Origin of the sequence: Ruminococcus sp. D54t1_190329_F1 (genome assembly GCF_015551645.1) — a bacterium.
GTDB classification, from domain to species: Bacteria; Bacillota; Clostridia; order Lachnospirales; family Lachnospiraceae; genus Blautia_A; species Blautia_A faecis.
On the sequence record NZ_JADNDC010000031.1, the window covers coordinates 1546 to 54545 of the forward strand.

43 protein-coding genes, 1 tRNA gene and 4 pseudogenes are annotated in these 53000 nt (G+C 38.2%); 12 read left to right on the forward strand and 36 right to left on the reverse strand.

Annotated elements, in window-relative coordinates; translation table 11 throughout:
* From I2D69_RS20230 to I2D69_RS14220, 21 genes and pseudogenes are all read right to left on the reverse strand, one after another.
* Nucleotides 1–107, reverse strand: a pseudogene (locus I2D69_RS20230) (CDP-alcohol phosphatidyltransferase family protein); the annotation flags it as partial.
* 9 nt (nucleotides 108–116) lie between these two features.
* Nucleotides 117–302: pseudogene (locus tag I2D69_RS20235) on the reverse strand (transposase); the annotation flags it as partial.
* A gap of 7 nt (nucleotides 303–309) precedes the next feature.
* Entirely contained in the window at nucleotides 310–1188 is an 879-nt protein-coding gene (locus I2D69_RS14130) for a transposase (RefSeq protein ID WP_195380114.1), read from the reverse strand.
* Entirely contained in the window at nucleotides 1145–1633 is a 489-nt protein-coding gene (locus I2D69_RS14135) for a hypothetical protein (RefSeq protein WP_195380093.1), read from the reverse strand. Before I2D69_RS14135 ends, I2D69_RS14130 begins: the two co-directional genes overlap by 44 nt.
* Nucleotides 1587–1958: a transposase gene (locus tag I2D69_RS14140; protein ID WP_005360252.1), complete on the reverse strand. Its 372-nt coding sequence runs from the start codon at nucleotides 1956–1958 to the stop codon at nucleotides 1587–1589. The genes I2D69_RS14135 and I2D69_RS14140 overlap by 47 nt, the downstream gene beginning before the upstream one ends.
* Nucleotides 1959–2109: 151 nt before the next feature.
* Complete coding sequence (locus I2D69_RS14145) at nucleotides 2110–2982, reverse strand: DegV family protein (protein ID WP_005360251.1); 873 nt, start codon at nucleotides 2980–2982, stop codon at nucleotides 2110–2112.
* An 80-nt stretch (nucleotides 2983–3062) separates the two neighbouring features.
* Nucleotides 3063–4259: an AI-2E family transporter gene (locus I2D69_RS14150; protein WP_121056890.1), complete on the reverse strand. Its 1197-nt coding sequence runs from the start codon at nucleotides 4257–4259 to the stop codon at nucleotides 3063–3065.
* 20 nt (nucleotides 4260–4279) lie between these two features.
* Nucleotides 4280–6901, reverse strand: a pseudogene (locus I2D69_RS14155) (cation-translocating P-type ATPase).
* A gap of 57 nt (nucleotides 6902–6958) precedes the next feature.
* The gene (locus tag I2D69_RS14160; protein WP_005335451.1) at nucleotides 6959–7531 is read right to left on the reverse strand and encodes a CDP-alcohol phosphatidyltransferase family protein; all 573 of its coding nucleotides are present in this window, start codon (nucleotides 7529–7531) and stop codon (nucleotides 6959–6961) included.
* Nucleotides 7521–8585 (reverse strand): FUSC family protein, encoded by a 1065-nt coding sequence (locus I2D69_RS14165; protein ID WP_195380094.1) that lies wholly within the window; start codon nucleotides 8583–8585, stop codon nucleotides 7521–7523. Before I2D69_RS14165 ends, I2D69_RS14160 begins: the two co-directional genes overlap by 11 nt.
* A 33-nt stretch (nucleotides 8586–8618) precedes the next feature.
* Nucleotides 8619–9662 (reverse strand): HAMP domain-containing sensor histidine kinase, encoded by a 1044-nt coding sequence (locus I2D69_RS14170; RefSeq protein ID WP_005347239.1) that lies wholly within the window; start codon nucleotides 9660–9662, stop codon nucleotides 8619–8621.
* Nucleotides 9662–10372 carry a response regulator transcription factor gene (locus tag I2D69_RS14175; RefSeq protein WP_195380095.1) on the reverse strand — a complete coding sequence of 237 codons (711 nt, stop codon included), beginning with the start codon at nucleotides 10370–10372 and terminating at the stop codon, nucleotides 9662–9664. The genes I2D69_RS14170 and I2D69_RS14175 overlap by 1 nt, the downstream gene beginning before the upstream one ends.
* A complete protein-coding gene (locus I2D69_RS14180) occupies nucleotides 10351–11784 on the reverse strand; it encodes a phospholipase D family protein (protein ID WP_195380096.1) in 1434 nt (477 codons plus the stop codon). The genes I2D69_RS14175 and I2D69_RS14180 overlap by 22 nt, the downstream gene beginning before the upstream one ends.
* A 175-nt stretch (nucleotides 11785–11959) precedes the next feature.
* Entirely contained in the window at nucleotides 11960–12385 is a 426-nt protein-coding gene (locus tag I2D69_RS14185) for a MarR family transcriptional regulator (protein WP_006858455.1), read from the reverse strand.
* Nucleotide 12386: 1 nt separating this feature from the next.
* Nucleotides 12387–13751: a citrate/2-methylcitrate synthase gene (locus I2D69_RS14190; RefSeq protein WP_173735546.1), complete on the reverse strand. Its 1365-nt coding sequence runs from the start codon at nucleotides 13749–13751 to the stop codon at nucleotides 12387–12389.
* Nucleotides 13752–14005: 254 nt separating this feature from the next.
* A complete protein-coding gene (gene cls / locus I2D69_RS14195; protein ID WP_173729234.1) occupies nucleotides 14006–15565 on the reverse strand; it encodes a cardiolipin synthase in 1560 nt (519 codons plus the stop codon).
* A gap of 35 nt (nucleotides 15566–15600) precedes the next feature.
* Nucleotides 15601–16281: a GTP pyrophosphokinase family protein gene (locus I2D69_RS14200; RefSeq protein WP_005347231.1), complete on the reverse strand. Its 681-nt coding sequence runs from the start codon at nucleotides 16279–16281 to the stop codon at nucleotides 15601–15603.
* Nucleotides 16282–16300: 19 nt separating this feature from the next.
* Nucleotides 16301–16504: pseudogene (locus I2D69_RS14205) on the reverse strand (linear amide C-N hydrolase); the annotation flags it as partial.
* 135 nt (nucleotides 16505–16639) lie between these two features.
* On the reverse strand, nucleotides 16640–17038 hold the full coding sequence (locus I2D69_RS14210; protein WP_330594854.1) for a hypothetical protein: 399 nt from the start codon (nucleotides 17036–17038) through the stop codon (nucleotides 16640–16642).
* 140 nt (nucleotides 17039–17178) lie between these two features.
* The gene (locus I2D69_RS14215; protein ID WP_334285888.1) at nucleotides 17179–17541 is read right to left on the reverse strand and encodes a ParB N-terminal domain-containing protein; all 363 of its coding nucleotides are present in this window, start codon (nucleotides 17539–17541) and stop codon (nucleotides 17179–17181) included.
* Between the two features lie 326 nt (nucleotides 17542–17867).
* Nucleotides 17868–17941 (reverse strand) — tRNA-Arg (locus I2D69_RS14220).
* Nucleotides 17942–18481: 540 nt separating this feature from the next.
* On the opposite strand from I2D69_RS14220, the gene I2D69_RS14225 reads away from it, so the two are divergent.
* Both I2D69_RS14225 and I2D69_RS14230 read left to right on the forward strand, forming a co-directional pair.
* Nucleotides 18482–19273 carry a LytTR family DNA-binding domain-containing protein gene (locus I2D69_RS14225; protein WP_195380097.1) on the forward strand — a complete coding sequence of 264 codons (792 nt, stop codon included), beginning with the start codon at nucleotides 18482–18484 and terminating at the stop codon, nucleotides 19271–19273.
* A 182-nt stretch (nucleotides 19274–19455) separates the two neighbouring features.
* The gene (locus I2D69_RS14230) at nucleotides 19456–21438 is read left to right on the forward strand and encodes an alkyl sulfatase dimerization domain-containing protein (protein WP_173716640.1); all 1983 of its coding nucleotides are present in this window, start codon (nucleotides 19456–19458) and stop codon (nucleotides 21436–21438) included.
* 210 nt (nucleotides 21439–21648) lie between these two features.
* Here the strand turns inward: I2D69_RS14230 and I2D69_RS14235 are convergent, their stop codons facing one another.
* The 10 genes from I2D69_RS14235 to I2D69_RS14280 all read right to left on the reverse strand — a co-directional run bounded on the left by I2D69_RS14235 (nucleotide 21649) and on the right by I2D69_RS14280 (nucleotide 32486).
* Complete coding sequence (locus I2D69_RS14235) at nucleotides 21649–23103, reverse strand: GGDEF domain-containing protein (RefSeq protein ID WP_195380098.1); 1455 nt, start codon at nucleotides 23101–23103, stop codon at nucleotides 21649–21651.
* The gene (locus tag I2D69_RS14240; RefSeq protein ID WP_195380115.1) at nucleotides 23100–23768 is read right to left on the reverse strand and encodes a substrate-binding domain-containing protein; all 669 of its coding nucleotides are present in this window, start codon (nucleotides 23766–23768) and stop codon (nucleotides 23100–23102) included. The genes I2D69_RS14235 and I2D69_RS14240 overlap by 4 nt, the downstream gene beginning before the upstream one ends.
* Nucleotides 23723–24124, reverse strand: coding sequence for a hypothetical protein (locus tag I2D69_RS14245; RefSeq protein ID WP_195380099.1), 402 nt, complete (start codon nucleotides 24122–24124; stop codon nucleotides 23723–23725). The genes I2D69_RS14240 and I2D69_RS14245 overlap by 46 nt, the downstream gene beginning before the upstream one ends.
* Before the next feature lie 190 nt (nucleotides 24125–24314).
* A complete protein-coding gene (locus I2D69_RS14250) occupies nucleotides 24315–25931 on the reverse strand; it encodes an FMN-binding protein (protein WP_173735517.1) in 1617 nt (538 codons plus the stop codon).
* Between the two features lie 184 nt (nucleotides 25932–26115).
* A complete protein-coding gene (locus tag I2D69_RS14255) occupies nucleotides 26116–27303 on the reverse strand; it encodes a YgeY family selenium metabolism-linked hydrolase (protein ID WP_195380100.1) in 1188 nt (395 codons plus the stop codon).
* 281 nt (nucleotides 27304–27584) lie between these two features.
* Entirely contained in the window at nucleotides 27585–28457 is an 873-nt protein-coding gene (locus tag I2D69_RS14260) for a DUF3881 family protein (protein WP_195380101.1), read from the reverse strand.
* A gap of 192 nt (nucleotides 28458–28649) precedes the next feature.
* On the reverse strand, nucleotides 28650–29942 hold the full coding sequence (gene serS / locus I2D69_RS14265) for a serine--tRNA ligase (RefSeq protein ID WP_148463062.1): 1293 nt from the start codon (nucleotides 29940–29942) through the stop codon (nucleotides 28650–28652).
* Between the two features lie 241 nt (nucleotides 29943–30183).
* Nucleotides 30184–30708, reverse strand: coding sequence for a DUF4446 family protein (locus tag I2D69_RS14270; protein ID WP_118580781.1), 525 nt, complete (start codon nucleotides 30706–30708; stop codon nucleotides 30184–30186).
* Nucleotides 30709–30717: 9 nt separating this feature from the next.
* A complete protein-coding gene (locus I2D69_RS14275) occupies nucleotides 30718–31719 on the reverse strand; it encodes a ParB/RepB/Spo0J family partition protein (protein ID WP_195380102.1) in 1002 nt (333 codons plus the stop codon).
* Nucleotides 31719–32486, reverse strand: a complete 768-nt coding sequence (locus I2D69_RS14280) for an AAA family ATPase (protein WP_148463060.1) — start codon at nucleotides 32484–32486, stop codon at nucleotides 31719–31721. The genes I2D69_RS14275 and I2D69_RS14280 overlap by 1 nt, the downstream gene beginning before the upstream one ends.
* 1470 nt (nucleotides 32487–33956) lie before the next feature.
* On the opposite strand from I2D69_RS14280, the gene I2D69_RS14285 reads away from it, so the two are divergent.
* Nucleotides 33957–34910: an alpha/beta fold hydrolase gene (locus I2D69_RS14285; protein WP_195380103.1), complete on the forward strand. Its 954-nt coding sequence runs from the start codon at nucleotides 33957–33959 to the stop codon at nucleotides 34908–34910.
* Between the two features lie 958 nt (nucleotides 34911–35868).
* A complete protein-coding gene (locus I2D69_RS21160) occupies nucleotides 35869–36045 on the forward strand; it encodes a DUF6783 domain-containing protein (protein WP_334285889.1) in 177 nt (58 codons plus the stop codon).
* Nucleotides 36046–36354: 309 nt separating this feature from the next.
* Here I2D69_RS21160 and I2D69_RS14290 read toward each other — a convergent pair whose 3' ends face one another.
* From I2D69_RS14290 to I2D69_RS14305, 4 genes are read right to left on the reverse strand one after another with little or no spacing between them, the layout of a single operon-like run.
* Nucleotides 36355–38436, reverse strand: coding sequence for a DUF4340 domain-containing protein (locus tag I2D69_RS14290; protein WP_195380104.1), 2082 nt, complete (start codon nucleotides 38434–38436; stop codon nucleotides 36355–36357).
* Nucleotides 38436–39974 (reverse strand): GldG family protein, encoded by a 1539-nt coding sequence (locus tag I2D69_RS14295; protein WP_195380105.1) that lies wholly within the window; start codon nucleotides 39972–39974, stop codon nucleotides 38436–38438. Before I2D69_RS14295 ends, I2D69_RS14290 begins: the two co-directional genes overlap by 1 nt.
* Before the next feature lie 13 nt (nucleotides 39975–39987).
* Entirely contained in the window at nucleotides 39988–40851 is an 864-nt protein-coding gene (locus I2D69_RS14300; RefSeq protein WP_195380106.1) for an ABC transporter permease, read from the reverse strand.
* A 3-nt stretch (nucleotides 40852–40854) separates the two neighbouring features.
* Nucleotides 40855–41940, reverse strand: coding sequence for an ABC transporter ATP-binding protein (locus I2D69_RS14305; protein WP_195380107.1), 1086 nt, complete (start codon nucleotides 41938–41940; stop codon nucleotides 40855–40857).
* A 398-nt stretch (nucleotides 41941–42338) separates the two neighbouring features.
* On the opposite strand from I2D69_RS14305, the gene I2D69_RS14310 reads away from it, so the two are divergent.
* From I2D69_RS14310 to I2D69_RS14340, 8 genes are all read left to right on the forward strand, one after another.
* Complete coding sequence (locus I2D69_RS14310; RefSeq protein WP_330643630.1) at nucleotides 42339–43154, forward strand: IS630 family transposase; 816 nt, start codon at nucleotides 42339–42341, stop codon at nucleotides 43152–43154.
* A 24-nt stretch (nucleotides 43155–43178) separates the two neighbouring features.
* Nucleotides 43179–43496, forward strand: a complete 318-nt coding sequence (locus I2D69_RS21165; protein ID WP_334285088.1) for a transposase — start codon at nucleotides 43179–43181, stop codon at nucleotides 43494–43496.
* 548 nt (nucleotides 43497–44044) lie between these two features.
* The gene (locus I2D69_RS14315; RefSeq protein WP_195380108.1) at nucleotides 44045–44266 is read left to right on the forward strand and encodes a helix-turn-helix transcriptional regulator; all 222 of its coding nucleotides are present in this window, start codon (nucleotides 44045–44047) and stop codon (nucleotides 44264–44266) included.
* The gene (locus tag I2D69_RS14320; protein WP_243243833.1) at nucleotides 44259–45428 is read left to right on the forward strand and encodes a hypothetical protein; all 1170 of its coding nucleotides are present in this window, start codon (nucleotides 44259–44261) and stop codon (nucleotides 45426–45428) included. The genes I2D69_RS14315 and I2D69_RS14320 overlap by 8 nt, the downstream gene beginning before the upstream one ends.
* Nucleotides 45429–45438: 10 nt before the next feature.
* On the forward strand, nucleotides 45439–47157 hold the full coding sequence (locus I2D69_RS14325) for an ATP-binding protein (RefSeq protein ID WP_195380109.1): 1719 nt from the start codon (nucleotides 45439–45441) through the stop codon (nucleotides 47155–47157).
* An 11-nt stretch (nucleotides 47158–47168) separates the two neighbouring features.
* Entirely contained in the window at nucleotides 47169–48758 is a 1590-nt protein-coding gene (locus I2D69_RS14330; RefSeq protein WP_195380110.1) for an ATP-binding protein, read from the forward strand.
* Nucleotides 48755–50629 (forward strand): hypothetical protein, encoded by a 1875-nt coding sequence (locus I2D69_RS14335; RefSeq protein ID WP_195380111.1) that lies wholly within the window; start codon nucleotides 48755–48757, stop codon nucleotides 50627–50629. The genes I2D69_RS14330 and I2D69_RS14335 overlap by 4 nt, the downstream gene beginning before the upstream one ends.
* 8 nt (nucleotides 50630–50637) lie before the next feature.
* Nucleotides 50638–51984: an ATP-binding protein gene (locus I2D69_RS14340; RefSeq protein ID WP_207741819.1), complete on the forward strand. Its 1347-nt coding sequence runs from the start codon at nucleotides 50638–50640 to the stop codon at nucleotides 51982–51984.
* Between the two features lie 113 nt (nucleotides 51985–52097).
* On the opposite strand, the gene rsmG is transcribed toward I2D69_RS14340, so the two are convergent.
* A complete protein-coding gene (gene rsmG, locus I2D69_RS14345; RefSeq protein WP_195380113.1) occupies nucleotides 52098–52832 on the reverse strand; it encodes a 16S rRNA (guanine(527)-N(7))-methyltransferase RsmG in 735 nt (244 codons plus the stop codon).
* Nucleotides 52833–53000: the final 168 nt, after the last annotated feature.

Sequence of the window (53000 nt, forward strand, 5' to 3'; positions counted from 1 at the left end):
GTCCTGGTATTCTGGATAATATACAGAGCGACCGATATGACCATCATTATAGCGCACAAACCAATCAACAGATCTGATACCATCGGTGTAATTTGGAACCATATAATATCCCTATTTGGTATGTAACTTGCTTTTACTAATCCATGGCGTACCAGATCGGCAATCCACTCTGCATCTTTTACATCCGTCTTACGTCCAGTAACTCCTTTGATATGCTGCGCATTCACAACCATGATCGGTATCTGTTCTTCTTCAAATATATTATATACAGGTTTCCAATAAGAGCCCGTACTTTCCATGGCAGCCATCTCACAATCTGTTTCTTTCAGCCACGAAACTAATTGGAGATCTTGCAGGCCTCCTGGATTCTATCGACCAGCTTTTTGGAAAATATAATGCTTTTTTATAATCTAATAGCTTTTGAAAATCTAATGCTGCTATTTTAAATCCGAAGAATAACCGGGTACGTTTTTTGCCATGCACAGGTATCTTGTCCACATGATATCTTCGACGAAGAAGAGAGGGAATTGCTTCTACTCCATTTCTAAATTTTGCATATTCAGAAAATTCTTCCGTCTGCATGTACTGTAATTGTTTTGCACGACCAACGGATTTCCAAGATACTTCCTTTCGGACTCGTGTTTTTAGAAAACGCGACTGACACCGTTCTTTGTAAGGACATCCTTCGCAGTCACTTATCCGAAAATACGCAACGGAACGCTCATTGCCTGGATCATAGATACAGTCTTCAGGTACACGATTATTCTTACATTTGATGAGATATTTTCCATCATCAGTAAAAACAAAATCAGCATATATTTCATCTGGTTTGCGTCCTGTGAAATTGGTTGTAACAAGTTTTAGATTATGTTCAGATGCTAAACGTGAGTTCTCTTCTCCGCTGTATGCCCCATCGGCAACAATAAAAGAACCATCAGAAAAATCTTTTTTCTCATTAAGATAATCTTTCATAAACTGATTATCTGCGTAGGTATTTTGCTGGTAATCGTAGACAATGATCAGACTGCTTTTTTCTCCGACAGCTTCAACTACGTTTCCAACGTATCCAAGATGTCTGCCACCTGCTTTATAGCGGAAAGTGACTTCTGGATCAGAAGGATTAAGCAATACTTCTGAAGGATTTTCAACTTCCTCTTTTTTGTCGAAGCCGCCTTGAGCCACCATCATCAATGATTGTGCGTTCCTTTAATAGGCGAATAAGAAGCTGATATTCACTTGTATCATCAAAATCACCGGTTGAATCACAAATCTTTATCAAGATATCTGCATCTTTCATCACAACAACGTTTCTCTCAGTTGCATCCATATCCCGCTTGTGATAAATGCATTTATTATAATCATCTTTTTTAATATAATGATATTGTTCATCCGGAATTTTTGTTCCACGCTCATCCATTATTTTGCAAAGATTAGCAACACAAGTATAAAACAATTCAAGCAATGAGAGGTTTCTGATATTTGCAGCAACCATTAAACTGTCCATACGTTGTTTATCCGGAGCGATATCCATAAAATCAGATATTTCTTTTGCCATTTTTACAACACATTCATGAATAAGATCAACATCATGCTCTGTTTCCTCTTGCTCTAAACCTGCTGAGGGTTCTGTCACTAATTGGCTGCTCTTCAAAACTGGTTGTGTGCAGTGCATACTGATAGCGGATATCAAATGCCATAGCTTCAACGATCTCATCGTCAGTAACATTAAGAGCTTCTTTAAGAATCAGTGCCCCAACAATCACATTGACCGGAGTATTAGGTCTGGATGCTTTTTTACTGTAAAGAACAGAAAAAATATTTTCATCAATAGCAGGAAAAACTTTGTCTGCAAAAGTATTTGCCCATGATTTTTCTAACATTCGTTTTTCGCGTTCTGTAAGATTAAAAGTACTGTCTAAAACAGTAAGCTGTTGATTATCATTTTTAACAAAAGACATATAGATCACCTCATAAAATGCTACCTACATTTTACCAAAGAATCCAATGTTTTTACATATCGTGTTAAGTTTTCAAGGTACAAATTTATATCAAAGGCTATAAACCTTTTGACACCCTAATCTTTTATTTTATCTTCTCCGGAGCAGTTTTTTACACTGGCTTACAGGTGCATCCGATTCCCAGTCCATCCGGACCGATATGACAGGACAAACCGAAGGAAAGTTTATCACACATGACTTCCATTCCCGGGAAACTTTCTTTAATCTGGTTTACCCATTCTTCTGTCACTTCATCGGTACTGCTGGACGCCGCCATCAGGTACACTTTACCCGCAGCATATTCTTCTCGGAAATTCGTTTCCAGCTCATGCTTCATTGCATCGATCATAACTTTACGTGATTTCTTCATACCACGGCATTTCTGGTAGATATCAAGCTTTCCTGTGCTGAAATGCATAACAGGTTTGATATTCAGGACATCTGCTGCCAAAGCTGTCACAGAGCTGACTCTTCCTCCTTTTTTGAGATATTTCAGTGTGCTGAGCCCGATATAAATTGTCATTTTTTCTCTGGTTTCTTCAAGAATTTTCTTGATTTCGACTACACTGTATCCTTCTTCTGCCATTTCTACTGCATCAAGAACAGAACGATGCATCGGGGTTGCCACACGACCGTTATCTACGACAAACACCTTACCGGCAAATTCATCTTCATTTGCCATGGCTTCTGCTGTCATACAGGACCCACTTAAAGCACTACTAAGAGGAATATAAACAATCTCCTCATATTCTTTCAGCATCTCTTTCCACATATCCATAACTTCTGTTGGTGACGGCTGAGATGTAGATACATCTACGCCCTTTCGAAGCATATCATAAAATTCATCTCTGGAAAGATCTACTCCTTCACGATACACTTTCTCTCCGATATAAAAGGGCATCGGTAGTACCTTAATTCCGAGTCTCTGCGCTTCTTCGCTCAAAATTCCACTGTGGCTGTCTGTCATGATTCCTATTTTCTTCATAATATCTTCTTCCTTTGTAATCTATTTTTATAACGTCTTAATAATCGGCATTACACTTCATTTATATTTGTATCAAATCATTATTTTTCATTCGGCACAATAAAGGATGACGCAATTTCCTCCTCCGCATACTCTTCCACATCCGTTCTCGTTACTCGTTTTATATGTTGTTTTTTTAGGCGCAGATATACGAACTCCCGGAATATAGTATAAAATACCGATACAAGTGGAATGAAAATCAGCATACCTATAATTCCCATAAGATTTCCGCCGATTGTAACTGCCGCCAGTACCCAAATTGATGGAAGTCCTACTGATCCGCCAACCACATGAGGATAGATCAGATTACCTTCTATCTGCTGCAAAAGCAGAAAAACTATAATAAATAAAACTGCCTGTTTTGGATTTACCATAAAGATCAGAAAACTTCCCACGGCACAGCCAATAAAGGCTCCAAAGATAGGAACCAATGCGGTAAACGCGATCAAAATTCCAATTAAAAGTGCATATGGCATTTTTAAAATACTTAGCGTGATAACAAACATCATTCCGAGAATTACTGCTTCCAGACACTGCCCTGCAAGAAAATTTGCAAATGTCCGATATGTCAGCGAACATATGTTAAGAATTGCATCTGCTTTTTGTTTTGGAATAAAAGCGAAAATCACTTTTCTTACCTGTAAATGTAATTTTTCCTTCTGAAAAAGAATATAGCATGCAAAGGAAAACGAAATAAAAAAGGTCGCTAATCCACTGGCAATGGAACCTACTGCTGACATCGTCGTATTCATCATATTTCCGACTCCGTTTCCAAGAAGACTTATTCCCCATTTAATTGCCTGATCAGGCTGAAACTGCAGCTGATCTACCAATTTCATAATATCCTGATTATCATGTGAAAATTCTCGAATCCAGTTTTGCATCTGTGGAATAAAATCTGAAATACTCGTCATCAGATTTCCCATAGTCTGCGTAAGCTGTGGAATCACACCAAACATTACCAATACCATTACACCTGCTGCCAATATAATTGTAAGAAGCAGGCTTATCGGTCTCGCAGCCTTTTTTCCTATTTTATTGTTTTCTTTTATCTTTCCGAGCATTTTCTTTTCCAGGAAACTCATTGGTTCATTAATCACAAAGGCAATTACACCACCAAGCGCAAAAGGAAACACAATTTTCCATATTGACTTCAGCACTTCAATCACCACATCGAATTTCCACAAAGCAACTACAAGAAATGCCGTAAACACAATCAGTTCTCGAATTTTTTTCATAGAACATCTACTTAAGTCCACTATCTTTCCCCTCTTTTTCTTAGTTTCATACGTATACACTTAAGTAATTGAATAATCAGAAGGCTTGCAAAAGCATATAAATATACACATCCAAGCTGCATCAGATTCAACGTTTCCACTTTAAATAAGTTATGGAAACCAGGAACCGTCAGTACTGTTGTAATGAGTACTGCACCTAACACAAATGCTCCCTGAAGCCACTTGTTATGAAAGAGACCTTTTGTAAAAATGACCGGATGATCTGATTTGCAATTATATCCATGAAACAAACGTGCCAGACAAAGAGTTCCAAAAGCATACGTGCTTCCAAGCAATGTACCATTCTGGTTGTATCCTGTCAAAAAACTGATCATTGTCATTGCTCCAATTACCAAACCTTCCAGACCGATTTTGCTAAGAAAATCTTTTGTCAATATCGACTCATCTGCCAATCTCGGTTTTTCACTCATCACTTCACTTCTATCCGGCTCTAAGCCTAACGCAATTGCCGGAAGACTATCCGTCAAAAGATTAATAAAGAGTAAATGTACTGGTGCAAATGGCACCGGAAGTCCTGCAACCGATGAACAAAGAACGGTTAAAATTGCTCCGAAATTTCCTGACAAAAGAAACTGTATCGCATACTTGATATTCTGATATAAGTTTCGTCCATTTTCCACTGCTTTTACGATTGTTGCAAAGTTATCATCTGTAAGTACCATCGCTGCTGCATCTTTCGCAACTTCCGTTCCGGTCATTCCCATTGCAACACCAATATCTGCCTGCTTTAATGCCGGTGCATCATTGACACCGTCTCCTGTCATTGCCACAATCATTCCTCTTTCCTGCCATGCCCGAACAATGCGAATTTTATGTTCCGGTGACACTCTTGCATACACAGAAATATTTGAGACAAATTCTTTGAGTTCCTCGTCACTCATATTTTCTATATCTGCCCCTTCACAGGCTTCCGATAAATCATGTAATATTCCAACTCTCTTTGCAATTGCTGCTGCTGTAATTTTATGATCTCCGGTGATCATAACCGGTCGAATTCCCGCTTTTATACATTCCGCTACCGCAGCTTTTGATTCTTCTCTCGGAGGATCCATCATCGCAATCAAACCAAGAAATACTAAGTGATCCTCATCTTGTATCGTTAATGTGTGATTCTTAGGAATTTCACGATAGGTAAAAGCCAATACTCTTAAACCTTCCATCGAAAATTCCTGATTTTGACGTTGTATTTTTTCTTTATCTTCCTCAGTAATTTTTCGAATTCCCTCTTTCGTCCAGATTTGCTCTGTACGTTCCAGGAGCTTGTCGACTGCACCTTTTACAATCATTTGATTTTTACCATCTATCAGGTGAAGTGTTGACATCATCTTTCGATCACTGTCAAATGGCAGTTCTCCATTTCTTGGATAAAGCTTTCTTACGCTTGCCGCCTCTATCCCATATCGACTTCCAAGATTAATCAATGCTGTTTCTGTTGGATCTCCAATTTCTACTCCATTTTCATTTGTCGAATCATTACATAGAATACTGTAATTTAAAAGACATTTTTGTGCCTGATCTGATATATCAATTGCCTCTGCTGAAATTCTTTTTCCATCTATATAATAATCTTCAACCGTCATTTTATTCTGTGTGAGCGTTCCTGTCTTATCCGAACAAATAATAGAAACACTTCCAAGTCCTTCTACCGCCTGTAGTTTACGAATGATTGCATGCTCTTTTGCCATCTTCTGTGTTCCGAAAGAAAGTACAATTGTCACGATAGAACTTAGCGCTTCAGGAATTGCTGCTACTGCAAGTGCTACTGCAAACATAAATGCACTGCTGATCTTTTCACCGCGGAACACATTTATTGCAAATAAGAGTCCGCAAAATACCAGAATCATAATAGAAAGCTTCTTTCCAAAGACTTCCAAACTCACCTGAAGTGGTGTCTGTTTTTCCGAAGTTGACTTCAAAAGTCCTGCAATCTTTCCGACTTCTGTCTGCATTCCTATATCCGTTACAACAGCTTTCCCACGCCCATACGTTACAAAACTACCGGAAAATAACATATTTGTCCGATCACCAAGTGGCGCTTCCGTCAATATTGTATCCATGTTTTTCTCAACTGCAAGACTTTCTCCTGTAAGAGCACTCTCATCAATCTAAAGACTTGCATTTTCAATCAGTCTTCCATCAGCCGGAATCATATCTCCTGCTTCAAGCAGTATCACATCTCCAACAACCAGTTCTCTTGCCGGAATTTGAACGACTGTACCATCACGCAATACTTTTGCCTCCGGGCCAGAAAGATTCTTTAAACTCTGCAGAGATTGTTCTGCTTTTACCGTCTGTATTGTTCCCAAGATTGCATTGATCGTAATAACCGTCACGATAACTGCCGCACTTTCCACATCTCCAAGCATACCAGATATGATTGCTGATGCAATTAGAATCAGTACAAGAAAATCCTTATACTGTTCAAAGAAAATCTGCAGGATACCTTTCTTCTTTCCTTCTGTAAGTTCATTTCACCCACACTTTTCTCTGGATCTTTTCACCTGTTCACTCGTAAGCCCAGATTTCTTGCCATTCACCCTTTCAAGAACCTCTTCTACCGTCTGCTGATAAATTTCCTTCATCACTTCCGCCTCCTCGTTCTCCTAAATATTTTTCTAGTCATTGCAATATAAAATTGCTTATACAGTCTCTCCCTTAAGAGTCCTGGTATTCTGGATAATATACAGAGCGACCGATATGACCATCATTATAGCGCACAAACCAATCAACAGATCTGATACCATAGGTGTAATGTGGAACCATATAATATGCACCGCTGCAGTTCCATATAATAAAAAGGTTACTATCTTTCCATGCCAGTCTGCACCATGTACTTTTCCTGTCTTTCGTATCACAAGACATCCACTGACTACCATATACAGCTCCTTACCTGCCATTATTACGATTAAAAGAAGCACATGCGGAAAACGAGTAAACAGACAGATTAACATCGCTGCCTGTGTCAGCTTATCAGCCACCGGATCAAGTATTTTTCCTAAATTACTAATCCTATGGAATCTTCTTGCGATATATCCATCAGCAAGATCCGTAAGACCAGACAGCAATAAGATTTCACCAGCTAACAGAGGATTTTTCTTTACACAATAACTCCATATAATTACCGGAATCAGACAAAGCCGAAAAAAAGAAAGAAGATTAGGAACCGTAATAATTCTATTCAAATTTTCTTCCTGATTCACTTCACTCTGCATGTACGGTCACATCACTTTCCTTTTTTTTAGACATAAACCAATAAAATATAACACAAAATGCTAAAGCAAACACAACACCAAAAACATTTTGAATCACTCTAAGACTAACCGCTCCTTGTAGTCCATAAGTCTCTGCAGCAATGGCTAAAGCACCAAATGTGTTAAATACTGCCTGCCAGCCATATTGTGCTGAAAATCCTACACCGATTCCACCAAGAATTCCTATATATGCATAGATTGACGAAGGAAGCAGAAAATATAATACTGTAAAACATATAACACCTGCAATATTTCCGACAATCCTTTTACGGACTCTGTAGTGCATATCTTCCATAAACGGCAAAATCGCGGACATGGCCGCAATACCAGCCCACATTGCACGTGGCATATTACAAAGTTCTGCAATGCAAAGGACAATCGGTACGCATAAAATCTGACATATCTGCCATTTTGTTCTGGAAGAAGTGATATCAAATTCTTGTATCAGATCTTTCAGATTTCTTTTATAAGTTCTGTTTTTATGATTTCGATAAAATACGAAGCAGGTAAGTGCTGCACCTAAAGTCATTCCGACTAATCGCATCTGATAGCTTTTTCCCGTAACATCATAACCATATAGCAGCAGATACCCAAGAACCAATGTAGATTGATTAAACATGAATGGATTATGGCATCCGAACAGAATCAACACAGCCAGTGCCGCAATATTTAACAGCATTCCCAATACCGGTGAAAACTGATTTGCTAAATGCGGACATACAGTCATAATTACAAAGAACAAAGCCAAAAGCATCGTAGATTGTCCGGTGTGGATCCCCAGATCCGCATTTCTAAACACCATGAGACATAATAAGACTACTACACCTACAATGCTGTTCTCATTTCCAAATAGGATGCTGAAAATACTAACAAAGAAAAAACAAAATGCCATTGTAACAGCTATCTTCACCAGATATACCCACATATGATATAATTTTTCTTTTCGTGTTTCACTCTTTTTCAACAGGTTTTTAGAACCTGCCTGATTTAACTGCAACTCCTGATAAAATGTCATATAAATCCTCCCATCTTCTAATTTATCTTAAAACTATATAATCTCATCTTTCTGCTTTGGCAGCTCTATAACAAATCTGCATCCACCATATTCACGGTTTTCTGCTTTGATTGTTCCTCCGGCACTATCTACAATCCGTTTTACAAGTGCAAGACCTAGGCCATTTCCTTCTGCTTTATGAGATCCATCTACCTGATAGAACTTGTCAAATATTCTGGATTTTACATCATCCTCTATTCCGGGTCCTTCATCTTCCAGAATGAACTTAACAGAATCCTGTTCTTGTTTCAGAAACATCGTAATTGTCCCCTTTGAAGGGCTGAACTTAATCGCATTATCCAAAAGATTTATCCAGATATGCATAAAAAGTCCTTCATTCCCAGTATATTTAACTTCCTCCAATTCTACCTGAAAACCAATTTCTTTTTCTGTCCATTTTGTTTCCAATGAAAGAAATGCCTGGCGGATCTGTTCATCCAGACGATATTCTGTTTTTTTCATTGGTATATTCTGATTCTCTAACTTGGATAACAGCAAAATATTACCAACCAATCCGGAAAGTCTTTGGGTGTTAAATAAGATTTTTTCTACATATTCCTCTTGATCCGGAGACAGTTCTTCTCCCTGAAGCAGCATTGTATATCCTTCAATGGCATTAATCGGGGTCTTAAACTCATGAGAAACATTAGATACAAAATCCATCTGCAGCACCTCTGTTGCACGAAGTTCTTTTGTCATAACGTTAAAACTTTGATAAGATTCTCCAACTTCTGCTATACGGCTGTTCGTTTCCAAATGCTGTTCAAAATCTCCCTGAGAAACTTCCTTCATTGCTTTACTAAGTCTGGTAATTGGTTCCAGTAACTTTGCATTGATAAAGGAAGTGATCAGCCCTGCAATCAATGTATTGAAAATCAAAAGCCAGCCAAGCACAGGTATGCTGCCCGGCAGATTAAAAAAATGATTCAAAAAAGCAAATAATAAAGCAGATATGACTGTTGAAAATACAAGTGCCAGCCAGATTGCACCAGTCAGACAGGATCGGATCCGCAATCCTTTTTCTTTCTTTTGTTCCATTATTTTTTCACCACCTTGTATCCAATTCCACGCATTGTTACGATTTTAAAATCAGGGTTATCTTTAAAACGCTCTCTGATTCTTCCTATATGTACCTCTATCGTATGTGGGTCTGCCTCCGTCTCGTATCCCCATACTTCATCCATCAACTGTTGTTTTGTAAATGTTCTGCCTGGCGAAGCTGCAAGCTTATATAAAAGCAGGAATTCTTTTTTAGGCAAAACAAGACTTTCCTTATCAGTTGTAACCGTCATTGCATCATAATCAAACTCTGTTGAACCGATCACAATTTTGTGTTCATTCAGTATCTGTGCACGGCGAAGCAGTGCTCCGACTCTTAAAACCATTTCATTCACATTTACCGGTTTTACCATATAATCGTCACTTCCCGAAAGAAATCCCTGGCGCATATCATCAAAGGAACCTTTCGCAGTGATCATAAGCACTGGTATCTGATATCCTGCTGAACGAAGTTCTGACACCAGTTCATAGCCATCCATAACCGGCATCATAATATCAGAAATGATCAGATCAATATATTCCTTATCCAATACTTCTAATGCCTGTGCTCCATCCGATGCACTTTTGACTTGATATCCATTTTTCTCAAGCACTTTTTGGAATAGCTGGCTTAATTCTTTATCATCTTCTACAATCAATATTTGAAACACGTTTTCCTTCCTCCTTATTAAAACAGATACCTTGCCCATCCAAGCAGATGCTGTACCAAAAATATTTTTCTCTGACGTTTCTTTGTTAATTCGATTGGCTCTACATGATATGGATCACGATAGGTTCCATCTTCCAATACCTGGCGGGACACTCTTTCATATTCCATCATGCCCTCTTCCAACTGTTTATTAATATCTTTACTGCGAATTACAAGCATCAGTTCCGTATCCAGATATGCACTTCTCATGTCCATATTAAAGGAACCGATTACAGACAGATCATCGTCAATCAGAATACTTTTTCCGTGGTATGAATAACCGCCTTCATATTCCCAGATATTAATTCCTGTACTTAAGATTCTATTTCTGTTTTTCGCATAATCGGCAGCTCCAAATGGATTCCCATTATTCGCAACTGAATTTGTCATGATAGAAAAATCTGAAACGTTCTCTGCAATCTCCTCCCATGTATTATACATCATATCATTACAGATAATATATGGCGTGTGGATCTTCACACGATTTTTTGCATTTTTCATCAATTCTCCCAACTGATACCACACTACTGGTTCTTTGGAACCTGTGTGAATAGGATTTGACACTAATGCAATCTTTTCTGTCTCAAAAGTTTCGTCCGTGTAATCGGTATCGCAGATTCTTTCCTTATTCTCTTCAAAATATTTCTGATAGCCGTTCTGCAGCTCTAAAACTGCGTTCTTTACAGATTTTCTATTTGCCAGTTTTTTATTGTCATGAAAATAACCACTGTCTTCCTGATTCCATATGGTTTCAAAATACTCTGACAACTGGTTAACTGAATTTTCTTTCTCAGGTTCATCGCAAACCACTAACACGTCTCTGTCATAGTTCTTATGTCCCGGAAAATCACCCAGGAAATAATTGTATGTATTTCTTCCCCCAAGAATATATCTCTTTCCATCTGCAATCAAATATTTATCATGCATTCTACCCATCATCTTCCATGGTTTCAACGGATTGGCCTTATTATACAGTTTAATTTCAACATTCTCATGGGAAGATAATCCATAGAAATACGGATTTCCTTCCATATCAATCCAGCTCTCCATTCCATCTACTAACAGACGAATATGTACACCTCTGTCTGCCGCATCATGCAGTGCTCCTAAAATCAATTTTCCACTTTCATCGGATTGAAATGCAAAAGTAGAAAGAATAATTTCCTTTTTGGCATTCTTGATCAAACGCACTCTTTGTAAAAGCGCTTCTGGATTCTTTTCTATGATTACTGCCCGTTCTGTATTTTCACTGCATTCGTTCCATGACCCATTTTTTGTTTCTTTTTTGGTTGTATTTGACACTTCCGGCTGCTTTTTATATGCAACGCAGATTCCGAGCAATTCATAAAAAGCCACACATAAAAAAATTGCCAGTATAACAAGAAGGATTTTACATATTTTATGCTTTTTCATTGTACATCACCTGATTCCTTTTTATTTCATACTTATACAATACAAAGTCAATCTCAATTTAACCTCAACAAAATTTATTTTTCATAAAAAAATATGACAGGCTTCTTTTTAAAGAAACAGTCATATTTTTATTCTAATATATGAAGGAGATTTTCTTACTCCGTTGTATTAATCACTATTTTATTTCTTCCATAAGCTGTCGGATTTTTCTCAATGTACACCGTGTAACTGCCAGGTCATCTTCTTGTATATTTGATATGATTTTTTCATAAGCTTCTATCATTTTTTCTTTCTGACAATTGCTTAATTCAATTGCCTTGTTCGTCAAAACAAGGTACGTTCTTTCCTTTTTTTCATCTAATTTCCAGATAATATATCCTTTATTTTCAAGACTTTTTACCATCTTAGATGTTTCTGGAATCGATAATTTCATGTATTCCGCCACTTCTGAAAGATATACTCCTTCATGACAGTCTGATTTTTCAACACATTCCTTTATACTATAAAGGAACAAATAATCTGTTCTTTCGACAAATTCAAATATGCTTTCAACATTGATGCTCTTTAAAAAAAACTCCTCTGCACTGGTTCCTGCTCCCATATTATCGTTCCTCTCTTTCTATATATTCTTTTTTGCTGACTAGACTCTTATATGCCGGGCGAATGATCTTATCTGTAGTTATCAATTCTTCCAGGCGATGTGCACTCCAACCAGCAATTCTTGCTATCGCAAATAATGGCGTGTACAATTCTCTTGGAATATTCAACATGTCATACACAAAACCACTATAGAAATCTATATTAGGACTTACTCCTTTGAATATCTGACGCTGCTTTGCAATCAACTTAGGTGCAATCTTCTCAATATTGTTATAAAGGGTCATATCTTTCTCACGTCCTTTATCCCTTGCGAGTTGTTCTACAAAGCCTTTGAACACCCTTTCTCTCGGATCTGAAATAGAATATACAGCATGTCCCATTCCATAAATAAGTCCTTTCTGATCAAACGCCTCTTTCTTCAAAATCTTACTCAGATATGATGTAATTTCCTCTTCGTCTTCATAATCTTTCACATGACTTTTAATATCATCCATCATATTCATTACCATCAGATTTGCACCGCCATGTTTTTTTCCTTTTAAGGATGACATTGCTGCTGAAATAACAGAATAAGTATCTGAACCTGAAGATGTTACTACCCGTGTAGTGAATGTAGAATTATTACCACCACCATGTTCCATATGTAACAATAATGCTATATCCAGTACTCTTGCTTCCAGTTCTGTGAATTTTGTATCTGGTCTTAATAGGCGCAGGAAATTTTCAGCAATAGATAAATCTTTTTCAGGTCTATGAATATACATACTTTCGTTTTTTTCATAATGACAATAAGCATGGTATGCATATACTGCTAACATAGGAAATGCTGCGATCAACTGCATACTCTGCCTTAGCACATTCGGAATTTCAAGACTTTCTTTCTCCTTATCGTAAGAGCCCAATGTAAGAATACTTCGAGTCATAGAACCCATAATATCTGATGTAGGTGCTTTCATAATGACATCTCTGGTAAAGTTAGTCGGTAGTTCCATACAATCAGATAGTCTTCCCTGAAATTCCATTAACTGTGTATCAGTTGGCAATTCTCCGAATAAAAGAAGATATGCTCCTTCTTCAAAGACAAACCTTTTTCCTTTACTTCCTGTTACTAAATCTTTTATATTATAACCACGATAAGATAACTCGCCATCACATGGACTCTTTACTCCATCACGATATTCAAAAGCTTTTATATCAGAAATATTTGTAAGCCCCGTCAACACACCTTGCCCTTTTTCATCTCGTAAGCCTCTTTTTACACCATACTCTGAATACAGATTCTTACTAATACTATCATTTTGTTCACAAAAAATTGCTTGCTGTTTCATATAATTTTCCAAATTGCTCATTTGAATCGCTCCTTTCATTCTGTTACGAACTTACATACTATACTCAGATATTCTTGTTTCCAGAGCATTCAGCATTGTCTGTTCTTTTTCTTATTCTTATTCATTAGCAATACAATACAATGGAAAACTCAATTGAACCTCAACAAGGTTTATTTTTTCATCCATGCAAAATCTTCTTTGTACAACAGACTGTTAGATATAGCAAAAACGGCCTTTCAAAAACAGTTAACTTCTAAATCAACTGTTTTTTGAAAGGTCGTTTCATCAGATTCTTATAGCAATCCAGCAAATAATCTCATAAATAATTGTCCCAGTCGCAAATATGCACTTCGTCCGGTTTGATATTGGTCTGTCACATCACGACATTCTCCCATCGTTCTTATCAGATCATTTTTTATTTCCACAACTGCCTGACAATCTGCCATAAAACAGCCGTTTTCAAAATGGTGATATAAACTTCGATAATCCAGATTAATTGTTCCACAAGTTGCCATACAGTCATCTGCCACACTCATTTTTGCATGACAGAAACCAGGAGTCCACTCATAAACACGAACACCATGTTTAACTAATCCATGATAAAAAGAACGAGTTATATTATAAATGAATTTTTTATCAGGGATACCAGGTGTGATAATTCTTACGTCTACCCCTCGCTTAGCAGCCAGACATAACGCATGCGTCATTTCATCTGTTATGATTAGATATGGAGTCATAAACCAACAATATTTTTCAGCTTTATTTATCATACTGATATAAACTTCTTCTCCTACTTGCTCATTATCCATAGGGCTGTCTGCATAAGGTTGAACAAACCCAGTTTGCTGTGCCGCATAATCATAGTGGAAAAGGTATTTACTAAAATCAGAATCCTTAGCAGCCTTATCACTTACTGCATTCCACATTTCCAAAAATGTCACCGTAAGCGACTGAACAGCATCTCCTTCTAAACGAATACCTGTATCTTTCCACTGTCCATACGGGTGTGTGTAATTAAAATATTCGTTTGCTAGATTATATCCACCTGTAAATCCGACTTTTCCATCAATAACTGTTATTTTTCTATGATCACGATTGTTCAAAAACAGATTTAAACCTGGCATAAACGGATTGAATACACGGCAATGAATTCCTATTGCCTCCATCTTTTTCACAAAATCTGTGTTAATAAAGCCTATAGAACCCATATCATCGTAGAATACTCTAACTTCCACACCTGCTTTTACTCGCTCTTCTAGAACATCTTGAATCTTATGCCATGCTTCAGCGTCTTCTATCGCATGATATTCCATAAAGATAAACTTCTGTGCTTTCTCCAAATCCTTAAGCTGTGCCTCTAATCCTTTCACTGCTTCATCAAAATACACAATATCCGTATTCTGATAGATTGGATACTGCGAATTTCTTTGTATGTAACTTGCTATATTTCCTGCTTTCGGAATTGTTTCTTTTATTTTGCTCAAACACTCCTGACTGTCTGGAAGCATTGGTAACAATTTGCTATCAATTTCTGCATATCGCTCACGCATTTTATGTGTGCCACCATTCAAACCAATCAACAAATACAGGCCTACACCCATAATTGGGAAAATTAGAATTAAGATGACCCAAGGCATTTTCATAGAGGATGTCTTATTTGATGCGTACAATCCCAAAACCAAGATCCCACTCAAAATCCTTGTAAATAAATTTATGATTTCTGCATATTCATTCAATCGTGTTACGATAGTAATAATAAAAATCACTTCCAGAAGAATGCAGATTATGGAAAAACACAGCCGTTTTACCCCATTTTTTGTTTTTGCTTTGCCCTCTAAAGTATCTTGTTTCATATATATTCTACCTTCCTACTTGCTCAGTTTTCTCCCTAAATTTCGTGGAACATACCAATTTTGTCTTTTATTCTCTGCATTTCATTATCTGCTTCAATGATAGCTCTTGCAGAATGAAGTAATTCTTCACTTATCTCATCATAGCCAGGCATTTCTTCAATTCCTTTTTTATAGCGAAGTTGATGTTCCAATGTTGCCCAGAAATCCATACCATTGGTTCGAATCTGTAATTCTACACGCATAGGTGTTTTACCCTTAGCAAAAAATACTGGTATTTCAACAATCATATGATAGCTTCGATAACCATTCGATTTTGGATTTTTTATATAATCTTTTATTTCAATAACTTTAATATCATCCTGTTGGGTAATCAAATCTGATATCATATAAATATCGTCAATAAACGCACAAACTATTCGAACGCCTGCTACATCATTGAGATATGTCTGTATATTTTCTGTTGTAAATTCATATCCCATCTTCTGCAGTTTATCGTAAATACTATTGGGCTTCTTAATTCTTGTTTTTATAAAAGAAATAGGATTTCGATTGTTCTCAACTGAAAATTCATCATCCAAAACCTCAAGTTTAGTTTGTATCTCCCGAATAGCACAACGATACATCATCATTAAATTATAAAATTTTGTAGCATTATTTAAAAACTGTAGTGATTCCGGACTGTTCATCCTGAGTTTTTTTACTTCATCTTTTGTCATGGAACTTTCCTTTCTACCTCATAGCATCATAATACAAAGGATAATCTTCTGCAACATGAGCCATTCCAATAATTGCATAATGATTTTTCATATCGCCAACATGGCGAAAATTAAACGCATAATTACGTGGTGTAATTACTATCTAATCACCATAAGAGAATTCATAATCGAGGGTTCGTCCAAAGTAAAAATCTTTTGTTTTATAAGTTGCTGCTGTACACATGATCGTTTATCCTCCTAAATAGATTGAAATATGTCAATGAGTTTTTTTCTTGAACAATATTATAGCACAATTCTTTTATTTTGTTCCAACTTCATACATGATCATAACATGTAAACTTTAAACTATTTTCCTAGATTATTTCTCCATCAGTTTTTCAAACCAGGTATCCATAGCTAGGATGAATTGACTTACGTCTGGCAATTCTTGCAGCATTTCGTTTAGGGTTTTGTGCTTCACATATTTCTGCACATACACCCAACAGGCAACGCTACTGGCTTCTGATACAATGTCAGCTATGGTTTGGCGCATAAGCTCTTCAAATTCAGCAATTTCTTCTTTCGGAACAACATCATACAGTGTTGGTGCCTGATGACTTATTTTTACTCCATTTTCATTTGCATCTTTAAGCAGATTCTTAACTTTTTCTCTTGAATCCTCCGGTACTTTCATGTATTCCCACATAAATGCTACCACATCGGCTGGTGTGTCTTTTTTAAGTGGTGGTAGCTGAATATAATCATTGTTTTCGCTCATTTTCATATCCTCCTCACGATATAATAAAATCAATAATACATTCTCTTGTCATGTCCAGTACAGTATCTACGAACACTCCTGCAAACAGGATCAGATACAGAATAACACTCAGCGAAAACAGGAATGCAACCTGTACCCAATCATGGTACCGGTACTTTACGGTATCCTAGTTTCTCCGCAGCATGTTTTCTTCTGTGACCGGATATGATCTCATAGTATCCATCTGGTACCGGTCTGACGATCAGCGGATTTAAAATGCCATACTTCTCAATGCTTTCCTGCAGAAGAAACATTTCCTTATCATCTTTCACTTGAAACGGATGCTCTTTGAATGGACGAAGACGCTCAATCTCAATTTCTATGATTCTTTCTTCGTTTTCTCCTGATTGTCTGTTTGGCTCAGCCATCTTGACTCCTTTCCTCCAGGATTCAGGAACTAAAAAATGCCTGCCTGGAACTTTTATAAATAGTAAAGTTCCAAACAGACATTGCTGTTTGACCATTAGCTGTAGCTAATAGAATTGAATACTGTTTCAGCTAATTCATGTTTGCAGGTTTGGGAGAGATTGTTTCTTTTCCCGCCTTTTCTCTGATTTGCATCCCCGAATAAGGGGTGACAACGGAGCGGAACCCAAATGTTAGCTGGACTTCTTAAAACCCATGTTTGCAAAACGGTAATTTTGATTAGCTGTCAGCTAACAAAAATCGGATTGTGTTAGCTGGAAATTAATCATTTTGAATGGAATTTTGTGTCACGAACGTGATTAGAAAATAACAAAAGCGTTCGTTGTCAGCTAATCCAGCTAACATTTTCGAACGCTTTGAAGCCCGTCGCCAAGAGGATTTGAACCTCCGACCCCTCGCTTAGGAGGCGAGTGCTCTATCCAGCTGAGCTATGACGACACATGCCGCAAACCCTTGATTTTACTGGGTTTCTGGGATTTTTCCCTTCGGCCATATATAAGATTATCAACTCTTTTTCGAGTTGTCAATCTACAGATTTTTTCGATTCGGTAACATTAGAACGTTCCCCAATTTTGGGAATGCTTTGTTGTCACCTTTGGCATTTTTCAGAATAGATTCGAACTGAAAGTTGTTTTTCATTTTTTCCCTTTGGGGAATGCCTCGGCTTTCTCTTAGGAGGCACTTGTTCTATCCATTAAACTAACAGGACAAATCTGTAGCTTCAATTGTACTATAATTACACACAAATTACAAGACTTTTCTTCTGTTCCTTCCTTACAATGGTTACTGTTCGCCAGGGCATGTTGCAAAAAGCTTTTTACAAGATGTGCATCACGAAGCAGTTACCACTTTTGAAACATAAATTGATGCACTATACGGTTGGCATCTGTATACTTGTAAGAGCTTTGGCACAGTGCTAGAATAGTAAAAGTTATATTTTTCAAATAGATTTTTAATTACCAGAAGGAGACCTCAGCCATGCAGCAGGAATTTATTACAGTAACCTTCAATCGCACGAAGATTGCGATCCGATGTTCAGATATTCTCTATGTGATCATGTCCGATGATTATTGCAGGATTCACATGTTTGATGGAAACGTTTATTGTTGCCGAATGACACTGAAAGAATTAAAGAAACAGTTGAATGAAGAATTTATGGAGGTAAAACGCGGCTGTATGGTAGCTGTGTCTGCAATCAGTGATATTGGAGACAGGATTTTGCTGTCTAATGGTGAGAAGATTTGCTATACAAAACGTAAAAAAAGGGTGCTCAGAGAAGAACTGCAGAAAAATCAGGAGCTTATAATTGCAAAAATCAGTAAAAAAAAGCTGCCGCTGACAGCAGAAGAGTATCGCAAATATTATAAAATATGTGATGCTCTCCCTTTTGCATTCACGGATATAGAAATGGTATTCAATGAAGAAAAAAAGGCAGTGGACTGGATCTTCCGCTATGGGAACGAAGCGCTGGCTGCCCTAGAAAAGCAGCCCTTAGACAAGATGATCGGAAGTTCCTTTTCCAGTCTTTTTTCCAATATGGATGCGAAATGGCTTCATGTTTATGAACGTGCCACCTTGTATGGTGAAACGCTGGAAATCATGGATTATAGTCCTGAAATAGATACGAATCTGAAAATTATATGTTTTCCTACATTTCCGGGACACTGTGGATGCATTTTGTTTAATGCAGACAAAATGAAATCTATAAGTGAAAAAAATCATCTGGTCAGATTGGTTGAAGTTTCCATGAAAAGTAATTCCTCTAAATAACAAATGTCGTTTTACCGCTTATTAGGTTGATTTACCGCAATAGAAATGTTATTTTGCTATAATTCGATTGTTCCCCTGATACATTCATGCTATATTTTTATTAGATATTGTTTTTTGCAAGCAATTAAGATTTACAGCAGAAAATATCTGAATTTTTTGCAGAACAAGGGGGAAAACGTATCATGAAAAGAAAAAAAGCAGTTACTTTGACTACCGCTGCATTGGCACTTACTATGGCTGTCTGTGGCAGTTCCACCGCAATTGCCGCATCAGAATTAACAGCAGAAAGCAAACCAGCCACCCAGTATACCATTGATGCAAATCAGGAAGTTTATGCATTGCTGGATTTCGAGGATACTGAGGAGTTTGAAAATGCTACAAAAGGTCTGATTGCGTCTCCGGATACTCTGGATATTTATGATGAGAACGGGAAGCTTGTATGGAGTCAGACGGCATATGCTTTTCTGGATCAGGACGCTCCGGATACAGCGAATCCAAGTCTTTGGAGAGATACACAGCTGAATCATATTTATGGTCTTTTTGAAGTAACCGATGGAATCTATCAGGTGCGTGGCTATGATATGTCAAATATCACCTTCATAAAAGGTGATACGGGATGGATTGTAGTAGATCCACTGATGAGCATGGAATGTGCGGCAGCGGCTTTTTCGCTGGTGGAAGAGAATCTAGGCACTTTTCCTGTAAAGGCAGTGATTTACAGCCATTCCCATGTTGATCATTTCGGTGGAGTCAGGGGAATTATTTCAGAAGAAGATGTACAATCCGGTGATGTGCAGGTAATTGCACCGGAGGGCTTTGAGAAGCATGCTGTCAGCGAGAATATTTATGCAGGTACTGCCATGGGGCGCAGAGCAAGCTATCAGTATGGAACCATGCTTGAGGCCAGTGAAACAGGAGCTCTTGCCATTGGTATCGGCATGGGGCAGTCCAGGGGCAGTACAAGTTATATTTCTCCTACACTTGAAATCACAGAAACCGGTGAGAAGCATACTATTGATGGAGTGGAAATTGAATTTCAGCTTACTCCGGGTACCGAAGCACCGGCAGAGATGAACTTCTGGATTGGATCGAAAAATGCTTTGTGGATGGCTGAAAACTGTACAGGAACACTCCACAACCTGTATACACTCCGCGGAGCCCAGGTACGTGACGGAAACGCATGGGCAGAGTACATTATGGAATCTCTGGCACTTTATGGTGATCAGGCAGATGTAGTATTCCAGTCTCATAACTGGCCACATTGGGGAAAGGATATTATTCAGGAATATATGACCAATACTGCAGCTGTGTATAAGTTTATTAACGACCAGACATTGCTTTACATTAATGAAGGTTATACGGAGACAGAGATTGCTAATATGATCCAGCTTCCCAAGGAGTTGGAGAAAGTCTGGTATACCCGTCAGTATTATGGCACAGTTTCTCATAATTCGAAGGCAGTATATGAGAAATACATGGGATGGTATGACGGTAATCCAGTCCATCTTGCGGAACTTACACCATCGGATTATGCACAAAAGCTGGTAGAATATTTCGGTGACACAGATGCGGTTCTTGAAAAAGCAAAAGAAGATTTTGCAAAGGGAGAATATCAGTGGGTTGCCCAGATCACCAATACGTTGGTTTTTGCTGATCCGGAAAATATGGATGCACGTTATCTTTGTGCAGATGCATTAGAACAATTGGGGTATCAGGCAGAATCCGGTCCATGGCGCAGTGCTTACCTTTGTGCGGCACAGGAGCTGCGAAATGGTACAAATACCGATGATGCAACGCGAGGCAATGGTAACGGTGATGTTATTTTACATATGACACCTGAAATGATTTTGGATTATCTGGGAATTCTTGTAGATACAACGAAGGTTCCGGATCTGACGTTTACAGCAAATCTTATATTGCCAGAAGGTAATTATGTACTCCGTGTGAAAAATGGTGTACTTCTTTATCAGAAAGATACACAGGATGCGGATGCTGATGTGACATGGACTACCAAACGTGCCGGACTGCTGTCTATTATTCAGAAAAACGCGGAAAATGTTGCAGCTTTGATCCAGCAGGAGGGTGATGAGACCTGCCTGACACGATTGATGGATGCAGTTACGGTTACCTCAGAGTATAAATATTTTAATATTATCGAGCCATAAAATTTTTATGTAGAAAAACATGTTTTCGTAAATAACTATACCAATCGTGTAGGATGTGGATTCACTGGACACCTGGACGGCACCAGCCATTACAGAGAGTGATCCGGCAAACGTGAATTAATATTTCCACAGGATGCATTTATCAAGTAAAAAAGGATCCCTCGCAAGGTAGAAGGCTAACAAGCCTCGACCTTGCCGGGATCCTTTCATTTACATTCCTTTCATTTTAAAATCAGCTTTCCCATTCTGTTTCACCTTATACAAAGCCATATCTGCGCTTTTACAAAGAGACATAACGTCTTCTCCCTGTTCCGGGAATGCAGCTCCGCCTGCGCTGGCTGAAAGCTCTACAACCTCTCCTGTAGGCAGTGTAAGCTGGGAAATCATCCTCTGAAACGTTTCCATATAAGTCCGCGCCATTTCCCCTGTAAGATTCTTCAGGTAAACCACAAATTCATCACCGCCATACCGGCCGATTATGCTATCCTCCGGGAAACAGCTTTTCATAGTTTTCGCAAAATGCTTCAGGCAGAAGTCTCCATTGTTATGACCGTAAGTATCATTATAAATTTTAAAATTATCTACATCAATAAAGATGAAGATGCCTGGCGTTTTTTTACGCAATTCTTCTTCCACGGCAATCTGAAAAGCTCTGCGGTTCAGAATTCCGGTAAGAGGATCTGTAGTAGACAATCCCATGTATATTTTCTTATCTTTTTTCTCCAACAGCACAAGGGTCAGCATGTACAGTATCGTGAAGCCTACCAAAATACTTCCATATACTCCGCCCCAGGCGGAAAACTGCTGGGTAATATCAGAAATATTCTTATTTGTCAGTTCAACGATCACATACCAGCCTGGCATAACAGAAATACTTCTATAGGAAATTGTAGATTCCTCTCCTCTGATAATAGCGGAAAATCTCCCATCCTTCTTTCCGGAGCGCATGTCCTTTATCCACTGGTTGTAGGAATAACCTGCATCATACTGGAAATACTTCTGCTGAAGCAAAAGATTGTTCCAACTGCCAGACGTGCCGGAATTGTCACTAACACAGGTAATAAAATTTTCTGAATCGGCCTTTAACAGATGAATGTTGATCTTGCCCTGAAGAAGCTCATACTCACCCAGCTGTCTGAGATTTTCGATCATAATCGACACATAAAGTGTATGAACCAGTGAAGTATCCCCTACTGGCACAAAAACAGTCATGGTCATATTTCCAGTTCTGCTGGACTGGTAAGGATCCGAGTTAAAAGAAGTATCTGAAGCCAACGCCGCCTCATCCAGCTTCTTCTTTTTGATATCGGAAACAGCGCAGCTGCTGCTGCCATAAATTTCGCCATCATTCATAATAAAACCAATATCACCGAAAACAGTCTTGTCAAGATTTTTCTCCAGCTGTTCCAGGATTTCCTCCGGCTGGGCATTTTCCATAGACCGGATCATCTTTATATCTTCCTGTACATAGTTCTGAAGATATTCCATAGAATCATTCATCTTTTCCGCGTACAGGCCTGTGATCAGCTCCAGATGCTCTGTATTGAAATTCCGCGCAATTCTGCTCAGGTGAAAGTATGCCGCCACGATAATGACAAGGCAGACTGCCAGATACAAAGCCAGCAGGACTTTTCTTTTTGTTTTATTTTTTCTTCGATCTTTCATGAGACAGCATTCTCCATAAGGTAATCAGAATCAACCATAATGACTCCGGTATCAAAATACTTCTGCTCTGATTTTTCTCCCTTTATAAGAGAATTCAGGGAAAGCATTCCCAGATATCCCATCTGATCCTGTTTCTGCAACACAGTCACTCCATGATACTCCGGATTCTGAAGCATCTGTTTCGTTTCGTCCGCCAGGTCAAAACCCACCAGCACCACATCTGTTCTTTCTTCTTCGAAAAGAGTATTTACGATGCCGACAGTAGATGTGTTATTACAACCGAAAAAGCCCTTTATATCTGCATTTTCTCTCAATAATGCAGAAGCATCCGATTGTGCCTTTTTCGTATCACCGCCATTAACTCTTATATCCTGAACGATTTCCCACTGCTCCGGTGCATTGCCCGCCCAGAAATTCAGGAATCCGGAAACACGGTTTACCATTGCCTGGGAGGTATCCGATGACAACTGGATTCCCACTTCCAGTGGGTCTGTCGGTGAATTTCCTGCATCATACAACATCTCCAGCATTTCTTTCGCTGCCATTTCTCCGGCATCTATATTATCTGTCATGTAACAGGCATCAAATTCGCTGCTGTTAATCGAAGAATCAATAAGTACTACCGGAATATCCTTTTCCCGTACCTTCTGACAGCTGTCTGCCAGTGAATTGGAATCCTGCTGGCTCCGGCAGCGCCTTGCTCCATAGCCTGGTTCATCAGGTCAATCTGACCGGAAATGTCAGTTTCGTTATCAATTCCACCAAGATAAACCGCTTCATCCAGTTTTTTTGCAGCTTCTGTTATACCATCTATTACTTTTTCCCAGTAAGCACCATGATAATTTTTCAGAATAACATATATTTGCTTATCGCTTTCCGGATTAGAAATACAGGTATAGTCCACCACAGCGGGCTGCTCTGCTGCCTCCTCCATGTTTGCCTTCGAACTCCCCGAGCAGCCTCCCAGCAGAACAGATGCCACTCCCACAAAAATCAACCGATATGCTTTCGTTCGTCTCATTTTTTCCCCAGTACTTATACTCCAAATTGTAACGCTTGCAGCGCAGATATTGAATAGTTACCAGATATTTTACATTTTTGCATATATTTTTTGTGTATATCTGATATATTATATGCCTGATGTATAAGGGCTGTCAATGTCTATTCTTCACGATTCCCAGTCTGCATCCTCCGTTTCTGATTTCTGTTATCTATTTTTCATACTCCTTAACCTTCTTTTCATACTCTTCCTGGTTTTCTATTACATGTTTTACAATATGTCCATGGCTTTTCTTCTTGGCAGCCAGATTCCGGCCAGGACGTTCGGCATATTGATCTTCGGGAATCTCCAATGCATTTGCCACGGCATGAATAATTCCGTTGCTGCTGTATGTGGCTCCGCTGACAGCATCAATGTTCAGACTTTGTTCCTCTTTCATCTCTTCAATTACAACTGGCGCAGCTTTGAAAAAATATTCTTCTGTGTCACAGTATGAGAAGATGGAAATATCCGTTACCTGCTGATTTTCCACAGTAACCTGAACTTCTACATCACCACGAAAGGCATCGGCAGATCCTGTATATACGCCATCGACAAGGTTCCGGAAGCGGCCTGCAGAAATAAATTCAGCCTTGTCCGCAGCTTTATCATCAGAACCATTCTCCGCAGTCTCTGAAGTTCCTGCCTCCTTCAAAGCATTCTGTACAGCCTGAATCAGCCCCTTACTGCTATATGTAGCACCGGATACGGTATCTGCATTCGTATTCTGCTGTCCGATTATTGCAGAAAAGATTTCAGCTTTCGCTTTTTCCATATAAGACTTGTCATCCTCATAACTATCCAGTGTAAGACTGGTTATTTTTCCGTCCGCCACACTTACAGTGACACGCATCGCTCCACGATAGCCCTCACCTGTTCCAGTATAAGTACCGTCTTTATATCTGAAACCTTCAACAACACCGCCTGCTATATTTCTATCCTTCGTATAGCTTCTCGCCGTAAGGAGCCGGGAAGCCCCAATCATCACACACGTGAGCAATACTCCGATCACCATTCCATATTTAATTCCAAAATGCGCATTTCCTTTCGGACACCAGCTAATGCACTGCTGGCACGCAATGCACTCTCCACCTGTAACTTGTTCCTTTTTCGTAAAATCAATTCCCATGCTGCATTTCGCAGTACACAAAGAACAGGCACTGCATTCTCGTCCGGGCTTTTCGATTTTCAAAAATGCACCTCTGGAAATCAGTGCATACACCGCTCCCATTGGACAGAAATATCTGCAAAAGAATCTCTTTACCAACACTGATCCTGCCAAAATCACCAAGAGTAAAATTCCCCCCACCGAGCACAAAGGCTTCACTCCCGGCCAATGTCCAGGCACAATATACTGGCCAAATATTTCCCACGGACCTTGCTTTTTCCAGGTCAAAACACCACTCCATATAAATATTACAAAATAAACAAGTACTCCATATTTTGCCAGTTTCAGAACTCTGTCAGCTTTCTTGTATATTTCTGGATTTCTGTTCCGCCTCCAGCTGCCTTTTCCCAGCTTCCGCGCTGCAAACCACAAGAAATCCTGCACAGCTCCAAAGCTGCAGAAAAATCCGCAAAAAAATCTCCCCACCAGTACACTTCCTGGCACTGTCGCGATTAGTACATACACCGAATACCTGACACTCTCCCAGGAAATACTTCCAGCATAGATCTGGGAAAAAATATCTCCAATAGCTGTAAATCCTGTTACGAACAGTTCTGGGATTAAGATAAACGACAGTAGTTGGATAACTATTTTTATCCAGTTGTTCTTTCTATTTTTCATTTTTTAGCTGCTTCTTTTTGTAGGCTATCTTTTTTCAACTGCTTCCAAAATTTCCATTTCACAAACACCGAAAGTCTATCAATAATCATAAAAAAGCACTCCTTTCCAAGTAATAGTATACTCAAAAAAGAATGCCTTTTCTATCATTTTCACATTATTTCTTCACTTTACCGAAAGCTATACATCATCCCAACAACGCCTTCATAATCCCCGCATAGCACACCGACACATTTATCAGATCTTCCACCTCCGCATACTCATCAATGGTATGTGCCAGATTTTCTCTTGCAGGTCCCATTCCAATAGTACGTATGCCAGCTTCTCCTGCATAATGGCTTCCATTTGTACAAAAATTGTAGGTAGTTACCTTTGGAGAAAATCCCTCTTTTTCCAGTTCGGATTTTATTTTTGCTACCCACTCCTCTTCTGCGCCAAACAGCCAGCCTGGGAAAAAGCGTTCTCCCTGGATTTTTTCTCCGGTGTAGCATTCCTCTTTTCCCACTGCATAAGAAACTTTATAGGAAAACTGCGGATCCTTTTTCTTCAGCTCTTCCATTTTTTCAATGATTGGCTGAAGCACGCTTTCCTTGGTTTCACCTACCAGAAGTCTGCGGTCATAGGTTGCACGGCAGTATTCCGGAACAACGGAGGCTCCTGGATATGGGGAAGATTTTACGTCTGTCAGCTCCAGGATTCCTTTTCCAAGTTTATTCTGGACAGGCGGTTCAATCTCACGGATAGCCTGAATGGCCTCACACATTTTATATACTGCATTTACGCCCCTTTCCGGGTTTGCTGAATGTGCCGGGACACCAAAGGTCTCAACCACAATTTCTGCACGGCCACGCTGTCCTACTTTTAAATTCATTTCAGATGCTTCACCAATTACCACATAATCCGGTTTCACTTTCGCACTTATTTTTCGCGCGGCAACACCTTCGAAGCATTCTTCATGCACAACACCTGCCACATATACATCTCCGGCAAAATTTTTCCCATTTTCCACCGCATATCTATGCGCAGCAACTGTAAATGCAGCTACCGCACCTTTCATATCAGCAGCTCCTCTGCCATAAAGCTTTCCATCTTCAACAACTGCATGAAATGGATCATGTTTCCAATCCTTTAAATTTCCAACTGGAACCGTGTCTATATGTCCATCAAACAGGACTTTCGAACCAGGATTTTTTCCTTTAATATGACCGATCACATTTCCGTAGCAGTCAGTTTCTATCTCATCGAAAACACCGGTCTCTTTCATATACGCCTTTAAAGCTTCCGCCGCTTTATCCTCGTGTCCTGAATAGCTCTGACAGTTTATCAGACTTTTTGCCAGCTCAATTACTTTTTCGTCCCATTTTTCACTTATCATCTACCAATACCTGTGTTGCACCAAGATTAGTTCTCAGTCCCATTAAAATTGTTTTCAATTTTTTCATAGTTAATTTCCGCCTCGTAAAAAAATTGTTTTTAAGTCTGAAAAAGGCGCAGACACATTGAAGTGTTCTACGCCTTTGTAGTTTCGTTTGCTTTTTGATAGTTCTGCATTATAGGAGCTTTTTTCGAAGTTGTCAAGAGCTTTTTTATTAACTTTGAGATTGTGTTTTATAACTTAACTTAAATTAGTCTATGAATACGAATCTAAAGATTCGTCTAAAAATGCAGCTGCCCCTGCAGCCAAATCAGCCCCTTAAATCTGCGTCCCACAGCTGGTTCTCCCAGCAGATCCGCACAGTTTATACACACATCAAACTGGATATCATTGCACTCGATGGTCATCTGGCACAGTTTCTCACCAGTGAGAATGTTCTTAAAATTCACAAAATCCACGATTTCGCCCATCACACTATACTGATCACATTCAATTCCATGAGGCATAAAACAGGTATCCACAATTGTCAACACATCATCTGTAACAATACGCTCAGAAATCATGGAATACATATCCATATCTTCCATCGTAAGGTCTTCCATGGCTTCTTCATCACCATTTCTGGCAGCCGCGATCAGATTATTGCGGTTTTTTGTCAGCTCTCGCTCTACTTTTACAGCTTCTTTATCTTTCTGAACCGGAAAAAGGATCTTCCCTTCTCTTGCCAGTCCTGTAATCGTCAGTGGCTGTCCTTCACGCACATTCCCCTTATACTTCTCCAGCATATATTCTGCAGGATTCTGAAGATAAAAGATCAAAGTCACGCCAAGGCGCATGTCATCACACGCCCCTGCGTAAGACTCTTTTTCTGCGTGTCTCTCCACGACTACACTCTCCTGAGAGGTGATTCCTGTGCCGCGAAAGAACGGAAATGAATATTCTACGTGAAACTCATTGTCTTCATCATACTGTCCACAGACTGTTATTCCACAGTCACAGCCATAATTCTTGGAATATTGTACAAAAACTCCATCCGGATGATTCTCCACTGCAATTTTCTCATCGTAAGTATTTATCACATCCTGAATGATTTCCTGCATTTCTTTACGTGACTTTACCTTTGAAAAGCCAACAGTTCTTAAATAACTATGCACATTATCACCTCCCTGTTAAGCAGTCTTATTGCAAATCAAACAACTTTTCAGATATTCTGATATTCTCCGGACCATCTGATATTTTACTTTTGATCTATTACTATTTTCAGATCATTTACTTTTAATCTATTACTATTTTCAGCTCAAAGTCCAATTTTTGGTATTTTTATGCTATTTCATTTTTAAGTCCAATTATTTGGACTTTTTCTCGATTTTTGTCATTCCACCCATGTATGGCTGAAGGGCAACTGGAATATTTACGCTTCCATCTGCATTCAGGTTGTTCTCAAGGAACGCGATCAGCATTCTTGGCGGAGCAACAACTGTGTTATTAAGAGTATGAGCAAGATATTTCTTGCCATCTTTTCCGTTTACACGGATTTTCAGACGACGTGCCTGTGCATCACCAAGGTTGGAGCAGCTTCCTACCTCAAAGTATTTCTTCTGTCTTGGAGACCATGCTTCAACATCCAGGGATTTCACTTTCAGGTCTGCCAGGTCACCAGAGCAGCATTCCAGTGTACGAACCGGAATATCCAGGGAACGAAACAGATCAACAGTGTTCTGCCACAGTTTGTCAAACCACATCTTGCTGTCCTCTGGATTGCAAACTACGATCATCTCCTGCTTCTCAAACTGGTGGATACGGTAAACGCCTCTCTCTTCAAGTCCATGAGCACCTTTCTCTTTACGGAAGCATGGAGAATAACTTGTAAGAGTTTTTGGAAGCTCTTCTTCCGGAATGATCTGGTCAATAAATTTACCAATCATAGAATGCTCACTGGTTCCGATCAGGTACAGATCCTCACCTTCGATCTTGTACATCATGGCATCCATCTCAGCGAAGCTCATAACACCTGTAACAACGTTACTTCTGATCATGAACGGCGGTACACAGTATGTGAATCCTCTGTTAATCATGAAATCACGTGCATATGCAATAACTGCAGAATGAAGTCTTGCGATATCCCCCATCAGATAATAGAAACCATTACCAGCAACACGTCTTGCGCTATCAAGGTCGATTCCGTCAAAAGCTTCCATGATTTCTGTATGATACGGAACTTCGAAATCCGGAACAACAGGCTCACCAAATTTCTCAATCTCAACGTTCTCGCTGTCATCTTTACCAATCGGTACAGATGGGTCAATGATATTCGGGATTACCATCATATCCTTCAGAAGCTCTTCCTCAACTTCTTTCTCTCTCTTGGAAAGTTCCTCAATACGCTCACCGGAAGCTGCAACCTGTTTCTTAACTTCCTCTGCTTCATCCTTCTTTCCCTGGCCCATAAGAGCACCAATCTGTTTGGAAATTTTATTTCTCTCTGCACGAAGAGCTTCTACTTCCTGTTTGATCTCGCGGTTTTCCTTATCCAACTCCAGAACCTTGTCAACCAGCTCCAGTTTGCTGTCCTGGAATTTATTGCGGATGTTCTGCTTTACGATTTCCGGGTTCTCTCTCACAAATTTGATGTCTAACATGTCTTCCTCCTGTACTGATACTTTTTTTCATAGCAAATATCTGTTTTATTTTTCCATATCTCTTTTTGCAGCAAGTATCTGTTTTATTTTTTCATATCTCTTTTTATGGCAAGTATCTGTTTTGTTTTTCGTTTTATAACAATATTGTCATTACTATTTATTTTTTATAACAATTTTGTCATTTTTCGCTGTTTTTTTATGACTTATATTCATTTTTTACCAACTGTTCGCAGCAACCAATTTACTCATCTTTTTCAATATTTTCCAAGCCAAAATTTACAGCTTTTCTAAGGGCTTCAAGTTCTTCCTGGCTCAACATTACATAGGACTCTCCCTTTACAATTTCTTTCAGATAAAGGAAGCAATTATCTCTGCTGTGTACTGCATTCAAAATTACTCCGGAATTATCCTGATCCAACAAAGCCAGTGCAAAACTAAGTTTTCCGCCTACATCATCGAACGCATCATACTTTTCAACGCCATATTTGCTGAACATAGATTCCAAATGATGTTTGATAAAGCTGATGTCGTGCTCATGATCCTCTTTGGCTTCATAAAGGCGGTCAATCTGAGCGAATTTTCGTACAAAAACTTTCTCAAGAGATTGTGCGTCACTGCCTTTCATGAACATCTTGTATTTACGTTCCAAACGGCTAAGCCTCATTTTGCTGCTGAATACATTCACCGCCAGAACGATGGTCAGAATCAGCAGTAAAATAATAATGATACCCGGGTCAATTCCCAGGCTGTCAAAAATACTGCTCATGCACTCTCCTTATCTTATTGATTCAAACAACTCAATGATTCTTTCCAGTTCATCTCTGGAATAATATTCAATTTCAATTTTACCTTTATTATTTTTCTTTCTGTGTATAAAAACCCGGGTTCCCATAATGCCCTTCATTTTCTCCTCGAGACTCTCGTAAATCGCATCTTCAGCTGTATTTACCGTCTTCTGAGTTTTCTTCGGTGGCTCCACAATATGTTTTACCAGTTTTTCAGTCTCTCGAACACTTAATTTCTCATCAAAAATCTTCATTGCCACACTTGCCTGCTTATCTTTGTCTGTAATCGCAAGAATTGCACGAGCATGCCCAGCTGAAATCATCTCATCAATCAGCATCTGCTGAACTCTTTCATCCAATTTCAAAAGGCGAAGGGAATTAGTCACTGCAGTTCTGCTCTTAGAAACGCGTTCTGCAATATTATCCTGTTTCAGCTTAAATTCATCGATCAGGCGCTTATAGGCCATCGCTTCCTCTATTGGATTTAAGTCTTCCCGCTGAATATTTTCAATTAGGGAAATCTCAACTACCTGCTGATCATTAAATTCCTTAATGATTACCGGAACTTCTTTCAACCCGGCAAGTTTGGCTGCTCTCCATCTTCTCTCGCCTGCAATAATCTCATAGTAATCACCCTTATCCGAAACCAGAAGTGGCTGTAAGATGCCAAACTGCTTAATTGATTCAGATAATTCCAGTAAAGCATCCTCATCAAACTGCTTGCGTGGCTGAGTTCTGTTTGGCTCTACCTTTGAAATCTTCACAAGCATTTCAGATTTCTTCGGTTCTTCAACTACTGCAGCTTGTGCTATATCTTTTGTTTCTGCAGCACTCTTCACTGCTGAAGCATTCAAAGAACCTTCTTCCTGCTGATGTAAGCTTTCATTTGTGGCAACTGGCTTTTGCTCCGGTTTTTTTTCAGCTGGCTTCACTGACTTCTCCGGGAAAAGAGCATCCAGACCTCTTCCAAGACCTTTCTTCTTAACTGCCATTACTCAACCTCCCTGTTTATCACTTCTTCTGCAAGAAGGCGATAAGCTTCTGCTCCTGTGGATCTCGGATCATAAAGAGTAATCGGCTGTCCGTAACTTGGAGCTTCTGCCAGTCTGACATTTCTCGGAATAATGGTCTTGTAAATATTCTGCTGAAGATTTTCCTTAACATTCTCTACTACCTGTAGCGATAAATTTGTACGGGCATCATACATAGTAAACACAACGCCCTCAATCTCAAGATCATTATTCAGCCTGTCCTTTACCAGATCAATAGTATGTATCAGCTGTGATAATCCTTCCAATGCATAGTACTCACACTGAATCGGAACCAAAACAGATGTCGCAGCAGTAAGTGCATTAATAGTAAGCATATTCAGAGATGGGGGACAATCAATAATAATATAATCATAATTATTCTTTATTTTGTCAGTAATCTCTTTCAATATGTATTCTTTATTATCAATACCAACAAGCTCAATCTCTGCGCCAGACAGATTTACATTTGATGGTATCAAATCTACATTTTCTACTACATCTTTGACAATCGTCTTCTCAACATCGGACTGTCCTACCAGAAGTTCATACAAGGTATCTTCTACTTCATTTTTATCAACACCTAATCCACTGGTAGTGTTTCCCTGAGGATCCATGTCAATTGTCAGAACCTTTTTTCCCTGTTCTGCCAGGCATGCAGAAAGATTAATGGCTGTGGTAGATTTGCCAACGCCGCCTTTCTGATTAGCAACCGCAATCGTTCTGCCCAATATCAACCCTCCCTTTCATATTATTTAGGTTACTGTTCACACAACATTTTTATAAAAAGCAACATGTTTAATTGTAAAAAAGAAGCCTGCTTGCAGGATTCTCCACCTACGGCGGGGCACCTCGAGCGCCATCTAACTTTCTGCCACAGTGTAATCCTACCTGGTAGGGCTTTTTATGCAATAGAAAATTTTAACAGAATTTCTTATTACATAAAAATGTTTCACGTGAAACATTTTGCAAATTTTAATTGCACACAATAACCAAAGTTTATAGATTACACCACCATCCTACAGGTTCTGCAATCTTATCATATAACTATTGCTATTATAACACTTTTAAATTTATCTCGCCACATAATGTTTCACGTGAAACATAGAAAATGGCATTTCTTTTCATAAAAATATTGTCTATTTTTATCTTCTTATTAATTATAACCCTAACTGTGGGATTTTAAACATTTTTTGGAATGTATTTGTTGGAAGTCAACATATAAAAAATTATTATTATTTTCTATTGCTATTTAGTTGATTAAAAGTTCTTCAATGCGGACGCATTTGGACAATGTATATTACTCACTCGCCGGCGCAACGCTCCAGCAAACTAATCGCTAACTGCGACTAATGCGTTCGGGAGAGCCCTCACGCATAAGTCTACGTAAGCGCTGAATTTCGCTTACGCTAAGAGCGCGCCTGAAATGGCTCGCTGGAGTAATACACATTGCCCAAATGCTGTGTACTGGCTGAGACTTGCTGGTTGATAAGAACTTTTAATGAAGAGGGGAGGGGGAGTGATTGTTTTCCCTACACTTTCTTGGCAACGATAGATTTGCAAAAAACAATAAAGTTGCGGGATACCAATTACTTCCCCCACTCCCGTTGTTATCGTTACTGTTTCTTTCTTCCCTTTCCAGCATCAAGCAATTTTGCAATGTATATTCGCAAGCCGCGCATTTCAGGAGCGGTTTTAGTGGAGGTGAGATCCATGACTTACGGAGACTTAGGCGCGAAGGCTCTCCTGAGCGTCTTAGTCGCAGTTAGTCATTAGCTTGCCGGAACGTTGCGACGCGCGGCGGTGAATATACATTGTGAAATCGCGTCCGGGATAACGACCAACACATTAAATAAGTTATAGGTTTGGTAAAGCCAATAAAACCGCGAAATATCAACCATATCTAAACAGGTTATCAAAAGCAAATAATATGTCTTTTTTCGTGAAGCATGTTACTGGTCACGAAATGAGTAGCAATCAGTATTGTTGCTGTTCACCAGTGATGCTCCGCGAGGTGTTTTTTGTGAAAAAAATTCACAGAACCCCCGAGAATTAAGTTTGCACAGAAAGCGTGTTACTGTGAACGGAGTGAACAGCAGCCCAGTATTCTGTCAATTCCCATTTATATGCCAAAAAACATTGTAAAATCAGCCTCTTTGGCGTATAATATACATACAAACCCAAAGGAGGTCCTCTATAAAATGAAAGACACTAAACATAAAATTCTGACTCTGGCTGCGTTGACTACGATTGCCGCTGGTGTCATCCATCTCACCAATAGAGTGATTGTTGCCTCTTCCCAGTTAAAAGAAATGCTTGATTTTTCCAATCACAACTATTATAATTGGCGTTTCGGAAAAATTTATTATACCAAGAAGGGAAAAGGCTCTCCTCTTCTTCTTATTCATGATACAATGCCTGGAGCCAATGGATACGAATGGTCTCGTGTTGAGGATCAGCTTGCTCAAGAGCACACCGTATATACCCTTGATCTATTAGGTTGCGGACGTTCGGAAAAAGCTGGAATTACATATACAAATTTTCTTTTCGTACAAATCATCTGCGATTTTATAAAAAATGTAATTAAAGAGAAAACCGACATCATTGCAAGTGGTTTCTCATGTTCATTTGTTACCACTGCCGCTGCTTACGATAAAGAAAGCATTAATAAAATCATGTTTATTAATCCGGTAAGCATGATTTCTCTTGCCCAAACTACCACAAAAAAGGATAAATTATTCAAATTCTTTATCGAACTGCCTATATTTGGAACCTTTATCTACCATATAATTGTTTCACGTGAAACAATTAATGATTTCTTTCTTGATAAGCTTTATTATAATCCATTCCATGTAGACAAAGATGTCCTGGATGCATATTATGAAGCTGCGCACAAAGGTGGTTATTATGCAAAATGCCTATACTCCAGCCAAAGTGCTAAATATATGAATATCAACATTCGCCATGCTGTAGAATCAATTGATAACAGCATTTATATCGTAGAAGGTGAAGATGAGCCAAATGGTGCTGCAATTGTAGAAGCTTATCAGAAAGTAAATCCAGCAATTGAGTCAGCAACCATTCCATGTTCCAAGCATTTTCCACACATTGAGAATGTAGAAGCATTTCTTGAGCAGGTTGGTGCATTCTTTTAATTAAAATAAAGATATAGATATGCCTTCAAAGCAGAATAAAAAGCTTCGAGATTGTATAATATAATCCCGAAGTTTTTTTGTTTTTGCAATAATAATTTATTATGCTTTATGCTTTTCCTGTTCTTTCTATATTTCCAGAGCCTATTAAAAAAGCTTTCTACAAGATGTACGTCACAATTTGTGGGACTTTGACCAGGATGAGGATGAGGTTGCCGTAGCGAACTATGGCAGCCAAATTCAGGAATATATACCACAAAGTAAGGTGTGCGGATTGCGAAAATGTTTTTTTGATACATCCCAGAGAGTGTTTGAAAAAGGCTTTCTGCAAGGTGTGCGCCACAATTTGCGGGAGATTTGGCCAGAATGAGGGTGCTGCAACGTGCTACGACACACCCAACTACGGGTAAAATATACTGCAAAGTGGAGGGTGTGGATTGAGAAATGATTTTCAAATACATCTCAGAGCTCTTTTCGTATTGTTTTGTTGTTATTTTGTTATTTTTTCAGTTATGCGCTGTTCCATTTTATCTTTATACAATCTTTTTGTTTTAATTAGAATTGTTTAAAAGTATATTTTCACATAACAATATATTTTTCAGAGTATTTTTACGATTCATTTGCCTGTTTTGTTATTCAAAGTACATTAAATAGGTCTTTGTTGTATTATTGTGTCGTTAAGTGTTATTTATTGGACTTTATTGTATGTTTTAGTAGGTTTTCATTTTATAAAAGTTATTATTACATTTTATATTTACCGTAATATTTCAGAAAGCAAAAGCAAAGTTTCTGTTTTCGGACTTTTTATATAGTCGGCTAATGTAAAACCATATGAGTAAAAATCAAAGATTTTAAAATTCATTTTCAAACAAACAATGCATATAAAAATTCAAACAGATAAAATAGCCAACGTTAATTACATATTTCATACCATTTGAAATGTCAGCAGATCAGAGAGTGTTTGGAAAAGGCTTTCTGCAAGATGTGCGTCATAATTTATGGGAGATTTCGCCCGAATGAGGGCGTCGTAGCGAGCTGCGACAACCGAATTCAGACAAAATATACTGCAAAATTTGGCACGCAGATTGCAAGAATGATTTTTAAATATATGTCACAATTCACAGGAACTTTAACTTAAATTCAGTTGCTGTAGTGAACCACGGCGACTGAATCCGAGATATATAGCAAAGCAAGGCGTGCAGATTGCAGGAATGATTTTTCAGACACGCTCGGGCGTAGCCCGCCACACATTTTTTCCATCCGCACCTTCAACTTCACGCATCCAGCTTGATTGATATCGTTATTTGCAAAACGATGTACGCGCATATTCATATCCAGTAGAATTCTTATGTAACAGGCAATTCAACAGTTTTTCCAAACAGCAAAAAAGATCCTTGTCCTGTTTTTTTCACAGGCAAGGATCTTTTTTAATCATTTTTTTCAGCTACTACTCTTCAGCATCCTCTGAAGCCTCTGTCGTTTCTGTTTCAGCATTATCTGTAGAAGCATTTGTTTCAGGATCTGTTGTCTCAGCGTTTTCGTTTTCCTCTTTCTCACCAGTTACAGATTCAAATGCCTGAAACAGTTCTTTTACTGTCATTTTATTTACCAGATATACTTTTTTGTTTATAACAGCGGCATAGTAATTTGTATCATAGGAATAATACTCCACTTCCATTTCATTTCCATCTATATCTGTAAATTTCACAGTCATTTCCGGATCTGTATTGGACTTAAATTCATCAGTCAGACGTTTCTGCGCTGTCATGTTGATCAGCTTATTGTAGAACGTTGTAAATGTTGTGCTGTCCAGATCTTTTCCATTTAGTGTATAAGATAAGGTTACACTGGTTGAACTTGTGGTGCTTGCAGTAGAAGAACTGTCATCTGTATTTTCAGTATCTTCGCCGGTCAAATCACCTGATGAAGTGTTATCATCAGCAGCATTTCCCTCTACATCGTTGCCGTCGGCAACATCACTGCTGGTACTATCTGTTGTATTTTCATCTTCCGTCTCATTATCCGATGTTTCTACGTTTTCATCCTCAGATGTTTCACGTGAAACATTTACGATATAATCTTCTCCTCCGTAGTTCACATCCAGAGTATCCAGATTATTTGCAGACAAATAGCTTACTGTCAAATCCCAGAAATCAGCATTTGTTTTTCCAAGGAAAGTATCAAGAGAATCCTCGGATATTGTATAAATTTCGTTGCTGTCATTCACCCGAACATATCTTCCACCATCTGAAGATTGATCTCCAACCTGAATTACAAGTTCTCTGTCAACCATTTCAGTTTCCGGTTCTGAATCTTCTTCTGCATCTTCAGAACTTTCTGCGGATTCAGTATCTGCTGTTTCCACCCCAGCCTCGTCATCTGATTCAGTTACATCTGTATCTTCTGCTTCGACGTTGTCATCTGCTGTTTCATCTGTATTCTCATTTTCTACAGCTTCTGAATCTTCTGTGTCTGCCACATCCACATCTTCATCTAAGCTTTCGTTTCCATCTGTCTCAGAATCTGCATCTTCATCTGAGCTTTCGTTTCCATCCGTCTCAGAATCCGCATCTTCATCCAAGCTTTCGCTTCCATCTGTTTCAGAATCCGCATTTTCATCCGCCTGGTTCTCATCCCCAGATGCCTCTGAGACCTCCTCATCGCCATTTTCAGCCTCGTTTTCATCATCAGTGGACTCTTTCTCAACTTCTTCCTGATAATCCACTGTAATCTCTGCATACGGCTTATCTAATCCGTACTGAGAAAGCTCATCTTTTGCGCAGTTATAATTTACATAACTTGCATAAGCCATACTGGATAATGCGCTGGCTAAGGAAGTGGCCTTCGCGGAATCTGCTTTCTCAGTCTCTCCATCATCAGTAATATTCCAGAAATTATTTTCATCTTTCTCTACAACATAGGAAGAATCTTTTCCTTCTACAGAAATTTTGCTGACCGTAGAGGAATCCACAGTTGGGAAAACGCCGCTTTTTGCAAAGTCGTACAAAGTTCCTTCAAAAGAAGAAAACGTGGAATTGCTTACTACATAAACCGTAGAAGAATCCTCGTTCAAGTCAATATATTCCTGACTTGTGGAATCATTCTCCATTCCAAGCTGGATTACTGTCGTTTCCCCATCTTCTGTGGTAACCGTGATCGTGTTCTCCGGCTGATCCAATTCATACTCTGATGCATCCTCCACATTTTCCAGTGTTCTTTCCGCTTTTATAGAATTCAGGGAGCTTACCAGTGTGTCGATTTTATCCTGATCTACTGGAAAATCAGTTTCATCACTTTTCACCCAGGAATCTCCATTTTTTTCAAAGGTAACTTCTTTTTTATCAATTACAAATTTTATTGATTTTACATCAGCAGACGCTATGGAAATAATTTCCGGATTTTCTTCCTCCGCACTTTCGGCATCCGCGGCCTCTTGCTTGGCTACGTAGGCTTTTACGCCTACGTATGCGCCGCTGAGGACAACCAAAACGCCCACTGCTGTAATAAGATTTACTGATTTTTTCTTCATCAGGCTTTTCTCCTCTTTAACCAAATCATAAATCCAATCAACAGGAATACTCCAGGAATCAGACCAATGGTACAGATTTTCCAGAAGCTTGCATCATATGCTGTCAAAGTCAGATAAGATACTTCCAGGCTCTTTGATGGGATAGAGACTGTTGTACTGTCTTCTGCGTCTACCAGAGAACTTAAAGAAGTCATCACAAGTTTCTCATTTCCGCCAGAAACCATCTGATTGATCTGGCTCTGTAGCAGGTTTGATGTGGAATAATAAATAATACGAGTCTCTTTATCATCATCTACAGTCTCTGTAATGCTGACACCCAGGTCAAATGGGCCTTCCACATCACCGTCTTCCTTTTCAAGAGAACCGCTGTTCAAATCTGTCTTTGAATATGCACTGTCGGAAGTTGTAAGAAGACTTTCAATATTTACAGTGTCTCTCACGTCATCAGATTTCTGGATTCCCTGTGCATACGGCATCAGGATGTAATATCCGGAAGAAGAAACATCAGATGTAATATCTGTGCTGTTTACAGTTGGAACCAGATAGTAAGGCATCTGAGCGGCATAATGCTGTGCATCACCCTCAAATACCAGACCATCTACTCTGCTTACGCCGTAGTTTTTCAGCACTGCATCAAAGTTTTCCATTTTTTCTCCTGTGTAATCGGAGAAAATCATTGCTTTTCCACCATTTTCCAAATAATCGATCAATGCGGTCTTCTCATCCTCTGAGATATCTGTTGTAGGAGAATCAATCAGCAGACAGCCGGCATCCTCTGGAACGCTTCCCTCTGTAAGCAGATTCAGGGATTTGATTTCCATGTTTGCTTTCTCAATATCTTCCTTAATCGTAGAATCAAGCTCCTGCTCTCCATGTCCCTCTAATGTGTACAATACCGGCAGGTTTTCACTAGTTACATATGCGATGGCACTTGTAATCTGACCTTCGCCGTCGAATCCTGTTGTCTGATAACTGTATGTGTTGTAATCCATTGTAGATTCGTAAATATTGTTATAATTTACAACCTTATTTCTGTCTCCGCATACAACAATTAAGCTATTAGAGGAAAGGTTGTCACTGGTGTATTCACTGACAAATTTAGGATTGACCACTGGATCTTTCTGTTCCACCTTAATATGATCAGATTCATCTGCATATCTTTGAAGCAGATTACTGATAGTCTCATCCTCACTTCCGCTCTGGGCGATCTGATATATGGTTACATCCTTGTCCAGATTTTTCAGCATCGCTTTTGTCTCATCACCGATGGTGTAAAGTTTCTCGGAGCTGATATCCAGCTGCGTATACTTTGAAGGAAGATTTCCAACGATCATATTTATAACAATAATGATAGCAATGAAAACAACAATCATAACAGAACTGTAGCTTCCATTTTTCAAGTACTTTTTATTAATACTGTCTTTAAATTTTCGTTTTTCTTTTTTGTTATTATTGTTATTATTTTCGACATTTTTAATATCAATTGCGTTTTTATCGTTATTATCAATATTGTTATCATTTTTCTTCTTAAAAAACATTTTCCCCACCTCCTTAATTCCAACGTCTCTTCAAAATCGTCTGCATGGTAAGGAATATACAAATGGCAATGACGGACAGGAAATAAAGAACTCCAGTCACATCAAAAATACTGTTTGTAAAGTTTTCAAAGTGTGAACTTAAGTTAAACACTTCAAGAACCTTCTGGATTCCTCCTTCAAACACGCTGGATTTTACAACATAAATAATCACCAGTGCCACTTCTCCAATCACGCAGACAGCACCTGAGATCACTGCATTTTTTATCATACTGTAAATCATAAGGCTAAGCGCTATGATCAGAATGCCAAATGTCACACACGTAGACATTGCCGTCTCTGAGAAAAAAGAAGAAATTCCATTCATCATATAAAAAGCAAATAAAAATACAAAGGTAAGAACTGCTGCAATTACCTGGCTCTCAGTGATTGCTGAGAAAAATACGCCGATTGCAATGTTTGCACTTCCCAGAAGGAAAAATCCAAGGAGTGCTGTGTACGCGGAACCAAATGCAACGGTTCCGAACTTCGACATAACCAGCGGATAAGTTGCAAGAACCGCAATGGGAATTGCATAAATAGTCACAAGTGCAAGGTATTTTCCCATTACGATGCCGGATACAGATACTGGAGAGGTAAGCAGAAGCTGGTCCGTTTTTTGCTTTCTTTCCTCAGCAAGTACACGCATGGTCAGGATCGGCACTGCAATCAGAAACACAAAGGTCATGGCATTTAAAGTATATTCAAATTTCGGATAAGCAGCTGAAAGCTGGTACGCTGAAAAGTAAATACCTGCGATCAGCAACACAAAAAACATAAACAGGTAGCCGACCATGGAAGTCAGGTAGCTCTTCAACTCTCTTTTATAAATAGCAAGCATGGTTTACTCTTCCCCCTTTTCTTTCTCAGATGCGGCAAAACTGTCCTGTTTATCACCAGACAGTCCATTATCTGACGCATCATCGGATATTTCGTCCGATCCATCAAAGTCTTTTTCTTCAAGTCCATGATCAGGGACAGTATCTTTATCTTTTTTCTCGCTCTCTGTAAGTTCAAGGAATATCTCCTCCAGAGAAACTTTCTTAGACTGCATTTCAAGAATCGGACAGCCGACATTTACCATACTGTAGAATACTTTTTCACGCACATCCATATTCTCTTCGGTGCCCACTGTAATGGCGTATACGCCTTCCTCCGGGCTTTTCTTTACCGTAACCTCTTTTACCCCTTCTACGGCCTCCAGAGCGGCTCTGATAGTGTCTTTCTGACCTTTTACAAGCAGATTCAGATTGTTTGAGCCTGCTGCCAGTTTTCCCAGATTCTCAGGGGTATCGCTGGCTACCAATTTTCCATGGGAAATAATCAGCACGTAGTCGCAGACGGCACTGACTTCGGACAAAATATGGGAGCTGAGGATAACAGTGTGTTTCTGTTTCAGGCCTTTGATCAGATCGCGGATTTCGTTGATCTGTTTTGGGTCAAGGCCGACAGTCGGCTCATCCAGAATAATAACCTCCGGGTAACCAAGCACAGCCTGCGCAATACCAACCCTCTGTCTGTAACCTTTGGAAAGGTTCTTGATCAGACGATTTTTCATGTCGGTAATCTTTACCATGTCCATGATTTCTTCGATCATAGTGGCTTTTTTATCTTTAGGAATTTTCTTCAGATCTGCTACGAATTTCAGATATTCCAGAACGGTCATATCAAAATAAAGGGGCGGCATTTCGGGTAGATATCCGATGCATTTTTTTGCCTCCTCAGGTTCTTCCAGAATATCATGACCGTCTATGACTACTGTTCCCTCGGTGGATGCAATATAGCCGGTTATCATATTCATGGTCGTAGATTTTCCGGCGCCGTTGGGGCCCAGAAAACCATAAATCTTGCCTTTCTCGATTTCAAAAGAAAGGTGGTCTACAGCGGTGTGATCGCCGTAGCGTTTTACCAGATTTTTTACTTCAATCAAGTTTCTTACCTCCTTCAAGTTGCAGATGCATGGTTTATCCCATGCATCTATCTATGATTATTTTATGTGCAACCTGTGAGGAAATTTAGATAATTATGTGAGAAATATGTGATTATTTTGTGTTGGAAGTGTGTCCCAAAAATAAAATACATTCCAAACTTTCTTTATTAATCTGGAATGTATTTTAGCGTATAATTTTATAAAAAATTCCGTAATAGCAACATTCAAAAAATAACATACTCCGGATAGAGCGATTTATACACACATTTTCCATTCTCCTGAGGTTCAACTCCAAATATTTTGTTTATAACTAGTATATCGTAAATTAAATAACTGTTATATATTTTTTTGAGATAATGTGTGGTAAAATAGTGTTATCTAAGAAAGGGATAAACACTATGAGAAGAACATATCTTGCTCTGTCAGATGAGGACAGACATTATCTTATAACATTATCCAAAAAGAGAACTATTCAAGCACAAATTGTAGATCGTGCCAAAATTTTATTATATAAATCCGATGGGATGACTTTCAGCGATATTGCTGAAAAACTTGCTGTTAGTCCGTCCACTGTACGCCTTTGTATTTCTAAATATTATGAAGGCGGTGTTGAAAATGCTCTTTTTGATACCCAGCGCCCTGGACGTCCATCTGAAATTACAGATGATGCAAAGGCATGGATGATTAATATCGCCTGCCAAAGACCAGTGGAACTTGGATATGCACAGGAACTTTGGACTTTAAATTCTCTCCATAAGCACATTCGAAAGCATGCGGAAGAGGCAGGATATCCGAGACTTTCAACCGTTACCAAGCCTTATATTCAAAAATTTCTCAAAGAGCAGGATATCAAACCATTTAAGATTAAATACTACTGTGAAAAACGGGATCCCGATTTTGAATCAAAAATGCATGAAGTTCTCCTGGTTTACAAGCAGATTGAAATGCAGTTTGATGAAAATGGTACACTCATTGTCTCGGATGATTATAAACTAACAATCACAGTATCATATGACGAAAAACCAGGCATCCAGGCAATTTCTAATACAGCGCCGGATCTGCGCCCAATAGTAGAAAACGGAGAGGTATACCGGGATACAGAATACAAACGCCTGGGAACCCTTTCTTTATTAGCCGGTATTGATCTGCTTACAGGAGAAGCAATCCCATTGGTAAGTGAAACGCATAAGAGTTCTGATTTTATCGAATTTTAAAAAATATTGGATAAAAAGTACCCATTGCAGGATACCATCAGAATCATCTTGGACAATCATTCAGCACACACTTCCAAAGAGACACAGCGATTTCTGGATACAATGCCAAAAGGACGGTTTAAATTTGTATTCACGCCTAAACATGGGGCTTGGCTAAACATGATTGAAAGTTTCTTCTGCAAGATGACCAAGCAAATGCTACGTGGAATTCGAGTCAACACCAAGCAGGAATTGGAAGAACGAATTTACCAGTATTTTGAGGAAATCAACCGAGAGCCTGTAGTTTATCACTGGAAATATAAAATGGATAAAATCAGCGAAGCTGAAGTATCATCAATTTAATATAACAGTTATTTATTATCCAATGTACTAGATCTGTATAGCCGGAATGATTATAATCTTTTCCTCGTTCATAACCGCCTTTCTCCTCTCCCCCACTTTTTCCAATATTCCTCAGGAAAGTGAACATGACATACAATAAAACTAATTTCTTTTCGCTCGTTATGCTTTTTATCAATAAATGAAAGTTCCCATTGCTCTACAAACAATTTTCTTTTTTCTCCAAAGGAACCACTTAAAAGGACTCGCCATACCTGTCCTACACTTTCTCCTGAACCACCTTCTTGATCCTTATTGCTTTTTCCCTATATTTTTTTCTGCACAAAAACATTCGCCTTCCATTTCTGCATTTTTTAACTTCTCCCTCATCTGCATACATATAAAGCTTCAAAGTCGGACGTAATCCATTTTCACTAAATGAAGTCCATCAAAAAATAAACACAACACATAGAATAAAATCAAAAACTAGTGGAGTTCTATTCTAATACAATTATTGATAAATTCACAGTTATGTGATACCATTGTCTTGAATATTTGTATGGAGGTATGCTATGGCTGTTAGTTATAAGAAATTGTTGCACCTTATGATAGAGAAAGACATTACAAATGCTAACCTAATGAAAGAAGCGAATATTTCTGCAAATATAATCAAAAAAATCAAAACAGGAAAGTATATTGCGCTTGATAAAGTGGAAAGTATCTGCGAAGCACTTGATGTTACGCCAAACGATATTCTGGAATTTACTCAACCGGAGGATGAAGAAAATGCCTGATAAAATAATGGCTATATTGGCAGAAGTAACAGGAGGTAAAAGTTATAAAGCCCATAAGTATGGTCTTGATCATGCGGATAGGCCTTTTATCGATTATGGAGAAGATTCTATTATATGGAAGAAAACAGCAGAAACTGATAAGTCAAACAGAAAGTATGTTCCTTTAGAAGTATTAAGTAAAACGTTGTCTGCACGAGAAGAACAGAGACTTACATATTTTTTGGATGGTTCTCGCAGAGTTTTTAAAGTTGATGACATAGCATATACAAAATCTGGAGGAAGAAGCGCAATATATCCTGTTGTTGCTGGACAGATAGGTGTGGGATGTTGCAAAAGAGAAAACAAACGTTTGATTCCAGAGAAATTTAAAAGAGAATTTGTTCTTTCAATTCCGGATATTGCAAATGCAGATGGGAAAGCTGGCTTTTTTCCGGCAACAGCTAGAAAACTGAACGAATCACCAGAATTAAAGAGGCTTGGAATTGAATTTGCAACAATTATTCCTTATCGTACCGCAAAGAATGCGGAAAAGAAGTTTGAAGATCTCGGTACAGCATGCATTCAAGATAGGATGTCACAACGAGAAAAAGAATTGGTAGCTGAATTGGTAAGAGAAGGAAAACTAAATCAAGACAATTACCTTGTTAAAGATGGATCTTTAGAATATCGCCCTACGAAAGAAGATAAAGCAGATAAAAGAAAGTATCAGATTTTTAAAAACAATTATAATTGGGTTCTTGGCGTTTCAAAAAATTTTAATCCAGAAGTTTGCGTAGATATTAATGGAAAACCCAATCCAGGTTTTATTGCAGATTTACCATTATACCATAGAACACCGGTGGCCTGTTTTAAAAATCCAGATTGGTTTGGAGATACAGAGTTTGCTGTATGGTATATAAGGATCAGAGATAAGAAGCGCACGCGAACACCGTTTGATGGAATTATTAAAGTTGAGAAAATACTGGTTACACAAGAAGAAATCGAAGATGGAATTGATAGTACACTTGTCAATCAGTTAAGTGCTTATCTTATTAACGAGAGAAATCCAGTATGTTATGGCTCGGATTTGCGGTGGGCAAATCATTTATATCCAATCTATCTTACGGAGGCGTACGTCAAATCAAGATATCTTAGTGCCGAAAGTTTTTTGCATTTATTTTAAGGAGGGGAACATGAAGAAACCTATAGGAAGAATTATAGCGACTGAAAAAGTACCGACAACTATGGATAAGTTTACATTTTGGACAGATTCGGACTTGAAACTACATGCATTTGATATCGTAAAAGTTAAACACATTGATGATTCATATTCTTTCGGTGTAATAGAAAACATTTCTCATATTACTGATGCACAAAGTTTCTTGACGAGTTTTATATCAAGTGATTTTGGGGATGTTACTGTGGACGAGCCGACACTTAGAGTCGGTATGAATTATGTGGAAGCTTCAGTTTCATATAACAACAAAAATCTTTATACACCGGTGCATAATAATGAACCGGTATATTTAGCATCTGAGAATGAAATAACTATGGCGCTTGGATTGGATAAAATTCAAAATCCGCTTGTATGTGGATCACTAAAAATGTACGAAGGTACATCGGAAGAAATCACACTTCCAGTGAATTTAAATTCTAAGTTTATTCTTGGACCAGAGGGAGCCCATCTTAATATTTCTGGTATTTCTGGTTTGGCATCAAAAACTTCGTATGCAATGTTTTTGATGAAGGCAGTTCAGGAACAATATTTAAAAATGCCTGTTGATAGCGAAGAAAGTGTTGCTTTTGTAATTTTTAATGTCAAGGGAAAAGATTTAATGGCCATTCATAGTCCTAATGATTTTAAAGATGATAGTGATGGTGAAAAGGAGAGAGTTTACCAGGAATATAAAGATTTGGGTTTAAGTACAGAACCGTTTAAGAAGGTTAAGTATTTTATTCCTTATTCCAGTAATTCGTCTGCAAAGCAAAGTACATATTTGCCTAAAGAGGATATAGAAGAATATATTAGAGAAGGACAACTACAGAAGTTTAAATATTCGTATGAAGACGATAAAGAAAGTTTGGAAATGTTGTTTGCAGATATAGATGATCCTCAGCAGACCATGGAGGCAATCATAAGTAAGATAATTGATGCTACCGATCCTGATTTTGGAGGCGGTAAGGTAAATACTTGGGAAGGCTTTAGAGAGAAAGTTGATGAATTATCACAAAAATCACAGACACAGGGAAGGGGAACACAGCGTAATTCTAATGAAATATCTGTATTAAGCTGGCGTAAATTTAAACGTATTGTTAATAAAGCAATAAAAAATGACGATATGTTTGCAAATCGTGCAGACAGCAGTAGACACGAATGTCGACTTGCCGATGCAATTAAGCACATTTCTAATAATGATGTTTATGTTATTGACGTTGCAAAACTTACAGAAGATAAGCAGGCATTTGTATTTGGAGATGCTGTGCGTACTATTTATAACCTTAAACTTGGGGAATATGATGGCGAGAGCGGAATAAATCCTCCTTCTCGTATTATTGTTTTCATCGATGAGCTGAACAAATATGCATCTAAAGATACGCCGAAGTATTCTCCTATTTTACAAGAGATACTTGATGTTACAGAAAGAGGACGTTCACTAGGAGTGGTTTTATTTGGGGCTGAACAGTTTCGCTCTAACATTCATCAGAGAGTTACAGGAAATTGTTCTACACATGCTTATGGGAGAACAAATTCTATAGAAACATCAACCAAAGATTATAGTAGTTTACCAAGTACATATAAAAATATGCTTACACGATTGGAACAAGGAGATTATCTTATTCAGAATCCAATTTTTCGTTCTTTGTTGAAAATACGATTTCCTAAACCAATCTATAAGCAATTTAAGAAATGAGGGCCAATACAATGAGAGCATACGTTTTTGGCGCAAATATACTAGAAAATTTAACTACAGGAATGTATAAAGATTCCAAAGTTATATATCGTGAATATATTCAGAATGCTTGTGACCAAATTGACAAGGCTTATGACAGAGGACTTTTACGTCCGAGTAATCCGGACAGTTTGGGCAATCTTGGAAGTGGTCGTATTGATATATGGCTAGATACAGATAAACGTACCATTAGCATAGAGGATAATGCTACTGGTATTTGTGCAGCAGATTTTGAAAAGACTCTTGCTGATATTGCAAATTCCGATAAGAAACTTGGCGAAGACAAAGGATTTCGTGGTATAGGACGTCTTTGTGGTCTTGCATATTGTAAAGAACTCGTTTTCACATCTACGGCAGAAGGTGAAAATATTATTTCCATTATGAGATGTGATGCAATCAAGATGCGTGAACTAATAACTGCTAGTGAAGACGGAAAAAAATATACTGCTAGTGAAGTACTTAGTAGTATTTATAAATTTGATTCAAAGAATACAGGAGATAAAGAATCACATTGGTTTAAAGTGGAAATGATAGGCATAAACGATGAAAATACAGATTTGCTGGATTTTACGCAAATTAAAGAGTATCTTTCTTTTGTTGCTCCGGTTCCTTATCAAAACACCTTTCTTTTTCGTGCCGAAGTATATAAACATGCGAAAGAAATCGGTTGTAATATTGATGAATACAATATTTTCTTAAATGGAGAGCAAATATTTAAGAAATATAAAACTATATTTAAAACTAGCAAAGGTGAAGATGAGGTCTTTAATCTTGCATTTAAAGAAATATATGATTCACACAACCACTTATTGGCGTGGCTATGGATAGGGGTATCTCATTTTAAAGCTATAATATCTAAAGAGTGTAAAATGAGAGGGCTACGTTTGCGTAAAGAAAACATTCAGATTGGTAGCGAAGATGCTCTTCAGAAATTATTTAAAGAAGATAGAGGCCAGCACTATTTTGTAGGTGAGGTTTTTGCTGTTTCAAAGGATTTAATCCCTAATTCGCAACGAGATTATTTCAATGAAAATACTGCTCGCATGGAATTTGAAAAAGAAATGCGTCAATATTTTAATGGGGAACTTTCTAAGATATATCATGAAGGTTCTGCAATTAACAGTGCATTTAATAAAATTGATAGTTATAAAAAGAAAAAAGCTGAATTACAAAAGAAAAGAGAAAGAGGAGATTTTGTAGATCAAAATCATTTTCAGGAAGCAGTTGCTGACGTCGAAAAAGCAAAAGTTACAGCAGAAAAAGCGGTTAAAGACATAGAAAAAAAGAAATCAAGAACAGAAAATGAACCAGATTCTGTAGTTGGACAAGTTATTGCGCATATTGAAAAGGAGCGAAAAAAACAAGAAACAGCTAAAGTAGAAAAAACGATTAAAAAGTCTAAACAACCCACCTTAGCAAAGCGGCGTGTAGATATTACATTGCCGACTTATAATAGAAGTGAACGAAAGCTAATTTCTAAAATATTTGGAATTATTGTGTCAGCTACTGACGAGAAAACTGCTGAAAAGATAATCAGGAAAATAGAGGATGAGCTACAATGAATCGTAAAGTATTATTAATTGAGCCTAATTATAAAAATAAGTATCCACCTATGGGATTAATGAAAATTGCGACATATTATCGGCGATGCAATGACGATGTGCGCTTTTTTAAAGGTGACTTAAAAAAATTTGCGGCTCAGTTACTTTGTGAAGAGTTTTGTGCTGAAACAAAAGAAACTTCTCTTAGAAAATATTTTCCTAAACTTACTGAATATATAAAAAATGGAAAATATTCTTCTCTTGAAACGATTCCTAATTTTCGAGGAAGCGAATATGAAGAGATAGTAAAAAAATATCGTCGAAAATATAAGAATAAGGAATTTCCGCAATTTGATGTTGTGGGAGTAACGACATTGTTTACATTTTATTGGAAACAAACGGTAGACACAATAAAATACGCCCAAAACTTTTGTAAATCAGAAGGAAAAATGCTTGTTGGTGGTATTGCCTCTACTATACTTCCAGACTATATATACAAAGAAACCGGAATTAAACCGCATATAGGACTTCTTGATAAAGAAGGAGATCTTGACGAGGGCAATACTGATATTATAGATGAATTACCGTTAGATTATTCGATTCTAGAAGAGATTGATTATGAATATCCGGCACATAATGCTTATTTTGGATATATGACAAGAGGATGTCCTCGTAATTGTGCATTTTGCGCTGTAAAAACATTGGAACCACAATATAAAAATTACATAGGGATAAAGCACCAGATTAAATATGTTGACGAACATTTTGGCGCACAAAAAGATTTGTTATTGATGGATAATAATGTATTTGCATCTAATTGTTTTGAACAAATAATTGATGAAATTAAAGATTGCGGTTTTGGAAAAGGAGCTACATATATTCCGCCAAATGAATATGATGTTGCTATAAAAAATCTGAAGGTGGGCTATAACCTTAGAGCATATACTAAAAAAATAATAAAACTTTATGATGAAATTGCGGAGAAACTTTCAGAGGATGAAGCTGGTGAATTTTATTTACGTAGAGAAGAACGTGGGCTTTTATATGCGGAAACAGCAACATATGATGAGATATGTACATTTGATGAAACAATTCGACCTTTGTATGACAAACTTTTTCATAAATCTAAAAGAGTAAGGTATATTGATTTTAATCAAGGGCTAGATGCAAGACTGGCAACAGACAAAAGAATGAAAAAACTTTCAGAGATTAATATTAGACCATTACGTATAGCATTTGACCATTACGAACAGAGTGAGGTTTATATTTCAGCTGTAAAAAAAGCGGCAAAGTATGGCATAATGGAATTATCCAATTATCTTCTTTATAATTTTGAGGATGAACCAAAAGAACTGTATTATCGAATGAGAATCAATGTCGATCTTTGTGAAGAATTAGGGGTTACAATATATTCATTTCCAATGAAATATCATCCAATTAATGATCCAGAATATTTTAAGAATAGAGATTATTTAGGGAAACATTGGAATAGAAAATTTATTCGTGCGGTGCAGGCAGTTTTGAACTCTACAAAAGGGAAAATAGGAAAAGGCATTGAATTTTTTGAAGAAGCTTTTGGACGTGATTTGGACGAATTTTATAAAATTTTGTGGATGCCTGAAACTTTTATTATATATAGGAGAAAATATGATAAAAAATTGAGAGAACGGCTTGCAGATAGATACAAAAATCATTCGAGTGAAGATTGTGATTTGGCAAATGAGTGGTGGACAAAATTCTGTTCACTTCCTGCCGAAAAACTAGAGATTGCTAAGTCTATTATTTCTTTAAATAAGTTTAAGGAAGGAGATTATGACTGTACAGACAAAGAAATTCTTGATGTATTGTCATATTATAGCATTACACGAGATATTGCGGAACAGAGTATCTAAGGAGGCGTATGTCGGTGGCGGAGAACCAAAATATTGAATGGAAAGAGTCTTGGCGAGACGAATATCTTAAATGGATATGTGGTTTTGCAAACGCACAAGGTGGGAAAATTTATATTGGCACAAATGATGATGGCACAGTAATCGGTGTACAAGACAGCAAAAAGCTGATGGAGGATATTCCAAACAAAGTACGAGATGTTCTTGGTATTATTGTAGATGTGAATTTACTAACAAAGAATGGGAAAGACTATATTGAAATTTGCGTGAATCCTAACAGTTATCCTGTTAATTATAAGGGAGAATATCACTATCGGAGCGGTAGCACTAAACAACAGCTAAAAGGACAGGCACTTAATCAATTTTTGCTACAAAAGACTGGAATTACATGGGACAGTGTGCCGATTCAAGGTATAACAGTGCAGGATTTAAGAAATGATAGCTTTGATATTTTTCGAGAACGGGCAATCCTCAGTAAGCGAATGGATCGCAAAGATGTTGATGCCACAAACGAGCAACTGCTTGACAGTCTTAATTTGCTTGAAAATGGTCAACTGAAAAGAGCTGCTATTTTACTTTTTCACCATAATCCAGAAAAATGGATACCAGGAGCCTATGTTAAGATAGGATATTTTGAGTCTGATTCTGAATTGCGATATCAAGATGAAATTCATGGTTCTCTAATATCGCAGGCAGACCGAGTGGTTGATCTTATTTTTACAAAATATTTGAAAGCAGATATTTCTTACAAAGGAGTAACAAGGGTAGAAACCTATCCTTTCCCCAAAGACGCAATCAGGGAGGCTGTTTTTAACGCTATTGCACACAAATTTTATGGAGCATTGATTCCTATACAAATTAGTGTATATGCAGATAGGCTTTATATTGCGAACGACTGCATTTTCCCAGGAGATTGGACACTCGATGATCTGATGGGGAAGCATCGATCAAGACCGTATAATCCGTTGATTGCAAATACGTTTTTCAGAGCCGGTTTTATTGAGGCATGGGGACGTGGAATAGAAAAAATCAAAGACAGTTGCAAAGAAGCTGGAAATCCTATACCAGAATATACGATTAAGCGTGAGGACATTATGATTATGTTTAAGAGCTTGGTTAGTTACACTAACCAAGCTACTAACCAAGCTACTGACCAAACTAACCAAGATGAAGATAATTCCGTACCGGCTCGTATTTTGAAAGTGATTGAAACGAAACCTATGTTATCCCAAAGAAAAATTGCCGATATTATCGGAGAGAAATATAGTACTGTCAAGTATTATATGGAGTCTATGAAAAAATCCGGAATAATTAAGAGAGAAGGTTCTAGTCAAAAGGGGAAATGGATTATCTTGTAATCAAAGTGCTTGATGTTTTGCCAAAATTGTTGAGGTTTTCACAATAAAAGCCCTCAACAATTTTGATTTCTTCCTCTTTCAGAACTAAAGTTATCTTAATATTAACATATATCCTACGCCAGCGGCTCCTTCGCCGGCAAGCCAGCCTTTCTGGGGTACTTCTTAGCGGTCGGTTTCATCTTCTTGATCACAACGAAAGAACGATCCATATCCGTGTCCACAAGGGGAAATTTCACTACATTCTGGACTTTGCCGCCGAGGATTTTCACGGCATTTTCAGCCTGGGAAAGTTCCTCGTCTATCTTGCCAGATTTGTAGGAAATAAAGCTGCCACCTTCTTTTACAAAGGGGATACAATACTCGGAAAGGGTGCTTAAATTGGCTACTGCACGGGAGACACAGAAGTCGTATTTTTCTCTGTGTTCCTTCTGTTTCGCGTAGTCTTCGGCTCTTCCGTGAAGCGCTGTTACGTCTTTTAAACCAAGCATTTCGATTACTTCATTAAGGAAATTCACCCTTTTATTCAAAGAATCCAGAAGGGTAATTTTAAGCTCCGGAAAAGCAATTTTCAGCGGGATTCCAGGGAAACCAGCGCCGGTTCCGATATCGATCACGGACTTTCCCGCCAGCTTTTTCTGGTCAAAGCTGCCTACTTTTACAATAGATAAACTGTCAAGAAAATGCTTTAAAATTACCTCGTTGTACTCGGTAATTGCAGTTAAATTCATTACCTTATTTTTCTCTACAAGGTACTCATAATAAGTGATAAACTGCTTCTTCTGCTCCTGGGACAGAGCAATTCCAAGCTCTTCTAGTCCTTTCTCAAAGAGTGTTAAATCGTATTCCATATATGTCTCCTTATACCTCAAACTACTTACTTTCCAGTTGCTTAATACACAGCGTTTTTGCAAGTAATATTTCTTAGCAGGTCATTTCAGGTGTTGATTGTCAAGTAAAATTGACCCACTTTTACGTTTAATTTTGACCCACCTGAATTCAGAAATCACCTGATTTTC

What these genes read in the sequence shown, in the direction of transcription:
- I2D69_RS14130 (WP_195380114.1), bottom strand. Translation starts at nt 1,188, where the DNA reads ATGATGGTGGCTCAAGGCGGCTTCGACAAAAAAGAGGAAGTTGAAAAT.
- I2D69_RS14140 (WP_005360252.1), bottom strand. Translation starts at nt 1,958, where the DNA reads ATGTCTTTTGTTAAAAATGATAATCAACAGCTTACTGTTTTAGACAGT.
- I2D69_RS14145 (WP_005360251.1), bottom strand. Translation starts at nt 2,982, where the DNA reads ATGAAGAAAATAGGAATCATGACAGACAGCCACAGTGGAATTTTGAGC.
- I2D69_RS14150 (WP_121056890.1), bottom strand. Translation starts at nt 4,259, where the DNA reads ATGAAAAAAATTCGAGAACTGATTGTGTTTACGGCATTTCTTGTAGTT.
- I2D69_RS14160 (WP_005335451.1), bottom strand. Translation starts at nt 7,531, where the DNA reads ATGCAGAGTGAAGTGAATCAGGAAGAAAATTTGAATAGAATTATTACG.
- I2D69_RS14165 (WP_195380094.1), bottom strand. Translation starts at nt 8,585, where the DNA reads ATGACATTTTATCAGGAGTTGCAGTTAAATCAGGCAGGTTCTAAAAAC.
- I2D69_RS14170 (WP_005347239.1), bottom strand. Translation starts at nt 9,662, where the DNA reads ATGGAACAAAAGAAAGAAAAAGGATTGCGGATCCGATCCTGTCTGACT.
- I2D69_RS14175 (WP_195380095.1), bottom strand. Translation starts at nt 10,372, where the DNA reads ATGGGCAAGGTATCTGTTTTAATAAGGAGGAAGGAAAACGTGTTTCAA.
- I2D69_RS14180 (WP_195380096.1), bottom strand. Translation starts at nt 11,784, where the DNA reads ATGAAAAAGCATAAAATATGTAAAATCCTTCTTGTTATACTGGCAATT.
- I2D69_RS14185 (WP_006858455.1), bottom strand. Translation starts at nt 12,385, where the DNA reads ATGGGAGCAGGAACCAGTGCAGAGGAGTTTTTTTTAAAGAGCATCAAT.
- I2D69_RS14190 (WP_173735546.1), bottom strand. Translation starts at nt 13,751, where the DNA reads ATGAAAGGAGCGATTCAAATGAGCAATTTGGAAAATTATATGAAACAG.
- cls (WP_173729234.1), bottom strand. Translation starts at nt 15,565, where the DNA reads ATGAAACAAGATACTTTAGAGGGCAAAGCAAAAACAAAAAATGGGGTA.
- I2D69_RS14200 (WP_005347231.1), bottom strand. Translation starts at nt 16,281, where the DNA reads ATGACAAAAGATGAAGTAAAAAAACTCAGGATGAACAGTCCGGAATCA.
- I2D69_RS14210 (WP_330594854.1), bottom strand. Translation starts at nt 17,038, where the DNA reads ATGAGCGAAAACAATGATTATATTCAGCTACCACCACTTAAAAAAGAC.
- I2D69_RS14215 (WP_334285888.1), bottom strand. Translation starts at nt 17,541, where the DNA reads ATGGTCAAACAGCAATGTCTGTTTGGAACTTTACTATTTATAAAAGTT.
- I2D69_RS14225 (WP_195380097.1), top strand. Translation starts at nt 18,482, where the DNA reads ATGCAGCAGGAATTTATTACAGTAACCTTCAATCGCACGAAGATTGCG.
- I2D69_RS14230 (WP_173716640.1), top strand. Translation starts at nt 19,456, where the DNA reads ATGAAAAGAAAAAAAGCAGTTACTTTGACTACCGCTGCATTGGCACTT.
- I2D69_RS14235 (WP_195380098.1), bottom strand. Translation starts at nt 23,103, where the DNA reads ATGAAAGATCGAAGAAAAAATAAAACAAAAAGAAAAGTCCTGCTGGCT.
- I2D69_RS14245 (WP_195380099.1), bottom strand. Translation starts at nt 24,124, where the DNA reads ATGAGACGAACGAAAGCATATCGGTTGATTTTTGTGGGAGTGGCATCT.
- I2D69_RS14250 (WP_173735517.1), bottom strand. Translation starts at nt 25,931, where the DNA reads ATGAAAAATAGAAAGAACAACTGGATAAAAATAGTTATCCAACTACTG.
- I2D69_RS14255 (WP_195380100.1), bottom strand. Translation starts at nt 27,303, where the DNA reads ATGATAAGTGAAAAATGGGACGAAAAAGTAATTGAGCTGGCAAAAAGT.
- serS (WP_148463062.1), bottom strand. Translation starts at nt 29,942, where the DNA reads ATGTTAGACATCAAATTTGTGAGAGAGAACCCGGAAATCGTAAAGCAG.
- I2D69_RS14270 (WP_118580781.1), bottom strand. Translation starts at nt 30,708, where the DNA reads ATGAGCAGTATTTTTGACAGCCTGGGAATTGACCCGGGTATCATTATT.
- I2D69_RS14275 (WP_195380102.1), bottom strand. Translation starts at nt 31,719, where the DNA reads ATGGCAGTTAAGAAGAAAGGTCTTGGAAGAGGTCTGGATGCTCTTTTC.
- I2D69_RS14285 (WP_195380103.1), top strand. Translation starts at nt 33,957, where the DNA reads ATGAAAGACACTAAACATAAAATTCTGACTCTGGCTGCGTTGACTACG.
- I2D69_RS14290 (WP_195380104.1), bottom strand. Translation starts at nt 38,436, where the DNA reads ATGAAGAAAAAATCAGTAAATCTTATTACAGCAGTGGGCGTTTTGGTT.
- I2D69_RS14295 (WP_195380105.1), bottom strand. Translation starts at nt 39,974, where the DNA reads ATGTTTTTTAAGAAGAAAAATGATAACAATATTGATAATAACGATAAA.
- I2D69_RS14300 (WP_195380106.1), bottom strand. Translation starts at nt 40,851, where the DNA reads ATGCTTGCTATTTATAAAAGAGAGTTGAAGAGCTACCTGACTTCCATG.
- I2D69_RS14310 (WP_330643630.1), top strand. Translation starts at nt 42,339, where the DNA reads ATGAGAAGAACATATCTTGCTCTGTCAGATGAGGACAGACATTATCTT.
- I2D69_RS14315 (WP_195380108.1), top strand. Translation starts at nt 44,045, where the DNA reads ATGGCTGTTAGTTATAAGAAATTGTTGCACCTTATGATAGAGAAAGAC.
- I2D69_RS14320 (WP_243243833.1), top strand. Translation starts at nt 44,259, where the DNA reads ATGCCTGATAAAATAATGGCTATATTGGCAGAAGTAACAGGAGGTAAA.
- I2D69_RS14325 (WP_195380109.1), top strand. Translation starts at nt 45,439, where the DNA reads ATGAAGAAACCTATAGGAAGAATTATAGCGACTGAAAAAGTACCGACA.
- I2D69_RS14330 (WP_195380110.1), top strand. Translation starts at nt 47,169, where the DNA reads ATGAGAGCATACGTTTTTGGCGCAAATATACTAGAAAATTTAACTACA.
- I2D69_RS14335 (WP_195380111.1), top strand. Translation starts at nt 48,755, where the DNA reads ATGAATCGTAAAGTATTATTAATTGAGCCTAATTATAAAAATAAGTAT.
- I2D69_RS14340 (WP_207741819.1), top strand. Translation starts at nt 50,638, where the DNA reads ATGTCGGTGGCGGAGAACCAAAATATTGAATGGAAAGAGTCTTGGCGA.
- rsmG (WP_195380113.1), bottom strand. Translation starts at nt 52,832, where the DNA reads ATGGAATACGATTTAACACTCTTTGAGAAAGGACTAGAAGAGCTTGGA.